Annotated in this window: 39 protein-coding genes; 12 read left to right on the top strand and 27 right to left on the bottom strand. The window is 67.4% G+C overall.

The genetic code is table 11. The features are described from left to right. The first annotated feature begins 323 nt into the window (after positions 1-323). On the top strand, positions 324-2,849 hold the full coding sequence (locus GBZ48_RS29510) for a penicillin acylase family protein (protein ID WP_246307546.1): 2,526 nt from the start codon (positions 324-326) through the stop codon (positions 2,847-2,849). After that, positions 2,846-4,060: a threonine ammonia-lyase gene (locus GBZ48_RS29505; protein ID WP_174474272.1), complete on the top strand. Its 1,215-nt coding sequence runs from the start codon at positions 2,846-2,848 to the stop codon at positions 4,058-4,060. Before GBZ48_RS29510 ends, GBZ48_RS29505 begins: the two co-directional genes overlap by 4 nt. A gap of 12 nt (positions 4,061-4,072) precedes the next feature. Here GBZ48_RS29505 and GBZ48_RS29500 read toward each other — a convergent pair whose 3' ends face one another. The 8 genes from GBZ48_RS29500 to GBZ48_RS29470 form a co-directional block, all read right to left on the bottom strand. Further along, positions 4,073-4,840: an ABC transporter ATP-binding protein gene (locus GBZ48_RS29500; RefSeq protein WP_174474271.1), complete on the bottom strand. Its 768-nt coding sequence runs from the start codon at positions 4,838-4,840 to the stop codon at positions 4,073-4,075. After that, on the bottom strand, positions 4,828-5,580 hold the full coding sequence (locus tag GBZ48_RS29495) for an ABC transporter permease (protein ID WP_174474270.1): 753 nt from the start codon (positions 5,578-5,580) through the stop codon (positions 4,828-4,830). Before GBZ48_RS29495 ends, GBZ48_RS29500 begins: the two co-directional genes overlap by 13 nt. 31 nt (positions 5,581-5,611) lie before the next feature. Beyond that, entirely contained in the window at positions 5,612-6,649 is a 1,038-nt protein-coding gene (locus tag GBZ48_RS29490; protein ID WP_174474269.1) for an ABC transporter substrate-binding protein, read from the bottom strand. A gap of 183 nt (positions 6,650-6,832) precedes the next feature. Continuing rightward, a complete protein-coding gene (locus tag GBZ48_RS36830) occupies positions 6,833-6,961 on the bottom strand; it encodes a hypothetical protein (RefSeq protein WP_281362509.1) in 129 nt (42 codons plus the stop codon). Positions 6,962-7,117: 156 nt separating this feature from the next. Further along, the gene (locus GBZ48_RS29485; protein ID WP_174474268.1) at positions 7,118-7,405 is read right to left on the bottom strand and encodes a DUF1330 domain-containing protein; all 288 of its coding nucleotides are present in this window, start codon (positions 7,403-7,405) and stop codon (positions 7,118-7,120) included. A 112-nt stretch (positions 7,406-7,517) separates the two neighbouring features. Further along, positions 7,518-8,912, bottom strand: a complete 1,395-nt coding sequence (locus GBZ48_RS29480; RefSeq protein WP_174474267.1) for an NAD(P)(+) transhydrogenase (Re/Si-specific) subunit beta — start codon at positions 8,910-8,912, stop codon at positions 7,518-7,520. Between the two features lie 4 nt (positions 8,913-8,916). Further along, a complete protein-coding gene (locus tag GBZ48_RS29475) occupies positions 8,917-9,336 on the bottom strand; it encodes an NAD(P) transhydrogenase subunit alpha part 2 (RefSeq protein WP_174474266.1) in 420 nt (139 codons plus the stop codon). A gap of 26 nt (positions 9,337-9,362) precedes the next feature. Next, complete coding sequence (locus GBZ48_RS29470) at positions 9,363-10,511, bottom strand: Re/Si-specific NAD(P)(+) transhydrogenase subunit alpha (protein WP_174474265.1); 1,149 nt, start codon at positions 10,509-10,511, stop codon at positions 9,363-9,365. A gap of 385 nt (positions 10,512-10,896) precedes the next feature. On the opposite strand from GBZ48_RS29470, the gene GBZ48_RS29465 reads away from it, so the two are divergent. Then, positions 10,897-11,145 (top strand): DUF2312 domain-containing protein, encoded by a 249-nt coding sequence (locus GBZ48_RS29465; RefSeq protein ID WP_012973951.1) that lies wholly within the window; start codon positions 10,897-10,899, stop codon positions 11,143-11,145. A 54-nt stretch (positions 11,146-11,199) separates the two neighbouring features. Here the strand turns inward: GBZ48_RS29465 and GBZ48_RS29460 are convergent, their stop codons facing one another. Together GBZ48_RS29460 and phoU are read right to left on the bottom strand one after the other, a co-directional pair. Further along, entirely contained in the window at positions 11,200-13,437 is a 2,238-nt protein-coding gene (locus tag GBZ48_RS29460) for an anthranilate synthase (RefSeq protein WP_174474264.1), read from the bottom strand. A gap of 289 nt (positions 13,438-13,726) precedes the next feature. After that, a complete protein-coding gene (gene phoU, locus GBZ48_RS29455; protein WP_174474263.1) occupies positions 13,727-14,446 on the bottom strand; it encodes a phosphate signaling complex protein PhoU in 720 nt (239 codons plus the stop codon). A gap of 188 nt (positions 14,447-14,634) precedes the next feature. Here phoU and GBZ48_RS29450 point away from each other — a divergent pair, with 188 nt between their 5' ends. Beyond that, positions 14,635-15,948 carry a pentapeptide repeat-containing protein gene (locus GBZ48_RS29450; RefSeq protein WP_109051704.1) on the top strand — a complete coding sequence of 438 codons (1,314 nt, stop codon included), beginning with the start codon at positions 14,635-14,637 and terminating at the stop codon, positions 15,946-15,948. Between the two features lie 98 nt (positions 15,949-16,046). Here the strand turns inward: GBZ48_RS29450 and GBZ48_RS29445 are convergent, their stop codons facing one another. After that, complete coding sequence (locus GBZ48_RS29445; protein ID WP_174474262.1) at positions 16,047-16,580, bottom strand: MarR family winged helix-turn-helix transcriptional regulator; 534 nt, start codon at positions 16,578-16,580, stop codon at positions 16,047-16,049. A gap of 534 nt (positions 16,581-17,114) precedes the next feature. Between GBZ48_RS29445 and aguB the strand changes: the two genes are divergently transcribed. Further along, on the top strand, positions 17,115-18,023 hold the full coding sequence (aguB, locus tag GBZ48_RS29440) for an N-carbamoylputrescine amidase (RefSeq protein WP_174474261.1): 909 nt from the start codon (positions 17,115-17,117) through the stop codon (positions 18,021-18,023). 49 nt (positions 18,024-18,072) lie between these two features. Here the strand turns inward: aguB and GBZ48_RS29435 are convergent, their stop codons facing one another. Together GBZ48_RS29435 and GBZ48_RS29430 are read right to left on the bottom strand one after the other, a co-directional pair. After that, positions 18,073-18,669, bottom strand: a complete 597-nt coding sequence (locus GBZ48_RS29435) for a putative metalloprotease CJM1_0395 family protein (RefSeq protein ID WP_174474260.1) — start codon at positions 18,667-18,669, stop codon at positions 18,073-18,075. Positions 18,670-18,758: 89 nt separating this feature from the next. Continuing rightward, on the bottom strand, positions 18,759-19,793 hold the full coding sequence (locus GBZ48_RS29430; protein ID WP_174474259.1) for an arginase family protein: 1,035 nt from the start codon (positions 19,791-19,793) through the stop codon (positions 18,759-18,761). 319 nt (positions 19,794-20,112) lie between these two features. On the opposite strand from GBZ48_RS29430, the gene GBZ48_RS29425 reads away from it, so the two are divergent. The 3 genes from GBZ48_RS29425 to GBZ48_RS29415 all read left to right on the top strand — a co-directional run bounded on the left by GBZ48_RS29425 (position 20,113) and on the right by GBZ48_RS29415 (position 24,328). Beyond that, positions 20,113-22,935, top strand: a complete 2,823-nt coding sequence (locus GBZ48_RS29425) for an SLBB domain-containing protein (protein WP_246307545.1) — start codon at positions 20,113-20,115, stop codon at positions 22,933-22,935. Then, positions 22,932-23,726 carry a glycosyltransferase family protein gene (locus tag GBZ48_RS29420; RefSeq protein WP_174474258.1) on the top strand — a complete coding sequence of 265 codons (795 nt, stop codon included), beginning with the start codon at positions 22,932-22,934 and terminating at the stop codon, positions 23,724-23,726. Before GBZ48_RS29425 ends, GBZ48_RS29420 begins: the two co-directional genes overlap by 4 nt. A 134-nt stretch (positions 23,727-23,860) precedes the next feature. Continuing rightward, the gene (locus GBZ48_RS29415; RefSeq protein WP_109051699.1) at positions 23,861-24,328 is read left to right on the top strand and encodes a helix-turn-helix domain-containing protein; all 468 of its coding nucleotides are present in this window, start codon (positions 23,861-23,863) and stop codon (positions 24,326-24,328) included. Here GBZ48_RS29415 and GBZ48_RS29410 read toward each other — a convergent pair. The 5 genes from GBZ48_RS29410 to GBZ48_RS29390 are packed head-to-tail and all read right to left on the bottom strand — an operon-like array spanning position 24,238 to position 29,369. Further along, entirely contained in the window at positions 24,238-25,302 is a 1,065-nt protein-coding gene (locus GBZ48_RS29410) for a glycosyltransferase family 2 protein (RefSeq protein ID WP_246307544.1), read from the bottom strand. The genes GBZ48_RS29415 and GBZ48_RS29410 overlap by 91 nt on opposite strands. Then, a complete protein-coding gene (locus tag GBZ48_RS29405; RefSeq protein ID WP_174474257.1) occupies positions 25,299-26,303 on the bottom strand; it encodes a GumC domain-containing protein in 1,005 nt (334 codons plus the stop codon). The genes GBZ48_RS29410 and GBZ48_RS29405 overlap by 4 nt, the downstream gene beginning before the upstream one ends. Further along, positions 26,296-27,552, bottom strand: a complete 1,257-nt coding sequence (locus GBZ48_RS29400) for a glycosyltransferase family 4 protein (protein WP_343049716.1) — start codon at positions 27,550-27,552, stop codon at positions 26,296-26,298. The genes GBZ48_RS29405 and GBZ48_RS29400 overlap by 8 nt, the downstream gene beginning before the upstream one ends. 43 nt (positions 27,553-27,595) lie before the next feature. Further along, positions 27,596-28,834: a hypothetical protein gene (locus tag GBZ48_RS29395; RefSeq protein WP_174474256.1), complete on the bottom strand. Its 1,239-nt coding sequence runs from the start codon at positions 28,832-28,834 to the stop codon at positions 27,596-27,598. 31 nt (positions 28,835-28,865) lie between these two features. Beyond that, positions 28,866-29,369, bottom strand: coding sequence for a hypothetical protein (locus tag GBZ48_RS29390; RefSeq protein ID WP_174474255.1), 504 nt, complete (start codon positions 29,367-29,369; stop codon positions 28,866-28,868). Positions 29,370-29,749: 380 nt separating this feature from the next. Between GBZ48_RS29390 and hutG the strand changes: the two genes are divergently transcribed. Next, positions 29,750-30,574: an N-formylglutamate deformylase gene (hutG, locus tag GBZ48_RS29385; protein WP_174474254.1), complete on the top strand. Its 825-nt coding sequence runs from the start codon at positions 29,750-29,752 to the stop codon at positions 30,572-30,574. A 108-nt stretch (positions 30,575-30,682) separates the two neighbouring features. Here hutG and GBZ48_RS29380 read toward each other — a convergent pair whose 3' ends face one another. From GBZ48_RS29380 to GBZ48_RS29350, 7 genes are all read right to left on the bottom strand, one after another. Further along, a complete protein-coding gene (locus GBZ48_RS29380) occupies positions 30,683-32,299 on the bottom strand; it encodes an ATP-binding protein (RefSeq protein ID WP_246307543.1) in 1,617 nt (538 codons plus the stop codon). 534 nt (positions 32,300-32,833) lie between these two features. Continuing rightward, positions 32,834-33,322: a MarR family winged helix-turn-helix transcriptional regulator gene (locus tag GBZ48_RS29375; RefSeq protein WP_109051694.1), complete on the bottom strand. Its 489-nt coding sequence runs from the start codon at positions 33,320-33,322 to the stop codon at positions 32,834-32,836. 217 nt (positions 33,323-33,539) lie between these two features. Continuing rightward, positions 33,540-34,319, bottom strand: coding sequence for an SDR family oxidoreductase (locus GBZ48_RS29370; protein WP_174474253.1), 780 nt, complete (start codon positions 34,317-34,319; stop codon positions 33,540-33,542). Positions 34,320-34,342: 23 nt separating this feature from the next. Then, positions 34,343-35,065 (bottom strand): HdaA/DnaA family protein, encoded by a 723-nt coding sequence (locus GBZ48_RS29365; RefSeq protein ID WP_174474252.1) that lies wholly within the window; start codon positions 35,063-35,065, stop codon positions 34,343-34,345. A gap of 13 nt (positions 35,066-35,078) precedes the next feature. Then, the gene (locus tag GBZ48_RS29360; protein ID WP_174474251.1) at positions 35,079-36,146 is read right to left on the bottom strand and encodes an AI-2E family transporter; all 1,068 of its coding nucleotides are present in this window, start codon (positions 36,144-36,146) and stop codon (positions 35,079-35,081) included. Beyond that, positions 36,143-36,703 (bottom strand): CDP-alcohol phosphatidyltransferase family protein, encoded by a 561-nt coding sequence (locus GBZ48_RS29355; protein WP_109051690.1) that lies wholly within the window; start codon positions 36,701-36,703, stop codon positions 36,143-36,145. Before GBZ48_RS29355 ends, GBZ48_RS29360 begins: the two co-directional genes overlap by 4 nt. Then, positions 36,700-38,082 carry a DUF2066 domain-containing protein gene (locus GBZ48_RS29350; RefSeq protein ID WP_174474250.1) on the bottom strand — a complete coding sequence of 461 codons (1,383 nt, stop codon included), beginning with the start codon at positions 38,080-38,082 and terminating at the stop codon, positions 36,700-36,702. Before GBZ48_RS29350 ends, GBZ48_RS29355 begins: the two co-directional genes overlap by 4 nt. A 97-nt stretch (positions 38,083-38,179) precedes the next feature. On the opposite strand from GBZ48_RS29350, the gene purM reads away from it, so the two are divergent. From purM to GBZ48_RS29335, 3 genes are all read left to right on the top strand, one after another. Then, positions 38,180-39,241: a phosphoribosylformylglycinamidine cyclo-ligase gene (gene purM / locus GBZ48_RS29345; protein ID WP_109051688.1), complete on the top strand. Its 1,062-nt coding sequence runs from the start codon at positions 38,180-38,182 to the stop codon at positions 39,239-39,241. A gap of 21 nt (positions 39,242-39,262) precedes the next feature. Next, a complete protein-coding gene (gene purN, locus GBZ48_RS29340) occupies positions 39,263-39,928 on the top strand; it encodes a phosphoribosylglycinamide formyltransferase (protein ID WP_174474249.1) in 666 nt (221 codons plus the stop codon). A 124-nt stretch (positions 39,929-40,052) separates the two neighbouring features. After that, positions 40,053-40,196 carry an aa3-type cytochrome c oxidase subunit IV gene (locus tag GBZ48_RS29335; RefSeq protein ID WP_109051686.1) on the top strand — a complete coding sequence of 48 codons (144 nt, stop codon included), beginning with the start codon at positions 40,053-40,055 and terminating at the stop codon, positions 40,194-40,196. 46 nt (positions 40,197-40,242) lie between these two features. On the opposite strand, the gene GBZ48_RS29330 is transcribed toward GBZ48_RS29335, so the two are convergent. Further along, complete coding sequence (locus GBZ48_RS29330; protein ID WP_174474248.1) at positions 40,243-42,891, bottom strand: valine--tRNA ligase; 2,649 nt, start codon at positions 42,889-42,891, stop codon at positions 40,243-40,245. Positions 42,892-42,957: 66 nt separating this feature from the next. Beyond that, the coding region (locus GBZ48_RS29325) for a DUF2497 domain-containing protein (protein WP_174474247.1) at positions 42,958-43,339 on the bottom strand (382 nt) is incomplete at its 5' end.

Genomic DNA, 43,339 nt, shown 5'->3' with positions numbered 1-43,339 from the left:
CCTCTCTTTTGCTGGGGCGCGCTAGGTGTGTATACAGGCCGGGGGTGGTGAGGCTCCGGGTGGATAGGGTCGGGGGGGTTAGCCGGGCTGTTGGGGTGTTGGGGGGTAGGGGGCCCCTGGATGGGGCGCGCCCGGTTGTTGGTTCTGTAGGGGCGGGGGGGAATACCCTCCATAGGCCGGAGCGGCAGCCGGGCGCGCCCTATCCAGGTGCCCCTTACCCGCAAGCACCGCAACAGCCTGTCTATCCGCCCAGCGCTTATCCACCAGATGCTTATCCACCCGGCGCTTATCCGCCGGGAACCTATCCTCCCGCGGCCCATCCCATGGGTGCGCAGCCGCCCGGCCAGCCCTATCCCCAGCAGCAGCCGCCCTATGGCGTGCAGCCTCAACCGATGCCGCCGCCTCGCAACTCCCGGCGCCCACGCCTGCGCCTGCCGCGGGGACGTTGGGGCAAGGTCGCAGTTGTCGCCGGCGTGCTTGTGCTGCTGCCGCCGGCCGGTCTGCTCGGTGCCTATGTGTGGATGCGGGCCCAGCAGCCGCAGACCAGCGGCACGGTCGCCATTCCTGGCAACGGCGCGCCGGCCGAGGTCGTGCGGGACAAGCAAGGTGTGGTCCATATCTTCGCCGCGACCGAGCGAGACGCCTACCGCGCGCTGGGCTATGCCCACGCCCAGGACCGCCTGTGGCAGATGGAGACGATGCGCCGGGCCGGGGCCGGCCGGCTGGCCGAACTGATCGGCACCAAATACGGCGACTTCGCGCTCCGCACTGACCGGCTCATGCGCACGCTGGGCGTCCGCCGCGCGGCGGAGGCGATGGCCGCCACCCTGTCGCCCGAAGCCCGCACCGCATTCGAAGCCTATGCCGAGGGCGTGAACGGCTATCTCGCCACCCGGTCGGAGGGGTTGCCGGTCGAATTCCAGCTTCTGCGTCACACCCCGGAGCCCTGGACCGTCGCCGACAGTCTGGTCTGGGCCAAGCTGATGGCATTGCAACTGTCGGCCAACTACCGCGACGAGCTGTTCCGCTCCCGCGTTCTGGAACGGCTGTCGCCGCAACAGGTCGACGATCTGTTTCCGTCGGACGTTCCCGGGTCTCCCACCACGTTGGCCAGTGACCTGCGCGGCATGGATCTGCGGGAAACGGTGCGCCGCACCCTGACAGCCTTGCCGCAGATGGGCTTCGACACCGCGTCGAACGAATGGGTCCTGACCGGCGCCCGCACCACGACCGGCAAGCCGATCCTCGCCAACGATCCGCATCTGGGGCTGGAAGCGCCGATTCTCTGGTATCTCGCCCGCATCGTCACACCGGACTTCACCGTCACCGGCGCCACCGTGCCGGGCGTGCCGCTGACCATCCTCGGCCACAACGGCAAGGTCGCCTGGGGCTTCACCACCACCCACAGCGACACCCAGGACCTGTTCGTCGAAAAGCCCGACCCGCAGGACCCGGCGCGCTACCTGACACCCGACGGCAGCCAGCCCTTCGAAACGCGTGCCGAGACCATCGGCATCGCCGGCGAGGCGTCGCAGACGCTGACCGTTCGAACCACGCGCCATGGCCCCGTCATCTCCGATCTGGACGCCCCGTCCATCGACGGCAAGGCGCCCGGTCCGGTGCTGGCGCTGTCCTTCCCGGGCCTTGCCGACGACGACACCAGTGCGGAGGCTCTCTACCGCCTGAACCATGCCGGATCGGCGGAGGGCGCGCGCGACGCGCTGCGCCTGCATGTCGCCCCGCAGCAGAACGTCGTCTATGCCGATGTGAGCGGAGAGGTCGGATTCATCACCCCCGGCCGGGTGCCGATCCGCCGCAAGGGCGATGGACGCGTGCCGGTTCCCGGTTGGACCGGCGAGTATGACTGGACCGGCTTCCTGCCTTATTACGCCCTGCCGCAGGCGGTGAACCCGCCGACCGGGCAGTTCGTCAACGCCAACAACGCGGTGGTCGGGCGCGACTATCCCTATCGCCTCGCCACCGAATGGCCGGATCCCTCGCGCGCCAAACGCATCGTCGAGATGCTGGGCAACGGGCGCCATTCGGTCGAGGATGTGGCCCGCCAGCAGATGGACATCGTCTCCCTGCCCGGCCGCGATTTCCTGCCGGAGCTGCTGAAGTACCCGACGCCGCCCGGCCTCGCGAGCGATGCGGCGGCCCTGTTGCGCGGCTGGGACGGCCGGATCGACCGCAACCGGCCCGAACCGCTGATCTTCGACATGTGGCTGCGGGAACTTGTCCGCGCGGTCTTCGCCGACGAGTTGGGCGCCGACTTCGCCTCCTACTGGGATTTGCGGCCGGAAGCGTTGCGCAATGTCCTGAACAACCGGCCGGAATGGTGCGACGACATCACCACGCCGCAGAAGGAAAGCTGCGCCGACATGACCGGACGCTCCCTGGAAACGGCGGTCAAGGCGCTGGCCGAGCGTCATGGGTCCAGCATGAAGAGCTGGCGCTGGGGCGATGACCACACCGTCGCGCTGGTCCACCGCATGCTGAGCCGCGTGCCGCTGATCGGCGGCAAGGCCGATCTGTCGGTAGAGACCGACGGCGATTTCTTCACCGTCAACCGCGGATCGACCACCATCCGCGACCCCGGAAATCCGTTCCGCCATGTCCAGGGCGCTGGCTTCCGCGCGGTCTACGATCTGGCCGACCTCGACAATTCCCGGTTCGTGATCGCCACCGGCCAGTCCGGCAACATCTGGTCCCGCCATTGGGGCGATCTCGTCACCCTGTGGCGCGATGGCGGTTCGTTGCGTATGGCCGGCGACCGTGGCACGCTGGTCTCGGCAGGGGCGGAGGTGCTGACACTCACACCACGCAACACCGGGACAAACACGAAATGACCATAACGCTGGAGGACGTGCGCGCCGCGGCGGCGCGCATCGCGGGACACCTGCCCCGAACGCCCACGGTTCCGGCTCCCCGCCTGGGGGACATGGCGGATTGCCGGATGCATGTGAAGCTGGAGAACCAGCACGCCACCAGCTCCTTCAAGGAGCGGGGCGCGCTGAACAAGCTGCTGTCGCTGGGCGAGGCGGAGCGCCGCGCCGGCGTCATCGCCATGTCCGCCGGCAACCACGCCCAGGCGGTGGCCTGCCATGCCACGCGGCTGGGCATCCGCTCCACCATCGTCATGCCCGCCTTCACGCCGTTCACCAAGGTGGAGCGGACCGAGAATCTGGGCGCCACCGTCGAACTGCATGGCGAGACGCTGAGCGAGGCCGCCGCCTTCGCCCATGAGCTGGCGGCGCGTGACGGGCTGACCTTCGTCCATCCCTATGACGACCCGCTGGTGGCCGCCGGCCAGGGCACCGCGGCGCTGGAACTGCTGGAGGATGTGCCGGACCTCGACGTGCTGGTGGTGCCCATCGGCGGCGGCGGTCTGATTTCCGGCATGGCGACGGCCGCCAAGGCACTGCGCCCGGATCTGGAGATCGTCGGGGTGCAGTGCAGCCTCTACCCGGCGGTGCGTCAGGCGCTGGCCGGCCAGCCGATCACCTGCGGCGGTGCGACCGTGGCGGAAGGCATCGCGGTCAAGGCGCCTGGCGCCCTGACCCTGCCGATCATCCGCGCCATGGTCGACGATGTGGTGGAGGTGGGAGAGGCCCGGCTGGAGGAAGCGGTCTACCGCCTCGCCACCGTGCAGAAGCTGGTCGCCGAGGGCGCCGGGGCGGCGGCGTTGGCCGCGGTTCTGGACGATCCGCAGCGCTACCGCGGCCGCAAGGTCGGGATCGTTCTGTCGGGCGGCAACATCGACTCCCGCATCATGGCGCAGGTGCTGATGCGCGGGCTGGTCTATGAGGGCCGCATCGTCCGCCTGCGCATCAGCATCACCGACGCGCCCGGCGCGCTCGCCCGCGTCACCCGCCTGCTGGGCGAGGCCGGTGCCAACATCGTCGAGGTTCACCACCAGCGCCTGTTCCACAACGTGCCGGTCAAGATGGCGGAGGTGGATGTGGTGCTGGAAACCCGCAACCAGACCCATGTCGATGCGCTGATCGCCAGGATGAAGGACGCCGGCTACCCGACCAGCCTGATGATGGAGGTGGGGTAAGCCCCCACCCCGTCAGATGCTGTAATTGTCCGCGATCTCGGAGCGCAGCTGCTCCACCTGATCGCGGAACACCGCCCCATCCCGGCCGGCACTGTTGCGAACGTCGCGCACCACGCGGGCCGGGGTGCCGCCCAGCACGATGATGCGGTCGGCCAGATGAACCGCTTCTTCCAGGTCGTGGGTGACGAACAGAACCGTCTTGCCCGTCTCCTGGTGGATGCGGCGAAGCTCGTCCTGAAGATTGTGGCGGGTGATGGCGTCGAGCGCGCCGAAAGGCTCATCCATCAACAGGATGTCCGGGTCGACCGCCATGGCGCGGGCGATGCCGATGCGCTGGCGCTGGCCGCCCGACAGCTCGTAGGGCCAGCGGCGGGCATAGCCGTCGAGCCGCACGAGCTTCAGCGCGGCTTCCGCCCGGTGGCGGCGCTCGTCGCGGCTGACCGGCAGGCCCTCCAGCCCGAACTCCACATTGCGGATCACCCGGCGCCAGGGCAGCAGACGCGAGTCCTGGAACACCAGCCCGACCGGGCGATGGCCGGGCCGCTGGTCCTGATGGATGGTGACGCCGCCGCTGCGTGCGGTGTGCAGCCCGGCGACGACGCGCAGCAGGGTCGACTTGCCGACGCCGGACGGGCCGACGATGGCGACGAAGCTGCCACGCTCGACCGACAGGTTGACGTCGACCAGAACCGGCGGCGCGTCTTTGCCATAGCCGATGGACACGTCCTCAAGGTCGATGACCGACGCGGATGCGGTCTTGGAAAGGGTCACCGCTGCCATGAGAGCACCCGCGACTGAACTTGCATGAACAGGAAATCCGATACGCCGTAGAGCAGCGCGATGGTGACCATGTAGAGCACGACAATGTGGGTCGCCAGCAGGCCCGACGCCTCCATCATCCGCATGCCGAGGCCGGAGATGCCGAACAGCTCGGCCGCGACCACGGTCATCCAGCCCTGCCCCAACCCGGCGCGCAGACCCGACAGGATGCCCGGCAGGGCGCCCGGCAGGATGATCTTGAACAGGCGCGGGATCAGCCCGCCCTGGCCGAAGGCATAGCCAAGCTCGATCAGATCCTTATCGACCCCGCGCACCGCGGCGTAGCTGGCGTAGTAGTTGATCCAGAACACCGTCAGCGCGATCAGGAAGGATGCCGCACCCTCGCTGACGCCGAACCAGATGATGGCGAAGGGGATCCAGGCGATGGCCGGAATCGGACGCAGCATGCGCACGACCCAGGCCTGGAAGGCGTCCCACTTGCCCCACAGCGCGGCGGCCGTGCCGAACGACACGCCAAGGAAGGTGCCCAGAGACAGCCCGACCAGATAGTGCGACAGGCTGGCCAGCACCATCGCCTGCCAGGTGCCGCTGTTGAACTCTGTCAGGAAGGCGGTGGGCACCGCGCTCGGCGACGGCAACAGCCGGGCCGGCACGACGCCGCTGCGCGCCACCGCTTCCCATGCCAGCAGGAAGACGATGACGCCCAGCGCCGACAGGGCGATCTTGTTGTAGGTCTTCATCGGCTTGTCGATGTCCCCAGGCCCGGCCGGCTTACTTCGCGGCGTCGTAGAAGCTGAAGTCGAAGGCCTCGGCCACCGGAATGGTCTCGCTGGCCGAGCCGATCTCCTTGGTGAAAGCCATCATCTTCTCCACCGCCGGCACCACCGAATGCGGATCGGCGACGAACTTCGACCCCGGCCCCTTGAAGGCGGCCTCCAGCGTCGCCGGCTCCATCAGGCCCTTGCCGAGATAGTTGTTCACGATCTTGGCGGAACCGGCCGGGTCCTTGGCGATCAGGTCGACTGCTCGGATGTGGGCCTTGACCAGCGCCTTGATGGCATCGGGGTTCTTCTTCAACACCTCGGCACGGGCGGAAACCACAGTGCCGGGCTGGTCCGGGAACATCTGGGCACCGGTGGCGACCAGAACGACGTTCGGGTCCATCTGCTGGGTGACGGTCACCGTCGGCTCGCGGATGGTGGCGGCGTCGAGCGCGCCGGCCAGCAGGGCCTGCTGCGTCTTCTCGATGCCCATCGGCACCAGTTCGACATCGGCCGGATCGACCTTCACCACCTTGAACAGCCAATGCTTCAACACGGTGTCGGGAACCGAGCCCGGCGGCTGGGTGCCGATCTTCGGCTTGCGGCCGGTGTCGGCTGCGAATTTCTTGAAGGACTCCGCGGTCGGCGTGGTGCCCACCGCCTTGGCGAAGGGGCCGCGGGCGGCGACCACCATCTCCTCCACCGCCGAATTGGCGATGACCGAGATGTCGGCACCCTTGGTGCGGGCGACCAACACGGGGGCGACGCCGGCATAGAGCAGGTCGATCTGGCCAGCGGCCATCGCCTGGATCGCGTGCGGACCGGATTCGAAACGGGTTAGCTTCAGCGCGATCCCGGCCTCCTTGGCCCAACCCTGACCGTCGACAATGAACAGCGGGGATGCCGCCAGAATCGGGATATAGCCGATTTCCAGCTTCACCGGGTCGGCGGCGTGCGCGGTGCCCGGCATCATGGCAGCGGTCGAGGCGGCAGCCGACGCGAGGGCGACCAGGGCGGCAAGGGTGGAGCGACGGGTCAAGCGGAGCATCGGATCGTCCTCGGCTAAGGTTCCGACGCTATTTAGCACGGTTGCCCATATGGGGAAGAGAGATTTTCACATAACAGGGAAAGGGAATTGGCGATTTAACGATGTATTTTCGTGTTATCCTTAGACCGAAGCCGCCTGGAACCGCGGAAAATGTGGGTTCGGCGCGGCACTGGCGGTTCGGCTTCAGGTCTCGGTCAGCAGGTAGAGCGACACGCCGCAGAGCGAGATTCCCACCATCAGGATCGCCATGGCGATGCGTGTCCAGAGCGTGATGTGCGAATCGATCGGGTCGGAGAGATCGTCGTCATCCATGGTCGGGTTCCGTCACTGTGGGGGAGCCGGCGGCAAGCAGACCGCCGGCTTTCGGTGACGGTAAGCGTTAGCGGTGCCGTGTTGCGGCGATGTGTCCAGCGGACGGTCCTGTGTAACGCTTGGTAACCGCTTCCCTTGATGGTTACAGGCTGGGCGTCACAGGCCCTCCACCACGATCATCTTGAAATCGGCGGCATCGCGCCGGGCCTCTCGGGCCTTGCGGTATTCCGGGCTGTCGTAGAAGGCCTTGGCAGCCGCCACGTCCGGGAATTCGAGGATGACGATGCGGTTGGGCTGCCATTCGCCTTCCAGCACCGCCGTCTCGCCGCCACGGCTGAGGAAGCGTCCGCCATTCTTGGCAATCGCGTCGGGGGTCAGCGATTTGTAGACCTCATAGGCGACCGGGTCGGTCACGCGCACGTCGGCGATGATGTAGGCGGTCATGGCTCCGCATCCTCTCTTGTCGTTCTCGGCCCAAAAGAAACGGGCGCGGGAAGCCTCGCCTCCCGCGCCCGGTTCGGTCAACTGCCCCGTAAAAGCCGGCCGGGAAAGCCGGTCAGGCTTCCATCGCCTTGACGACCTCTTCGGTGACCTTCTTGGCGTCGCCGAACAGCATCATGGTGTTGGGGCGGAAGAACAGCTCGTTCTCGACACCGGCGTAACCGGCGGCCATGCCGCGCTTGATGAAGAACACCGTCTTGGCCTTCTCCACGTCCAGGATCGGCATTCCGTAGATGGCGCTCGACGGGTCGGTCTTGGCCGCCGGGTTGGTCACGTCGTTGGCGCCGATGACGAAGGCCACATCCGCCGTGCCGAAGTCGCGGTTGATGTCCTCCAGCTCGAACACCTCGTCGTACGGCACGTTGGCTTCGGCCAGCAGCACGTTCATGTGACCGGGCATGCGGCCCGCCACCGGATGGATGGCGTACTTCACATCCACGCCTTCATGCTTCAGCACATCGGCCATCTCACGCAGGGCGTGCTGCGCCTGCGCCACCGCCATGCCATAGCCGGGGACGATGATGACCGATTGGGCGTTCTTCATGATGTAGGCGGCATCCTCCGCCGAGCCGGCCTTGACCGAGCCCTGCGGGCCCTTGGCGGGGCCGCCGGCCGCGGCACTCTCGCCGCCGAAGCCACCGAGGATGACGTTGAAGATCGAGCGGTTCATGCCCTTGCACATGATGTAGGACAGGATCGCGCCCGAGGAACCCACCAGAGCACCGGTGATGATCAGCAGGTTGTTCTGCAGCGTGAAGCCGATGCCGCAGGCCGCCCAGCCCGAGTAGCTGTTCAGCATCGAGATGACGACCGGCATGTCGGCGCCGCCGATCGGCAGGATCAGCAGGAAGCCCAGCGCCAGCGCCACGACGACGATCAGCCACATCGCGACATCGGCGTTCGACTGCACCAGCCAGATGATCAGGATGACGGTCAGCACGCCGAGCGCCGCGTTCAGCGGATGCTGCATCGGGAAGACCAGCGGCTTGCCGGTGACTAGGCCCTGGAGCTTGGCGAAGGCGACGATGGAGCCGGTGAAGGTGATCGCACCGACCGCGGTGCCCAGCGCCATCTCGATCAGCGAGCCCTTGGCGATGGCACCGCGGAGGCCAATGCCGTAGGCCTCCGGCGAGTAGAAGGCGGCGAGCGCCACGAAGACGGCGGCGAGACCGACCAGCGAGTGGAAGGCGGCGACGAGCTGCGGCAGCGCCGTCATCTCGATCTTCTTGGCCACCACATAGCCGATGGCGCCGCCGATGGCGATGCCGAGCACGATCATCCAGTAGGACTGGACGATGGGCGAAGCCAGCGTGGTCAGAATGGCGATGGTCATGCCGACCATGCCGTAGATGTTGCCCTGGCGCGAGGTCTCCGGGCTGGAGAGCCCGCGCAGCGCCATGATGAAGCAGATGGAGGCGACGAGGTAGAGAAGGGCGGACAAGGTTTCCATGGTCTTACTTGCCCTTCTTCTTGAACATGGAGAGCATGCGCTGGGTCACGAGGAAGCCGCCGAAGATGTTGACGGACGCCAGGATGACGGCAAGGAAGCCGAGGGCCTTGGAGAAGCCGAATCCGGCCGGACCGGCGGCGACGAGGGCGCCGACGATGATGACCGACGACACGGCGTTGGTGACGGCCATCAGCGGCGAATGCAGGGCCGGGGTGACGCGCCAGACGACGTAATAGCCGACGAAGCAGGCCAGAACGAGCACCGTCAGGCCAGTGACGAAGAAGCTGCCATGACCGCCGGCGGCCTCCGCTGCGGGCTGCGCGGCGTGCGCGACCTGGGCGGCCAGCTGGTCGGCCTGCTGGCCGAGCGCCGCGAGGTTCGCCTTGAGCTCGGCAATACGGGCGGACAGTTGGGTCTGATCCATTGCGGTAAGTCTCCTCGGGCGCCCGGTCAGCCGGCGAAGGCGGGGTGAACGACGGCGCCGTCGCGGGTCAGCGCGATGGCCTTGACGATCTCGTCGTCCCAGTTGACGGCCACGCCGGTGTCTTTCCCGTGCAGCGACGTCAGCAGCGCCAGCAGGTTCTTGGCGTACAAGAGCGAGGCGCTCTCGGCGATGCGGCTGGCGTAGTTGGCATGGCCGACGATCTTCACGCCGTTGGCCGTGGTCACCACCTCGCCCAGCTTGGCGCCCTCGACGTTGCCGCCCTGCTCCACCGCCAGATCGACGATCACCGAGCCCGGCTTCATCGACGCCACATGCTCCGCCGTCACCAGGATCGGCGCCTTGCGGCCGGGGATCAGCGCCGTGGTGATGACGAGGTCCTGCTTCTTGATGTGCTCGGCGACCAGGGCTGCCTGCTGGCGCTTGTAGTCGTCGGACATCTCCTTGGCGTAGCCGCCGGCGGTCTCGGCCTGCTTGAACTCGTCGTTCTCGACGGCGACGAAGCTGCCGCCCAGCGACTGCACCTGCTCCTTCACCGCCGGGCGCACATCGGTGGCCGAGACGATGGCGCCGAGGCGCTTGGCGGTGGCGATGGCCTGGAGGCCGGCGACGCCGACGCCCATGATGAAGGCACGGGCCGGCGGCACGGTGCCGGCGGCGGTCATCATCATCGGGAAGGCGCGGCCATATTCCGAGGCGGCATCGACGACAGCCTTGTAGCCGGCGAGGTTGGCCTGGGAGGACAGCACGTCCATGACCTGGGCGCGGGTGATGCGCGGCATGAACTCCATGGCGAAGGCGTTCACGCCGGCATCGGCGTAGGCCTTCACATGGTCGCGGCTGTTGTAGGGATTGAGGATGGCGAACAGCAGCGCACCCTTGCGGATCAGCGCCAGTTCGTCGACGTCCCCTTCGCCAGCGATGAGCGGACGCTGCACCTTCAGCACGATGTCGGCATCGGCCAGCGCCAAAGCCTGGTCGGCGGCGATGGCGGCCCCCGCCGCCTCATAGGCTGCGTCGGTGATGCTGGAACCGAGGCCGGCCCCGCTCTCCACCACCACGTCCAGTCCCAACCCCTTCAGTTTCTTCACCGTTTCCGGTGAGGCGGCCACGCGAAGTTCGCCCGCACGTCGCTCCTTTGGAATGGCGACTTTCATTAGATAAAACTCCCCTGCCTCAAATACGCCGATCCCGGCATCCCCCATGGGTTATCGGCACAGACGACGCGCATACATGCCGGATCCATGTGACTTTGTGAAGCCGAACCCACCGATGGTAATACCAGCCTATTGGGTGCGCCGCAACAAAGGGAATGGCTGCGTAGGCCTATCGTACGATTGTTTCATACAAACAGACAAATCAGCCACGGCCTGTTCAAAATCCGGCGACGCCTCCGCTTGTACGAAGGAGTTGCCGCGACGCGATGACGCAGCCGTGCCCCTGCCGTGCGCCGACGCGGCGCATCGCCGGCTTGCCAATCCCCCCGCCCGCCGATATTGTCCCGCCCCGTTCACGAACACCCCCATCGTTTGAGGTTTTGCCATGTCCGACGTCGGCGGCATCGCGGCGGATCGCCTGAAGTCCTTTGTCGAGCGCATCGAGCGTCTCGAAGAGGAAAAGCGCGGTCTGCAGGAAGACATCAAGGAAGTCTACGCCGAGGCGAAGGGCACCGGTTTCGACACCAAGATCATCCGCCAGATCATTCGCCTGCGGAAGATGGACAAGGCCGACCGCCAGGAGCAGGAAGCCATCCTGGAACTCTACAAGGAAGCTCTGGGCATGGTGGAGTGACGGGCTTTCCGTCACTCTCCCGAGCTTACAGGATTTGCGGACGCGGCGGCCCTTTCAGGCCGCCGCTTCGCGTTCCGGCGCCTGGGCGGCACGCCCGGCCAGCGTCTCCATGACATTGGCGACCAACGCCAGCCCAGCCCCTCCATTGGCCCCGCCGGCGGCCCCATCCAGCGTCAGGATCGATTCGGGATGGAACTGCACGGCGGCCAGCGGCAGCGCTCGGTGCTCGATCGCCATCACCGTCCCATCCTCCGTCTCCGCCGTCACCCGCAGGTCCGGCGGCAGGCTGTCGCGCCGCGCCACCAGCGAATGGTACCGGCCGGCCCGCATCCCCTGCGGCAGCCCTTCGAAAAGCCCGTTCCCCTGGTGACGCAAGCTTGATGCCTTGCCATGCATCGGCTCCGGCAGGCGGTCCAGCGTCGCACCGAAATGCTCGACCATACCTTGCAGTCCCAGGCAGACGCCGAACACCGGCACGCCGAGATCGAGCGCCGCCTGCACGCTGCCACCGACATCGAAATCGGCCGGCCGCCCCGGTCCCGGCGACAGCACCAACAGGTCGGGCGGGTCGTTGCGCAGGGCGGCACGCGCATGGGTATGGCGCAGGGTCGTGACGCTGGCGCCGGTCTGGCGGAAATAGTCGGCCAGCGTGTGGACAAAGCTGTCGTCATGATCGACCAGCAACACCCGCCTGCCCTCCCCGCTCCGCCGGGCAGCGCTCTGAACCACCGACAGCCGCGGGCCTGCACCGCGCACCGCGTCGAGGAACGCCGACGCCTTCAGCCTGCACTCGGCGTCCTCGGCATCCGGATCGCTGTCGGAGAGCAGGGTGGCGCCGGCGCGGACGAAGGCAACCCCGTCCTTCATGCGGATGGTGCGCAGAGTCAGCCCGGTGTCCATCCCGCCGTCGAAGCCGATGCGTCCGAACGCCCCGCCGTACCAGCGGCGCGGCGAATGTTCGGTGTCCTCCAGGAACTGCATGGCCCAGCGCTTGGGCGCGCCGGTCACCGTCACTGCCCAAGTGTGAGTCAGGAAGGCGTCCAGCGCGTCGAATCCCTGGCACAGGCGTCCTTCCACATGATCGACAGTGTGGATCAGTCGGGAATACAGCTCGATCATCCGCCGGCCGATCACGCGGACGGAGCCGGGTTCGCACACCCGCGCCTTGTCGTTGCGGTCGACGTCGGTGCACATGGTCAGTTCCGCCGCATCCTTGGCCGAGTTCAGCAGCGTCAGGATCTGCGTCGCGTCGGTCAGCGCATTGCTTCCCCGTGCCACGGTACCGGAGATCGGGCAGGTTTCCACCCGCCCCTGGCCGACGCGCACATACATTTCCGGGCTGGCGGCGACCAGGAACTCGCCATCGCCAAGATTGATCAGCGCCTCGTAGGGGGCGGGGTTGGCGGTGCGCAGACGGCGGAAGATCGTGGCGGGGCTGTCGGCGCAGGGCTCGGCGAAGGTCTGGCCGGGAACGACCTCGAACAGGTCGCCACGGTTGAAGGCCTCCTTCGCCGCCCGCACCACCTGCTGATATTCGCCTGGAGCATGGTCGCACTCTGCAGCGGCGTTGGTATCGGGACGATAGCCGTGGACCCGCCCGCCACCCGCGATGCTCTCGGTCGAGACGCCGTCCACCGTGAACTCGTAGGCGAAGCGGCGCGCCACCCCGGCGGCATGGTCGACCACCAGCAGTCGGTCGGGCAGATACAGCACGAGGTCGCGCTGGTCATCCGGGCGCACCAACCGGCGTCGGATCGGTTCGAACTGGAAGGCGAGATCGTAGCCGAAAGCACCGTAGAGCCCCAGGAACGGCTCGTCCGGGCAGGCGAACAGTGCCATCAGCGCCCGCAGCACGCTGAAAACGGAAGGCTGGCGGCTGCGCTCCTCCTCGGCGAAGACCCCGGCCGGACGGCGCACCAGGGCGGTGACCCGGCCGGCGGTGACCTCCAGCCCGACAAGCGCCTCATGGCCGTCCAGCGCGGCGGCCACGGCGGGCAGCAGCAGGCGTCCACGCGGGTTCAGCGCATCGATGCGCACGGTCCGGCCGCGGGCGGTCACCGACAGCGGTGGATCGACGAAGCCCAGCGCCTGACGCCGGTAGCGGCCGGGCGCCTCCACCCCGCCGGACAACAGCAGCCCGCGCCGCTCGTCGAGCGCGGTGACCAGCGCATCGACCGCCTCGGCCGGCACCACCGGCTCGCCAGTGCGGTGCAGACCGAGGCCACCGCCGGTCTTGGCCGCAAACGGATCGAGGAAGGCAGGATCGGCAAGGAACAGATGGGAGGGGATCATGACGGCGGTGCTCCGGTTCGGGCGTCTTTTCGGTGACGCCGCCCGGTGCTTCCGCCTGCCTGTCCGTTCTTCCGCTGGGTGACCCGCTGTGACGGGTCAGGAAAAAGGCCGCTCCGGATGCACCGGGCGGCCTTTTGTTCTCAATCCACGCTCACGCGCGTCGCCAGGCCGGCCCGTTGGAGACGGGCCACCACCAATGCTGCGACAGGAGGGGCGAGGACATGTTCATGGCGGCAACCGCAACACAGGACAGGGCCGCCTGTCAAGTGCTCCCTTCAAGCGTTCCCTGTTACGCCCGGTCCTGCGGCGGGGCGACGGCGTAGCTGCTGAGGTCCTCCTTGCGGCGCTCGTCCGACGGCAGGCGGCCCTTGACCAGGAAACTGATGTTCTCCGCCACGTTGGTGGCATGGTCGCCGATGCGCTCGATGGACTTGGCGGCGAACAGCAGGTGGGTGCAGCCGGTGATCTGCGCCGGCGTCTCCATCATGTAGGTCAGGAACTCGCGAAACAGCGCGGTGTAGGCGGCGTCGACCTCCCCGTCGCGGTCACGGACGGAGGTGGCAAGCTCCGGGTTCTGTTCGGTATAGGCGCGGCGCATGTCGCCGATCATCGCCTGCACCATCCGCCCCATGCGGACCAGCGAGGCAACCGGCGGAGCCACCGGCAGGGTCGACAGCGTGACCGCGCGCTTGGCGACCGATCCGGCGAAATCGCCCATGCGCTCCAGATTGGAGGCGATCTTCAACGCCGCGACGATCTCGCGCAGATCCTTCGCCATCGGCTGGCGCAAGGCCAGCAGGCGGACGGTCATCGCCTCCACCTCCGCCTCCAGCCGGTCGATCTCGGCATCGCCCTTCAGAACCTCACCGGCGATGTCGGCATCGGGACCGGCCAGCGAATCGAGCGCCAACCCGACCTGCCGCTCCACCAGTTCGCCCATGCGATCGATGGCGGTGCGCAGGGCCGCCAGTTCGGTGTCGAAAGCCGCAAGCGTGTGTCCACCCGACATGATCCCCAACTCCTTGTTCTCACTTGGCTGCGACCGGCGTTTCCGCGCCCGGCGCCCCGCAGATGGGGCCTGACGCCGTCCACGCCAAGCCGGCGCGGCACTGGATACGGCATTAACCTTTGGCATAGATTATTTCGGAACACTGGTCTATCGATGGACCACGCAACCATGCAGACCGGACAGGATCGATGACACCGCACGAGTTGGTTGCCGTGCTGGAAAAGCACGAGCGCTGGCTGAAGAACAAGTCGGGCGGTTCGCGCGCCAACCTGACCATGGCGAACATGGAAGGGTCGAACCTGTCCGGGGTCAATCTGGCCCAGGGCAAGCTGTCCGGCGCCAACCTGTCCCATTGCGACCTGTCGAATGCCAATCTCAGCACCGCCGACCTGTTCGCGGCGCACCTGACGAAGGCCGACCTGTCGGGCTGCAACCTCTATCGTGCCGACCTGCGCGGCGCCCACATGCGTGGCGCCAAGCTGAAGCGCGCGATCCTGAAGGAAGCCGACCTGCGCGGCGGCGCCCTGCTGTATGGCGGGCACGGCGGCAAGAATGGCAAGGGGCTCGATTTCGTCCGCTCCGACCTGTCGGGCACGGATTTCGACGACGCGTCGCTGAACAACGCCAACCTGTCGGGCGCCGACCTGACCGACGTGTCGATGAACGGTGCCGATTGCGAGGGCGCGCTGCTGACCGGCGCCACACTGATGCGCGCCAGCATGAAAAGCTGCAATCTCGCCCGCGCCGACCTGCGCGGCAGCAACCTGTCCGGCGTGAATTTGCAGGGAGCGGTGCTGCGCGACGCCAACCTGACCGGCGCCATGCTGGCCGGAGCCAACCTGCGCAACGCCGACCTTCAGGGGGCGAAGCTGGAGGGTGCCGATCTGGCCGGGGCCGACACCACCGGCGCCAATCTGGCGCGGTCGGCCGACAATTTCTCGGTCCAGATCCAGCAGGCGCTGCATAGCCATTACACCTGGATCAACACCAACGGAACGATGGGAGCCAGGGCCGACCTGACCGCCGCCGACCTCAGCCACATCGACCTGACGGGGGTCAACCTGTCGGGCGCCAATCTGAAGCGGGCCAATCTCAGCGGCGCCAAGATGCGCGAGGCGCTGCTGATCATGTGCGACATCTCCGAAGCGGTGCTGGACGGCGCCGATTTCAGCGGGGCGATCCTGGACGGGGCCAATCTGCGCGGCGCCAACATGACCGGGATCCGGCTGGACGGGGCGGGAGTCGGCTGGGTCGATATAAAGGGACCGGACGGTCAGCCGACCGGTCGCCTGTGGGCGGCGAACCTGACCGGCGCAAGGCTGACCGGAAGTTCCTGTGTCCGCACCAACCTGCGCGGCGCCAACCTGTCCGACTGCGATTTCAGCAACGCCAACCTGACCGGTGCGATCCTGAGCGACGCCAACATCCGCGACGCGAAATTCACCGGGGCCAACCTGACCGGCGCCAGCCTGCCGCCGCCGCCGGACCCGGACGACGACTGACCCGAGATGCGGCTGATCGGACGGACGGCCGCTCCAGGCAAATCTTCCGAGATCGACTGAAACGGGACGGCGGGAGCAGCGGTCCGAAGCGGTCTGCGCTACCTCTCGTCCCGCCCGCCACCGTCTTCGCCGTCGCGGGCCGCCGCACAGGCGGCGTTGAGGTTGGCGCCAACACGGCGCAGCACATCCAGCGTCAGGTCCAGATCTTCCGGCGCAATGCCGTCGATGGCGATCTGCGCGATCTCCGACGCGCTGGGCATCATCGTCTGACGCAACGCCCTGCCCTTGTCGGTCAGAAAGACGTTCATCTTGCGGCGGTCATGGCTGTTGCGCACGCGCTGGACCAGCCCCTGGCTCTCCATCACGTTGACGGCGGTGACCGTGGTCGGCTCCATCATGCCCACGCGGTGACTCAGCTCCCGCTGGGTCAATCCGTCCTCTTCCCACAGGGCACGCAGGAAGAACCATTGCCCCATGCTGACCCCCGACCGCGCGATGCGTGTCTGGAGGGCGCGGGCGAAGGCGCGATTCACCTCCCGGACGACGAACGATAAAGCACCATCGGCCGAACCGGCCGCGTCTTCCGACTCGCCGGGGCGTTCCGGCTCCCACCCCTTGACAGACGCCTCCATACCGACAATCTCTCTGCCGTCGTTCCGTGCCCACAGCCACCCCAGCCCGTTGGCCGCGATGGACGGACAGCCGCCTGTCGAGGCGACGCCGCCGCATTGCATCCACCGGGTCCATGCCTGTCTGGTAACACCACCTTGACACGAGTGGGCATGGCTGCGTCATCCAATCATAACGTGTTGTGTGCAAAGCGCAAATCAATTGCGCAGCCATCGGTCGCCGGCATGCAATGATATGCCCGCTTTGGTCATCCGAATCGCCGGCAGCATAAGCAGAACACGTCCACCGACTCTTCGCATGGCGGACTTGTGTCACATCCATCTTTTTGGCGCAGTCGGCAGACACCATATCCGCATATGATGATCGATATGATGATTGCCGATTGGATCGGTTTTATTTGGCAATTCGTACAGCGCCAGAACGTTAAATGAATATTTCGCTAAATTATTGAGAATTCCCTTCCGACCGCTTGCAACTGCCGCGACCTTTGGTCACACAAGCACCGAACCGCCCTTCACAGGAGCCGTGAACCCGCAATGACCGCTTCGCCGACCGTCCCTTCGTCCCGTACCGTCACCGTCGCCGCCACCCAGATGGCCTGCAGCTGGGACCGTGCCGCCAATGTCGATGGCGTCGAATCGCTGATTCGCGAGGCTGCCGCCAAGGGCGCGCAGATCGTCCTGCCGCAGGAACTGTTCGAGACCCCCTATTTCTGCAAGGACCAGAAGCAGTCGCTGTTCGAACTGGCCGCGCCGGTTGAAGGTCACCCGGTGATCGGACGGATGCAGGCCCTTGCGCGGGAGCTGTCGGTGGTCATCCCCGTCAGCTTCTTCGAAAAGGCCCGCAACGCCTATTACAACTCGATGGCCATGGTCGATGCGGACGGCAGCCTGCTGGGCGTCTATCGCAAGTCCCACATTCCCGACGGCCCCGGCTATCAGGAGAAGTTCTATTTCAGCCCCGGCGACAGCGGCATCCAGGTGTTCAAGACCCGCTACGCCACGGTCGGCTGCGCCATCTGCTGGGACCAATGGTTCCCGGAGACGGCGCGCGTCATGGCGCTGAAAGGGGCGGAGATCCTGCTCTATCCCACCGCCATCGGGTCGGAACCGCAGGATTCCTCCATCGACAGCCAGGGCCACTGGACCAGGGTGATGCAGGGCCACGCCGGCGCCAACCTGATGCCGCTGGTGGCTTCCAACCGCGTCGGGGTTGAGCAGGGGGAAGGCTGCGCGCTGACCTTCTATGGCTCGTCCTTCATCGCCGGCCCGCAGGGGGAGATCGTCGCGCAGGCCGACCGCGAGAGCCGGACGGTCCTGACCGCCAGCTTCGACCTCGACCGTATCGCAGCGCAGCGCGCCTCCTGGGGGCTCTTCCGCGACCGGCGGCCGGAGCTGTATGGCGCCCTGCTGACGCTGGACGGCGAAACCACCCCGCGTCGCTGACCGGTTGAGAGGGAGCTTACGCTGACGGCGGGCGCTGGCTGCCGCGGCGTCAGACCGTCAGCCCCTTCCCTGATCCGGAATTGCGTCCCGCATTGCCGAGTGCCTGTGCCGCGCCATAGGCGGCGGCAGCGCGGGCGGATGCCGTATCGCCACCCTGCCGGCGCTGTTCGGATTGGGCTTGCAGCTTCGCCGCATCGGCCTGTGCGGCGACTCGCAAGTCCTGGGGCGAGGGATCGGCCGGTGCGAGCGCCGCGGCCTTGACCTGCTCCATCTTGGCGACGGTGGCCGCCGGTTCCGATTCGGCGCTGACATCGATCGGCACCTCGCCGGCGGTGGCGTAGTTCTTGCCGTCCGGACCGCGGGTAAAGGTGAAGGAGGCGCCGCCGGCATGGGCACCGCCGGCAGCCTGATGCGCCGCCTCATGCTGGCGGACGCTGGTGTCGGCCTGCTTGAGTTTCTGGACCTGCTGCCGGGCTGCGTCGGACAGGGTAACGCTGTCGGCGGAGCCGCTCTTGCCATCCTGAGCGCCGGATTCCTGAGCACCGGATGCGTTCTTCCCGTCCCGCCGCAGCGGCACGCTGCGCGGGGTGGAATAGGTTCCGATCGACGGGCTGGAGATGGAAAGGTCGGCAGCCACCGCCCGCATCCTCACTCAGATGCCGAACTTCCCATCAATTTAGGGCGATTCGTCCGCACCGGCAACGGTATGGACATCCCTGCGACCATCCCTCCGCCTCAAACCTGCTCGAAGCCGGTCAGGACATTGGCGACATTGACGCCCAGATCATCGACGGCATAACCGCCTTCCATCACGAACAGGGTCGGCAGGCCGAGTCCGGCGATGGCAGCGCCCATGCGCAGGAAATCCTCCGACAACAGGCGGAAGCGGGAAATCGGGTCGCCGCCATAGGTGTCCGCACCCAGCGACAGCACCAGCGCGTCTGCGCCGAACTCCCGGATGCGTGCCGCCGCGACGGCCAGAGCCTGGGCGTAAGCGTTCCAGTCGGTCCCCCAGGGCAACGTCAGGTTCAGGTTCGCCCCTTCCCCGGCACCCGCTCCGGTCTCATCGGCATGACCGCAGAAATAGGGGAACTCGTCGGCCGGATCGGCATGGATCGACACGAACAGCACGTCGCCACGCTCCCAGAAGATCTCCTGGGTGCCGTTGCCGTGGTGATAATCGACGTCCAGCACCGCCACGCGCGCAGCCCCGCCGTCGCGCAGGGATTGCGCCGCGATGGCCGCGTTGTTCAAGAAGCAATAGCCGCCATAGAAGGCGTGGCCGGCATGATGGCCCGGCGGACGGCACAGCGCAAAGGCGCTGCGATCACCGGCCCGCAGCCGGTCGGCGCCGGTCAGTGCGCTGTCGGCTGCGGATGTCGCGGCCCGCCAGGTGCCCGCGGTGATCGGCGTCCCCGCGTCGAAGGAGTAGAAGCCGAGCCGCCCGTCGATGGACCGGGGCACCCGCCGCCGCGACATTCCCGGCGCCACCCAGTTCAGCGGCAGCGCGTCGATGTCAGCACCATGCTCCGCCACCCAGTCGTCCCACGCGGTCTGTAGAAAGCCGAGATAGCCGGCATCATGCACCCGTTCCAGTGGGGCGATGCCGTGACGGGTGGGCTCCACGACCGGCCCCAGCCCGACCGCCTCGATCCGCGCCCGGACGATGTCGGCACGCGCGGGCTTCTCGTAGCAGGGAACGAGTTGGCCGTCGTTGAGTTCGGACCGGCCGGCCTGCAGCCGGTGCTCTTCGCTGTGGATGACGATCACGCCGTTGGCTTCCTTGACTGTTTCGCCGTCCCGGAAAGGTTTGGACCGGCGGAAGGCAGCCTCATCATAGCGCCGCCCCACCATCCACGGATGCCACCCTTTTGCATGGCGCCCCGGACGCAGGCCATTGCCTTTCGGCCTATTGCACGCGATAGTGTTCAACGCTGATCACTCGCGCTGTGCGGGTGGTTGCTGGGGTTATTGGACATCCATGTTGGCTGCCGCGTGCAGGATATTCGCCCGAATTGCGCCCGGGGCGGCGTTGATTATGTGGGCGTGCGCCGTGTCGGCCGCCGGGCCCACGCGGGGCGATCCACCATTGCCGCAGCCACAGCTGGCATCGACGGTCTCCCCCCTGGAGGCGGCCTTCTCCACCCGTGCGGGAGAACCGTTGCGCCAGTTCGGCTATGACCTCTTCGCCTCCACCACCGATCCGGCTTCGGCGACCGAGGCCGCGCCCGGCGCCATCCAGGGCGACTATGTCCTGAACACCGGCGACACCGTTCTGGTCACCCTGCGCGGCCAGAAATCCTTCAGCAAACGCTTTACCGTCGACCGAAACGGCCAGCTGGTGGTGGACGATTTGCGACCGCTGACGGCTGCCGGCCTGACGCTGGACGCCCTGCGGCGCGACTTGACCGCCACCGTCGCCGCCACTTGGCCAAGCACCGATGCCTTCGCCTCGCTGGCGGAGGTGCGGCGGATCGGCGTGCTGGTCACCGGCGCCGTCCACCGCCCTGGCCGGCAGGAGATCAGCGCCTTCGCCACCGCGCTCGATGCGCTGTTGGCCGCCGGCGGTGTGGATCGCGGCGGCAGCCTGCGCGCGGTCAGGCTGATGCGGTCCGGCGGTGCGGTCATGGTGGACCTCTACGCCCTGCAAATCGCCGGTGCCACCGGCAACGCGGATATGCCGTTGCGTGACGGTGACCGCCTGTTCGTCCCGCCGCTCGGCGCCACCGTCGCGGTTGCCGGACCGGTGAAACGGCCGGGCATTTATGAATTGCCGCCGGATGGTGGCCCCTTGTCGGCGTCGCAGATGCGCGACCTCGCCGGTGGCGCGCTGCGGCCCGGCCGCGGCCGGCTTGTGCGATTCGGCATCGGGCCGTCGGGCGAGGAAACGACGGAAGAGATTGCCGACCCCGATGCCAAGCGGTTCGGTGACGGCGACCTTCTGTTGATCGCGCCGGAACGGGAAGACCGCCGCGGCGAGGTTCGGCTCGACGGACATGTGCTGCGCCCCGGCCCGCGCGCGCTGACCCGGGCTAAATCCTTGTCAGGACTGCTTTCCCGTGCGGACCTGCGCCCATCGGCCTATTTTCCCTTCGCCGCCCTGGAAAGCACGGCCCCTGCCACGGCGGCACGCAGCCTGCGGCCAGTCAATCTGTCGGCCGTTCTGAGCGGACGCGATCGCCGGCAGCTTTCGGAAGGCGACACGCTCTATGTCCTGGGGACCGCGGACGTCGATTTCCTGACGTCGGAGGCGGTGCTGGCCCTGCTGCGCGGCGAACGCCAGCCGCCGCAGGATGCCTGTCCCGGTCTGGTCGCGCTGGCCCGCATCCTGGCGGCGGAGCCGGCCGGTTCCCTCGCCACCGGTCCGCAGGCACGCGCCGCCGCCACGCTGACCGGTTCCCGCACTCCCTGCCCGCCCCTGTTCGCGACGGTACCGGATCTGCTGCCCCTGGCTTTGCGCCACTCCGTTCTGCGCCTGACCGGAGCGCCGCGGCCCGGCTTCTATCCCGTGGCCGATGGGCCGGAGAGCGCCGGCGCGCGCGAGACCATCGTCGAATCGGAAGCGCCTCAGTATGAGCTGATCGGCCATGTCCGCCGGCCCGGCACCCGCAGGTTGCCGGCAGGAGCCACGCTGCGTCAGGCTCTGGCGGAGGGCAAGGCGCTGAAGCGCGACGTGTATCCGCTGCTTGGCATCGTCGAACGCTATGACCGCCGGACCTTGACCCGCGCCTATCTGCCCTTCTCCCCGCAGGAGGTGGCTGCCGGACGTGCCGACCGTGCCCTGAGCGATGGAGACCGCATTCACCTGTTCGCCGCCGACGATATCCGCGGCTTGGTGAAGCCCGCCGAATCCAAGACAGACAGCAAGGCGGACGATGAGTCCGAACCGCCGATGCTGGCGGCCGTGCTCGATCCGGCCATCGTCGCGGTGATTGGGGAGCGGACCGTCCAGTTGCGTGGCGCCGTGCGCGATCCCGGCGGTTATCCGGTCGCCGACCTCACGCCGCTGGCGGCCCTGGTCGCGGCGGCAGGTGGGCTGTCCACCGACGCCGACCCCACGGTGGCGGAGTTGACGGCCGCCAACGGCACACGCAACGCCATCGACCTGACCCACGACGGCACCCGCAGGATCGGCCCCGGCGATGCGCTGCGGATCAACCCGCTCCCACAGGCCCTGGAGGCCCGCGCGGTTGCCATCGAGGGGGCGGTGCGCCGCCCCGGCCGCTACGACATCGGCCGTGGCGAGACACTGTCCTCCCTGATCGCGCGGGCCGGCGGCCTGATCGACGACGCCTATCCGGCCGGGGCCGTGCTGACCCGCGAGAGCGAACGCCGCCGCGAGAAAGAACAGTTCCAGCTGCAAGCGCGCGAACTGGAGCGCACGCTGGCGCTGGAAGTGGAAAAGGGCGAGCCGGTGAAGGCGGAGAATGTTGCGCTGGCCCGCCAGCTCGCCGCCCAACTCCGCGCGGCCGAACCGCTCGGCCGCGTGGTGGTGGAGGCGGATCCAGCTATCCTGCGCAGCCGGCCGGCTCTCGACCCGCTGCTGGAACCCGATGACCGGATCGTGATCCCGAAGCGACCGCTGACCGTGGCGGTGTCGGGCGAAGTTCTGCATCCGACCGCGGCGCAATTCGTCAGCGGCAAGGGTGCCGAGGATTACCTGAACGAGGCAGGCGGACCGACCCGCGATGCCGACACCGGCCGAAGCTTCCTAGTCCTGCCGGACGGCCGGGCTCGGCCGCTGGCGCTGTCCTCCTGGAATCATCGGGTGGAGATCATCCCGCCCGGGTCGATCCTGGTGGTGCCACGCGACCCTCGTCCCTTCGACGGGCTGGATGCCACCAAGGCCGTCGGCAACATCCTGAGCCAGCTGGCGATCACTGCCGCCTCGATTTCGGTGATCACGCGATGACGCCGCCCGCCCCGCTCCGACTCGCCATCCTGACCGTGGTCCGCAACGACTGCGCCGGACTGGCCGACACCTATGACAGCCTGCGCGGGGAGCTTGGTCCCGGCATCGTCTGGCTGGTCGCCGACGGCGCCTCCACCGATGGAACGGCGGAGTGGCTGGCGGGCCATGCCGATGTCCCGCTGTGGTGGCGCTCAGCCCGCGACTCGGGACTGTACGATGCGATGAACGATGCGCTCGCCGCCGCGGGCAGGCTGGGCTGCAGCCATGTGCTGTTTCTGAACGCCGGCGACCGGCTGGCGGAGCTGGGCAGCGGCATGCGGCTTTTGCAAGCGATTGCCCGGCATCCCGACTGCGCCCTTCTCTATGGCGATGCGCTGGAACGGCTGGGTGACGGACGTATCCTGCTGAAGCGTGCCCGCTCCCACCGCTGGGCATCGCTGGGCATGTTCACCCACCATCAGGCGATGATCTACTCCGTGTCCGCACTGGCAGGGCTGTGCTTCGACTCCGGTTACCGGATCGCGGCCGATTATGACTTCACCTTGTCGGTGCTGAAGCGCGGACGGGCTGAACGGCTGCACTGGCCGGTCTGTCTGTTCGCGGCCGGTGGCCTGTCGCAGCGCGACGCAACCGCTGGCCGACATGAGCAAACAGCGATTCGACGACGGCACTTCAGCCATGGAGCCGCACACGCCGCAATGATCGCCATGGCTCAACGAGTCGCACTGGCATTACGCCACCATCTTCCCGCTCTCTACGCGAAATTACGTTTCCGATGCCCTGAAATTTAATGTCTTTCGCTCTCTTCCTCCCCCTTCCACCCAAACGGACCGTTGATACGCACAAATGGTTGCATAGAATTTACTTTCTGAACTAAGCATTCTCGCGGCGCCTTCCCTCTGGCTTTCCTTTCGAGGTACGACTTATGAGCGCGACCAAGACCAAACTCGCCCCCGCCCACACCCTGTCGCGCCGCGGCGAAGGTCCCAACCCCATCGACATCCATGTCGGAGCCCGCCTGCGGCTTCGCCGGACCCTGCTTGGCCTGAGCCAGGAGAAGCTGGGCGAAGCGGTCGGGATCACCTTCCAGCAGCTCCAGAAGTACGAGCGTGGGTCGAACCGCATCAGCGCGAGCCGCCTTTACAACCTGTCCCAGGTTCTCGGTGTGCCGGTCAGCTACTTCTTCGACGACATGCCGTCGCCTGACCAGATTGCCGCCGAAGTCCCGGCCGAGGCGATGAGCGAGACGGACGAGTTCGAATCGATGGCCCGCCGCGAGACGCTGGAACTGGTGCGCGCCTATTACCGGATCGAGGATCCGGGTGTGCGCAAGCGGACCTTCGACCTGCTCAAGGCGCTGGGTGGCGACCGGATCGCGTTGCTCGAAGAGTAAGGATCGCCGGCCGGACGGACAGTCCGGACAGACTCGGAAGCGGCGCGAATGGACGGGAAACGGTCGAACGCTCCCGCTCCCATTGCCGCCGACCGCATCTTGAGCCCGACCTGCCAATAGTAAAACGCGCGCGCCAGCGCGTGGTCGAGCCCGGCTGCGCCATCGAGGACGCCAAGGCGCAGCACATAGGCATGCAGAAATGCCAAGAGCGGCCGGCCCGGCAGTCGCTGGAAAAGCCGCTTCTGCATGCGCCGGCCGATGAGGGCGCGGAGGCTGGGAAAGGCGCTGGAACCGACATCCGGTTCACCCGTTATCAGCCGCTCCATCCGACCATCGGCACGAATTGCCGCCTCCCAGTCGGAGTAGCGGTTGTGGCGGTCGAACCAGGCCGAGAGCGGCTTGGCATCCTCATGGTCCATCGGGTGGCAAAGCCGGCCGGTCGTGCCGGCCACCTGCGGCTGGTAATGCCCCTCCACCTCCCACATCGCGGCGATATCCAGGTCGGGCTGATCGGGAAAGCGCGTGCGCCGACGGTCCAACAAAGCAAGCTTGCGATTCCAGCAGCCGAAACGCAGCCGCCGGCCGCGAAGGACCGGTCTGCCATCGATCCAGTAGGCCGCGCAGGCCGGGCCTGACGCCATCAGCCGGGCGATCTCCTCAACCAGTTCCGCCGTCAGCCGCTCGTCGGCATCGACGAACAGAACCCAGTCATGGGCGAATGGCAGAGTATCCAGGCACCACTGCTTCTTCTTGGGGTAGCGGCGATTCCAGCGGAAGGGGACCAGGCGGGCGCCGTGTGATCGTGCGATGTCCGGCGTACCGTCATCGCTGCCGCTGTCTACCACGAAACACTCGGCGAATCGGGCAAGCGCCGGCAGGCAATGCGGCAGGTTCGCCGCCTCGTTGCGCGTCATCACCACCACGGAGACCGGAATGGCGGTCATGGCGGGCGCAGGCATGGTGGAAATCCTCATGGCGGCGCCTCCACCCCCGTCGTCCGTTCCCTCCGCAGGGCATGGGACGCGGATAGGGCGAATCCGGCTGCGACAAGCCCGACCAGCCCGGCCAGCGGAATCACCACGGCCGGGTTCGGCCAGTCCGGCAGGGTGGCGGCGGCCGGCGGCTGGATCATGTCGGCGGCAAAGGGCAGATCGACGCCGATCATCATCGCGACCCGCTCCTGGTCCAGCAGCAGGTCGCTCAGCGCCTGCCGGTGTTCCGCCACGGTGACGGCGCCGAGACGAAGCTTGATGTGGGCGATCTGGGCGGCACTTCGCCGAGCGGCCTCCGCGCGCAGATGGGCGTCGGTGGCTGCGGCGATCCGCCCGAGCAGTTCCACTGCAATTGCCCGGTCGGCATGGCGGAAGGTGATCCGCCGCATCGGACCCGACCGCAGCATGTCGACAACCAGCCGATCACGCAGGGCACGCGCCACGCGGTCGCCGTCCGGCTCAACCCAATCCTCGCGCCCGACCAATGCCAGCAAAGCCCGCTTTACCGTCGGGAACAATCCGGGCGGCGGACGCCAACGCTCCGCCTCCGCATCCCAGCGTTCGGCAAACAGGGCGCGCAGAATGGCGGGGTCCGCAGCCAGACGGTCGGCCACCGGTCCCGAACCGAACAGTTCAAGATAGCGGGCGAAGTCGGACAGCGATTCGTCCCCCGCCCCCGGCTCGGCAACACCGGCGGAGTCGCGGCCATTGAGCGTCGGTACCCTGGCACCCATCGCGGCGGAGCCGACCCGGGCCGTCGGGCCGATCACCATTGCCGCGGTATAGGCCGGCGTCACCAGCCACAGAGCCGCCACCGCCAGCACCAGACCGCCCACCCAGCCGCCGACCAACCAGCGCCAGCCGGTCCGCAGGGTGCGGACGAAGCTAAGCAGGTCGCCCTCCCCTCCGGCCATCGGCAGAGCCAGCGTCATAGCATGCGGCGGGGGTTGGGTGTGACGCGGGGCGATGACGCCGTCAGGCATAGGGCAACGGCCTTCCCAACAGGGGCCGGACGGCACGGCGTGCGTCGACCAGATGTTCGGCCAGTCCGACGAAGGCCGCAGCGGCACGGTCGGCCGTCCAGGCTTCGGTCTTGCGGGCGGCGCGCTTCCCCTCCGCGGCGCAGCGATCGGGGGCGGCGGCATAGGCGCGCACGGCTTCGGCAATGGCGGCCCCGTCGAACGGGTCGATCACCATGCCGCATCCATCCATTTGCGCCGCCGCCTCGCTTCCGGCCGGTCCCAGGAACAGGCAGGGCCGGCCGGCCGCCTGCACCCCGGCCAGCTTGCTCGGCACCAGAAGCCCCTCCGCCGCCGGGTCCATCGCCACCAGATGCAGGTCGGCGCCGGACAGGCACTCCGCCAGCCGGTCGGCAGGCTGCCAGGGAAGCCGGTGCAGGTTGCGCAACCCCCGGAGGCGCGCAGCCTCTTCCACCGCAGTGAATCCCCTGCCCTCACCGACCAGCAGGACAATCACGGATGGATCGCTGTGCTGCAGCCGGACCGCCGCTTCGAGCACGCCGTCCATCGGATGGGCGAGCCCCAACGTCCCGGAATAGGCCACCAGAAAGCGGCCGTCGCCCTCCGTCAACCCCAGCGAGCGGCGGACGCCGTTGCCGGCCTTCTCCAGGGGACGGATCGCCGGGTCGGGCCAGTTGGGCAGCAGGGTCACCCGATCCGCCGCCACGCCGGATGCGACGATGCGTTCACGCATGCAGCGCCCAATAGCGATCACCCCACCCTGCCGCCGCAATGCCCGCGCCATGCCACGCCCGGCCACGCGGAGAAGCAGGTCCGGCATCCGCACGCCCAGCACCGGAAGAAGGTCAGGGTAAAGATCCTGGCACCAGTGCAGCGACGCCGCACCATGGCGGGCAGCCAAAACCGGGCCGGCCAGCGCCAGCATCGGCGGATCGGTCATCGTCACGACGAGGTCATGGCGTGGCAGGCGCAGGGCCTGAGCCGTGAGTCGGCAAAGCGCCTCGAGATAGGCGCGCGCGTCGGGCCGCTCACCCTCCGCCACCCTGCGGCCGGTACGGATGAGCGTGACCCCATCCGGGACAGCGCGGTTCACCGCCTTGTCGCCGACCGGCTCGCCATCCGCAACCACCGTCACCCGCCAGCCGGCGGCCGCGATTCGCCCGGACAAATCCGACAGGCAACGGCCGGTCGCCCCGCGGTCGGGCGGGAACACCCGGTTGACGAAAATGATGGACGGTTGGTCGAGCGGCACGGCGCACCGAAGCGTGAATTACACGCGAAAGTATGAAGATCCTCTAAGGTTCAGACAACCCCTTCCTGCACTCGGCCGCAAAAAGCATCAGGGATAGGATGACGCCGGTATCGAGGTACTTGAAGCTGGTGTGGAGGCAGAGCGCCATCGCCAGCGGCGGCACCACCGCCAGGGCCAGCGGTGGATCGGCCGCCAGCAGCCCGCACCAGGGCCTGACCAGCGCGCCGAGATAGGCCGCCAGCGCCACCATGCCGCACAGTCCGGTCTTCAGCAGGCTATAGCTCGCCAGAGTGTGGGTATAGCTGACCCGCCAGCCGCCCACCGCCGGATTGGCGATCCGCGCGCCCCAGCCGTCACCGAACAGCAGTGCCCAGGGAGAGGCGACGGCATGCTCGATCACCGCCGCCGCTTCTTCCCACCGGGCATTGATCCCGGTCAGCCGCGTCTTCTCCGCTGCCTGCTGCCACGCTCCGACCAGCGCATCCCCACCGACGGCAACCGCCAGCCCCAGACCGATCAGCAGAGGCAAGGCCAGCCACGCCTGCCGCCGCGCCCACCACAGGGCGATCAGCGCCAGCGACAGCAGCGCCAGCCCCAATGCGGTGCGGTGGACCGCTCCGGCGAGCGCGGCAAGGCAGAGAGTCCCGCCGACGGTACAGGGAATGGCGGCAAGCCAATGACGGAACCGGCCGCCGGTGCCGATCAACGACAAGGCCGTCGCCGGCAGGAGCACGGTGGCGAACAGCACCGCAGGCGCATTGAGCAGATAGGCGCCACCGTCGGCCATCGCCCGCTGTCCGATGGCGCCGAACCCCCAATCCGCCTGCCGCCACCAGCGCAAGGCCAGCAGCAGGCCGGCAATGCCAAGCCCACCGGCCAGCGCACGCACGCCGGTTCGCCCCGCGGCGCGCAGCGCCGGCACCAGAAGCACGGGAAGGAACAGGTACAAGAGGGGCACGACGTCGCGCAGGATATCGACCGCGTCCCACCCCAGCGCCGCCCCGCGCAGCAACGGCACCCACAGCAGCCAGGCGAATGCCGCAACCGCCACCGGCATCCATTCCATGCCGGACGGCATCCATCCAGCGCCGGTGGGCGTCCGCAGCGCATGGCCACTCGCCACCGCCAGCGGCCACTTCCAACCGATCGACAGCAGGATCAAAAGGCCGATGGACAGTTCCACCCCTCGCAGGACCGGCGGCGCCGGCACGCTGAGGCCGCCATAGAGAAGCAGGGCTGCCGCCATCGACAGCGCACCCGTCCGTGCAGCGGCCACCGTCATGGCCGCCCCACGCGAAAATCGGCCGCGTGGCTCAGGCCCAGCGCTGCTCGGCGCGGTCCAGGCGATAGAACAATCCCTCCTGCGGGCGCAGCCGCAAGGTTCCGGTCAGGGTCAGCGGTTCCCGCGTCGCCGGCAGGGCGATGGCGGTGTGGACATGCATCATGGTCGCCGGCCCTGGGCTTTCGCAGGCGGGACAGCCCATCGGATTGGCCGACAGGATGAAGCGGTTGTGGGCGGCGCCGTCGGTCAGCGGCACCATGAAGCCGCGCACGTTGACCGGCCGGCCGTCCAACGCCGACACCTTCACCGGAAATTGCGGATCGCCGGCCAGACCGCCCATCCGCACGGCGCCCAGGTCGCGCCAGATCGCCGTGGACTCGTCCAGCGGCAGATGAAAGGGGCCGGCGGGGTGGCTCGGCGCCTCCGGCGTTCCGGCAGCCCAAACGGCCCAGCCGGCGACGGGGGCGAGCGCAAGCGGCAACAAAATCTGGCGCCGGCCGGGCATGGCCGTGCCAAGACGGGTGGTGGTGGTCATGGTCGCTTCTCCCCTGCTGCGTTGCTTCGTCACCGGGGCTGCGAAATCGGGGCGCCGTGTGTTGTCGAAGTCTTTTGTCCGGTCGCCTGGGAACTATCCGAGGAACAGCTGTGTCCGGTGCGGGGCGATGCCTTCTGTTGGGCGGTCGCCGATTGCGCGAAAGTCTCCGGCAAGCGCAGTTCAAGGTCAACCGGCAATTCTGCCGGGCGCAGCAGGAAATGGAACGCGTAAGGATAGGTTTCCACCAACCCGGCATCCCCATCCTTTCAAAAAAACGCAATCTGTTTGACGGGGTGCGGCACCGCCCGTCATAGTCCCACCGCTGCCCCTGCCGCACTGCACACAGTGCGGCGCAAGCCGTTCCGATGACGAGACGAGCCATGGAAACCTTCCGCTTCCAGCCGGGCGAAACCCCGGTCCTGCTCAGCATTCCGCATGTCGGGACCATGATTCCGCCGGACATCGCCTCAGCGATGACGCCGGAGGGGCTGGCGCAGCCCGACGTCGACCGCCATCTGGACCGGTTGTACCACTTCGCCCCCGCGCTCGGAATCGGTTTCCTGACGGCGCTGTGCTCGCGTTATGTGGTGGACCTCAACCGCGATCCCGACGGCGTCTTGCCGCAGCCGGGGCAAGACCCCACCGAAATCTGCCCCCTGACGACGTTCGACCGCGCACCGATATATCGACCGGGACTGGAGCCCGACCGTGCTGAGATCGAGCGGCGGGTCGGCGCCTATTGGCGTCCGTATCATGAGCAGATGCGCAGCGAGCTGCGCGCCTTGCGCGACCGTTATGGCGTGGCGATCCTTTTCGACGCCCATTCGGTGCGCAGCACGGTTCCGCGCTTCTTCGACGGCACCCTGCCCGACTTCAACCTGGGCACCGGCGACGGCAGCAGCGCCGCCCAGCCGCTGGTCGTCCGGCTGATGAATGTGCTTTCGGCATCGGAGCGCTATTCAGCCGCGCTGAACGGCCGCCTGCGCGGCGGTTTCATCATCCGCAGCTATGGCCAGCCGGAAGAGAACATCCACGCCATCCAGCTTGAGCTGACCCAGTCCACCTATATGGAAGAGGACTCCCCTTATCACTTCCGCCCGACACTGGCGGCGGAGGTGAAGCCGTCGCTGGAGCGGCTGCTGAGCGTCGTGGTCGAATGGGCATGGCAGAAGGCCAGCGGCCAGCGGCGGGCGGCGTTTCTGTAACGCCCCACCGCCTGCCAAGAGACCCGCTGTGCAAAAGGGTCCACCATGAAAGAATGGCCCTCCCCCGTTGCCGGGGAAGGGCCGAAGGACGGCCTGATCGGGGATGGATCAGATCTGGCCGCGCTCGCTGGCCTGACGCATCAGGACATATTGGCGCATCATCTGGTTGCGGAAGCGGTAGCGCTCCAGTCCCGGCTCGACCACCGGGGCCAGGACGCCGCCATGGTCCTCCCGCGTCAGGCGCTTCAGCAGGTCGAGCGTCGAGGCGCTCGGCAGTTCTCCGCTGTCACCAGCCAGATCCTTGGGATCGAATACGCCATAGGCATCGGCCGGACACAGCGCCGCAGCCAGCAGCGCGTCCTCCAGTTCGGCCCGACGGTCGGCAGCCAGCGCACGGGCGTAGCTCTCGACAATGCCGCGCTCGGCTTCCTGCAGGCAGCGGGCGACGGCATAGGCCAGATCCGGCCGCTCTACCAGCTTGCTTCCGCGGCTGACGGCGCTACGCGCCGCATGCAGGCCGAGAAGCTGGGCGTAATAGGGCAGGCCACGCACGAACTCTGCGATCCGCCGCACCACGTCGGGGGCGAACTCGATGCCGGCATTCTGCGCACCGGCCTGGATCAGCCGGCCGATCTCCTGATCGGTCATCAACGGCAGATGAACCGGAACCAGCGACCGCTGGATCGACGGATGCTTGCCCAGAAGCTGGTCGAGATTCTCGGCGACGCCGACCACCAGCAGTGTGACCGGGATCGAGCTGTCGGTCAGGTTCTTGAACAGCTCCGCCAGCTTGTTGCGGAAATCCTCGTCCTGGACGCGGTCGTACTCGTCCAGGATCAGGAGGACATGGGTGGCGTGGATGCCCGACAGAACCTCGTTCAGCTCGGTGACGCTGAAGGTGCCGTCCGGCAGCAGCTCGTTCAGGCTGGCGAAGTTGCGCCGTGCCGCAAACGGATTGTCGAGAGCCGAACGGTAATAGGTCGACGGGATCTTCTTCAGGAAGTGCCTGAAGATGTCCTCGAAACTCAGTTCACCGCTGCAGGTCAGCTTCAGCGACAGATAGCCCGCCTGCCCGGCGATCTTCTCGATCGCATTGGCGACGGAGGTCTTTCCGCGGCCACGGTCGCCATAAAGGATGACGTGCGCCCGCTCCTCCTCGATGGCCGAGATGATGCGGCGCAGCGTGTCGTTGCGGCCGATGAACAGGCCGTTCAGCTGCTGCTTCGGCCGGGTCGGGGTGAAGGCTTCGCGCAGCAGGCCGTTCAGCTCCGGCGTCAGGCCCTTCAGCATGGCCGGCGCATTGGCACCCATGCCGCCACGATAGCCACCGTTGACGGACATGGTGAAACGCGGCAGGTCGTGCTCGCCCCCGGCATCCTGGCCGCCCGGCTGCGGGAACATGTGGCCGCGGCGGTCGCCGGTGGCCTCGTTGTCGATGATATCGGGCAGCCGCGGCGCTGCCGGACCGCGCATCGCTTCGAATCCGGCACGGACACCGATGCCGGTACCGATGCCGCTGCCCATGTTCCCGTCCACCGGACGCAGGTGAGCCCCACCGGGCCGGGCGAATCCCGGTCCATTGGAAAGGCCACCGGCCCCGGCATTGCCCATCCCAGGCCCTGCGACGCCGGGACCGCCCATGCCCGGTCCGCCGGTCAGCGGGTTCGAACCAAGGCCGCCACCGGTGATGCCCGGATTACCAAGGCCGCCACCGGCAGCCGGCATGCGCTCGTCGGCCACAGCGGCCGAACGACGCTTTCGAAAGAAATTCCGCATCCGTCCCAATCCCCACGCGTTGTCGGCGTTCGCGGAACCGCCCCCCTTTCGGCTTCTCGAATGGGCCAGGGACGGGTCCGCGTGTTCCCGATGTAAGCGCTGCGCCGGCCGGGGTGGGCTGGGATTTCGGATATAATACCGACGCGGCATTCCCCCTTTGGGGACCTCTTTCGAAGGGATGCGCCCCCGAAACCCTCGGGCGCATCCCGGCCATCCTCAGCCGATCAGTATCGGTCCGACCGTGGCCCAGCCGTAGAGCACAGCCAGGAAAAAGGCGAGGGTCATGCATTCGCGCAGGAAAGCCAGAACCGACATGCCAACCTCCGTTGTTCGCGTCTTGTTCTGATAGAGCTATCAGAACGGACGCAGAACGGCAACCGGTCAGTTCCATCTATGTTCCCGTTACGGACTCAGGTGTTCCATTCCGGACACAGATCGAACGGACAGGAGGTTGGAAAGTTACGTGTCGAATGCAGGATTCCGTCAGGCCGGATCGGCGTCGTCATATCGGATCAGGTCGGTCCAGGCGCGTTCCAGCCGGCGCAGCGTGCGATAGGTGGTTTCGAAGTCGGCACCGTCGCTGTCGGTCCGCAGCAGGGTGTCGGCGCGCGTCGCTTCCAGTTTCTTCAGCGCTTCGCAGGTGGCAAGCCCCTGGGCGGACAGCTTGAGCCGGGCAGCCCGCCGGTCGCGCTGGGACGGGCTGCGATCGACATAGCCCGCCTCCACCAGATGCTTCAGATTGTAGGACGCGTTGGAGCCCAGATAATAGCCGCGCTCCAGCAGGTCGCGGACCGACAGTTCCTCGGTGCCTATGTGCAGCAGCATCAGCGCCTGTGTCGGGCTGAGGTCGGTCACGCCGATGCGGGCCAGTTCCATCCGAAGCACGTCAAGGAAGCGCCGGGTAATGCTCTCCATGACGCGGCCAAGGTCGGTGTAGACCGCGGGGGCCGCCACACTCTGCTGCATGCTCATCGTTCCTGTGCCAGTGGCTCGCAAAAGCCGTTGTCCGGTCGCCGCGGCACTGCCGCGTTTTGCCGACCGGCGGACCGGGGAAGCGGCGTCCAAGCCGATGCTGGACCACCCCTTCCCGTCGCCGTTTCTTAATGGCCTGTGACGATGGGCGGATTTTATTGCGAATTGGAGAGACAAACTTGAGACGCGGCAGCGGCCCGTCTCCCGATACCGCAGGTTACATCGTGCCGGGGAAGGCTCCGCCATCCAAAAGGATGTTCTGCCCGGTCATGAAACCGGAGCTTGCTGCACAAAGAAAGGCACAGGCAGCCCCGAATTCCTCCGGATCGCCGAATCGGCCGGAGGGATTCGACTTGCGGCGCAGTTCCATCTCTTCGTCGATGCTGCGTCCGCCGGCCTTGGCACCGCCTTCCATCGTTTTGCGCAAGCGGTCGGTTTCGAAGGGGCCGGGCAGCAGGTTGTTGATGGTGACGTTGTGCTTCACCGTCTGGCGCGACAGGCCGGCGACGAAGCCGGTCAGACCGGTGCGGGCACCGTTCGACAAACCCAGAATCGGGATCGGCGCCTTCACCGCGGCCGAGGTGATGTTGACGATCCGGCCGAACCCCCGTGACATCATGCCGTCCACCGTCGCCTTGATCAGGAAGATCGGCGTCAGCATGTTGGCGTCCAGCGCGCGAATCCAATCCTCGCGGTCCCAGTCGTGGAAGTCGCCCGGCGGCGGGCCGCCGGCGTTGTTGATCAGGATGTCCGGCTCCGGGCAGGCGGCGAGCGCCGCGGCCCGCCCCTCCTCCGTCGAGATGTCTCCAGCGGCGGTGGTGACGGTGACGCCGGTCGCCTTGCGGATCTCCTCGGCGGTCGCCTCCAGCGCATCGGCGTTGCGGGCGGTCAGGGTGACATGCACGCCCTCGCGGGCCAACGCGAAGGCGCAGGCGCGGCCCAGCCCCTTGCTGGCGGCGCAGACGATGGCACGGCGGCCGGCGATACCCAAATCCATGGTCGTCTCTTCCCTTGTCGGTGTCAGAGGGTCGTTTTGGAACCGGATCGTTGCGGTTCCGTCCGTTGCAGTTCCGAAAGGACTTCCCGGGCCAACGGCACGGTCACGCCGCGATGGGCAGCCAGCGACGCATGGTCCAGCGCCGCCACCAGACGGCGGGCGAAATCGAGCGACCGCTCCATCCGCGCCAGCAGATAGGTGATGACCTCCATCCCCGGCCGCAACTGGCGGTCGGCGAACAGCTTGACCAGAACCGCGGCGAGCAGCGCGTCGTCGGGCGGCCGGACCTCGACCGCCGGCGCGCCCTTGATGCGCGACCGCAGATCGGGAAGCTTCGTCCGCCAGTGCGACGGCGCCTTGCGTGACAGCAGCAGCAGATGGCCCCGCTGTTCGCGGGCGAGGTTGTAGAGATGGAACAACGCCTGTTCCCGCTCCGGCTTTCCGGCAACCATGTCGGCATCCTCGACGACCACGGCATTGGCGGGGGCCAGCAGGGACGGCACCGTTGCCGACTCGAGGGCATCGCCGCGGGTCACCAGGGCATGGCTGCGGGCGCGCCAGACCTGGGACAGGTGGGTCTTGCCGCAGCCGGCGGGTCCGTACAGCGTCAGCGCCGGTGCCGGCCAGGACGGCCAGCGGTCCAGCCACGCCACGGCATCGGCGTTGCTGGGTGCGACAAGGAAGTCCTCGCAGCCCATCGCCGTCCGGTGCCCGAGGTCGAGCGGTATCTGCGCCGGCAAGCTCATGCGGACACACCCATCAGCGTTCCGCGTCAGTGCCGCGGTAGTACGGGCTCGAGAGATACTGTCGCAAGGCGAAGCGGGTCAACACGCCGATCACCGCAGCCACCGGAACCGCCAGCAGCACGCCGACAAATCCGAACAGGCTGCCTCCCGCCAGCAGGGCGAACATCACCCACACCGCATGCAGCCCTACCTTGTCGCCCACCAGCTTCGGCGTCAGGACATTGCCTTCCACCGCCTGCCCGAACAGGAAGATGCCGATGACGATGGCGACACGCCAGAACTCGTCGAACTGCAGCAGGGCAAGGCCGGTGCTGGCGAAGAAGCCGAACAGAGTGCCGACATAGGGGATGAAAGACAGGAGCCCGGCCATCAGGCCGATCACCAGCCCGAAATCCAGCCCCGCCGCCGACAGCGCCAGTGCATAGAAGACGCCGAGCACGACGCAGACTGTTGCCTGTCCGCGCACGAAACCGGACAAGGTGACGTTCACCTCTCGCGCCTGCTCGCGCACCGTCTCGACATGTTGGCGCGGCAGCCACGAATCGACCTTTCCCACCATCAGGTCCCAGTCGCGCATCATATAGAAGGCGACGACGGGGGTGATGAACATCAGGGTGACGATGTCGAACAACGCCAGCCCGCCCGACAGAATGCGTGTGACGACGCGCCCGACCAGCCCCGCCACCTCTCCGGCATAATTGCCGGCGGCAGCGCGCAGCCGCTCGACATCGTCGGCCGGCAGGCGGTGGATGAAGCGGTTCAGCGCCGGGATCAGCCGTTCCTTCGCCAGAGTCGCATAATTCGGCAGCACCTCCAGCAGATGGGAGACCTGCCCCTGCACCAGCGGCAGCAGAAGCAGCGCCATCAGCACCATGACCAGCACGAAGCCAAGCAGCACGAGCGTGGTGCCGAGCCAACGCGGCAGCCCCGCCGCCTCAAGCCTGTCTACCGCGGGGTCGAGCAGATAGGCGATGGCCAGCCCGACCACGAAGGGCAGCAGCATGTCAGCCAGCAGCCACAGCGCCAGAACGAACAGCCCCAAGCCGATCAGCCAGAAGCGGAGCTGCTTGGCCGGCGTCACGGAACGCCGCCGAGCCGGTTGAACAGCAGGGCGCCGCGCCGGGCGTACAGCACACCGGACAGCACCGTCGTCACCGTGCAGACGTACACCAGCACCTCGACCAGCTCCCAGCCATACAGGTGGATGTCCGGCAGCCCCAGGGCCGGCGGCGCCAGCACGGCGGCGGCCAGCGCGATCTGCACCACCGTGTTCACCTTGCTGATGTAGAGCGGCTGCATCGCCAGCGTCTCCTTCAGCGTGAACAGCAGGATGACGCCGCCGATGATCATGATGTCGCGGAACACCACCATCATAGCCAGCCACAACGGGATGGTGCCGACCCAGGCCAGGGCGATGTACACCCCGACGATCAGCGCCTTGTCGGCCAGCGGATCGAGATAGCCGCCGAGCACCGTACGCGCGCGGAACATGCGGGCGATGGCGCCGTCCAGCGCATCGGACAGGCCGGCGGCGACGAAGAGGGCGAAGGCCCACTCCATCCTGCCGGTGAGGATCATGTACATCGCGGCCGGAACCGCCACGATGCGCAGGAACGTGATGATGTTGGGTACGCTCACGGCGCGCTCTTCGCCGGCAGCGTTCCCAGGTTGCGCGGCGGGGCGCCCATCGTGCCCACGGCACCCGCATCCATCGGCGCCGACGGCGCCAGAGACGTCGGGGAGGCCATCGGCGAAGCCGCGGACGGAACGGCACCGGCCGACGCGGCACCCGACCCGCGCGGCAGCAGCGTCAGTTGCCAGTCAGCCGAGGGAACCGGCAGCGCGGGGTAACCGGCGGCAACAGGGGCGGCGACGGGCGGCGCGGCATGCGTGAACCCCAGATCCTGGCGGGCGAGCGCCTGGGCCAGTTGCTCCGGCGCACCGCGATAGGTCAAGGTGACCAGCGCCTCGCTGCGGGTGATCGACATCAGGGTGTTGCGGGTCACCGCATTGACGGCGGACAGCCGCTTGCGCGTTTCCACCCAGTCGTTCACCGCGGTCAGCGGCACGCGGACGAGGGTGTTCTGCTCCGGCCCGGTGGCAGTGGTGTGCTCGCGCTTCCACGAATCGTCGACCTGGGTGCCGACCGACGCGACGGCGCGGTTCAGCAGCTCGTCGGCGGTGCCGCCGCCCTTGACCTGCACCGTCTGGTTCTCGCGCGTGCCGTCAAGCCCGTAGCGCGTGACGTCGACCGTCAGGCCGCGGGCCGGATCGGGGCCGTTGGCCGGAAGATCGGTGCGGGCGACGACCACTCCGCCGGCCTTGTAGGCCTGGGCGATGCGGGCAAGCGCGTCGGCATTGCCGGCGACGGCATCCTCGCCGCTGATCGCCTGGGCATCGGACAGTTCTCCGTCCGGCACCACCAGCGGCACCAGCGAGGCGGCGGGCTGCCGCGCCTCCCAGGCCGCGCGCCAGGGGGTGCGGTCCTGCCACAGGATGGTGCGCCCGTCAGTCAGCGTCACCGGCAGGATGACGAAGGGCCGCGACGGCGGCTCCACATACTGGGCGGCACCGCCGCTCTGCCCGAGGGCATCGCGCACCGCATTGGGCCGGAACCGCACGGTGATGGCACCGACATAGCGGCTGGCCGACACCTTCTCCTCGTCGATCTCGAAGCCCTGGACCAGCTTGGCGATCTCGCCGTCGGACAGGCGCGGAGGGTTGCCGCCGCCGGGAACGAGCCGGCGGTACAGCTCCGCCCAGGCCTTGGCCTGCGCCTCGCGGATCGCCTGATCGCGTACGGTGGTCGGATTGCTGCCGTTGATGTCGACCCGGACGCCGGACACCGCGAAGGGGTCTGCAGCGGACGGGGCGGCGGCAGCGGAGGTGGCGGCGGAGACGGCGGCCGGCGGCGGAGAACCGGTCTGCGCCCCGGCCGGCCCGGTCATCGACACGACCAGAGCGGTGGACATGGCAGCAAGACCGGCGAGGAGCGGCGCGCGGCGGCGGTGGAGCATTGCAAAGCCTTCCGATTCGAGTATGTTCGGCCCGAGCCCAAGGCCCGGTATATAGCTCAGCCCAAGCGAGGATACCATCAGCACCCAGTCCTATAACATGTCCGACGCCTACAAGCAGGCCGGTGTGGACATCGATGCGGGCAACGCGCTTGTCGAAGCGATCAAGCCGCTTGCCCGCTCCACCGCGCGTTCAGGCTCCGACGCGGGCCTGGGCGGTTTTGGCGCGCTGTTCGATCTGCGCGCCGCCGGCTACCAGGATCCGCTTCTGGTCGCGACGACCGATGGTGTCGGCACCAAGCTGAAGGTGGCGATTCTCGCCAACCGCCACGACACGGTCGGCATCGACCTCGTCGCCATGTGCGTCAACGATCTGGTGGTGCAGGGCGCCGAGCCGCTGCTGTTCCTGGATTACTACGCCACCGGCAAGCTCGACGTGGCCGCCGGCCGCGACATCGTCGCCGGCATCGCCGAAGGCTGCCGTCAGGCCGGCTGCGCGCTGGTCGGCGGCGAGACCGCCGAGATGCCCGGCATGTATTCCGAGGGCGATTACGACCTCGCCGGCTTCTCCGTCGGTGCTGTGGAACGCCAGCATGCCCTGACCGGCTCCGCCGTGCAGGCCGGCGACGTGGTTCTCGGCCTCGCCTCCACCGGCGTGCATTCCAACGGCTATTCGCTGGTGCGCAAGCTGGTCGAGAAGTCGGGCCTCGGCTACGACTCCGCCTGCCCGTGGGATGCCTCGAAGACGCTGGGCGAAGCCCTGCTGACCCCGACCCGCATCTATGTGAAGAGCACGCTGAAGGCGGTGCGCGCCGGCACGGTTCGTGCCATGGCCCACATCACCGGCGGCGGCCTGATCGAGAACATTCCGCGCGTCCTGCCGGACGGGCTGGGTGTCGTTCTCGACGCCTCGGCCTGGACCCTGCCCCCCGTCTTCTCCTGGCTGATGAAGACCGGCGGCATCGCTCCGTACGAGATGGCGCGCACCTTCAACGTCGGCCTCGGCATGGTCGTCGTGGTTCCCGCCGACAAGGCGGCCGAGGCCATCGACATCCTGCGCGAGGGCGGCGAGACGGTCTTTACCGTCGGCACCGTCACCGCTCTGAAGGACGGCGACGCCCGCGTGACCGTCACTGGCATGGACGCGGCCTGGACCGCGTAAGGGACGCCTAAGGATTTGTTGATGAGCAAGTTGAAGCTCGGCGTCCTGATCTCGGGGCGCGGCAGCAATCTGCAGGCGTTGATCGACGCCTGCGCCGCGCCGGGTTTCCCGGCCGAGATCGCGCTTGTGCTGTCCAACAAGGCCGATGCCTTCGGCCTTGAACGTGCATCCGGCGCCGGGATCGCCACCACAGTGGTCGACCACCGCGACTATCCCGGCAACAAGCCGGCCTTCGAGGCGGCGATGGATGCCGCTCTGCGCGAGGCTGGTGTCCAATTGGTCTGCCTTGCCGGCTTCATGCGCCTGCTGTCGCCCTGGTTCGTCGGGCAATGGCACAATGCGCTCATCAACATCCACCCGTCCCTGCTGCCTTCCTTCAAGGGCCTGGACACCCATGAGCGGGCGCTGGCTGCCGGCGTCCGCTTCCATGGCTGCACCGTGCATTATGTGCGTCCGGAAATGGACGAGGGTCCGATCATCGCCCAGGCGGCGGTACCGGTCCTGCCCGGCGACGACGGCCACAGCCTGGCCGACCGCGTCCTTTTGTCGGAACACAGGCTCTATCCGCATGCCGTCCGCCTGATCGCCGAAGGCCGTGCCCGAGTCGATGGCGATCTGGTGCGGATCGACGGTCCGGTTCCGGACCTCGCGGCCCTGGTGAACCCGCCACTGAACCCGCCACTCTAGGGGCCCGTCCCTTCCGATCACCACCCTTCCGGCATGGTTGACGGTTCCACTCGGAATCTGTTGCGTTTCTGTGCATCCGCGTCAAAATTTGCGGGCAAAAGAAACTGTTGGAGGGTTGATCGATATGGCGGCCGTGAGTCCCAACCCGGTCAGTGCGGAGACCGTCCGCTCACATCAGGCGACATGGATCGCCTTCACCAAATTCATGAAGCTCAGCATCGCCGGGGTCATCGCGGTGCTGGTGCTGCTGGCGATCTTCACGCTGTAGCGGACGGATGGGAAGGGGGCCTGTAACGAAGCCCCCTCCCCACACATCAGCCGGCCAGCATCTCCAGCGCCTTCTGCAGCTTGTCGCGGGCCTGATCGGCGGCCTCGCGGCGGTCGCGCTGCTCCTCGATCACTTCTTCCGGAGCCTTGGCGACGAACTGCTCGTTCGACAGCTTGGCGTCGATCTTCTTGATCTCGCCGCTCAGCTTGTCGATCTCCTTGGACAGGCGCGCCTTCTCCTTGTCGAGATCGACGATGCCTTCCAGGGGCAGAACCAGCGTCGTCTCGTCCAGCACCGCCTGGACGCTGCTCTTCGGCACATCGCCCTGGAGCGGCTCTACGCTCGACAGCCGCGCCATGCGCAGGATCAGGTCGCGGTGGGTGTCCAGCCGCGTGAGGCTGACCGGGTTCGGATCCTTCAGCTTCAGCTCGATCTGCGCCGCCGGCGGGACGTTCATCTCCGACCGCATGGAGCGGACCGAGGTGATCAGCCGCACAACCCAATCCATCTCGTCGCGCGACGCCGGATCGACGCTGTCGGCGGCGAACTCCGGCCATTCAGCCGAGATCAGCCGGTTGGCGCGGGCCGGCGACAGCTGCTCCCACAGCTCTTCGGTGATGAAGGGCATCAGCGGATGCAGGATGTGCAGGATCTGGTCGAGCACCCAGGCGGTGGTCGCCCGCGTTTCCGCCTTCGCCGCCTCGTCGGTGCCGGCGAGGATCGGCTTGGTGAACTCCATGTACCAGTCGCAGAAGGTGCCCCAGGTGAACTGGTAGGCGGCACCGGCGGCCTCGTTGAACTTGTAGGCGTCGATCGATTCGGCGACCTTCTTCGCCGCATCGGCCAGCGCGCCGACGATCCAGCGGTTGACCGTCTGCGTCAGCCCGACCGGCTTGTAGCCGGCGACCGGATCGCAGCCGTTCATCTGGCAGTAGCGGGCGGCGTTCCACAGCTTGGTGGCGAAGTTGCGGTAGCCCTCGACCCGGTTCACCGCCAGCTTGATGTCGCGGCCCTGCGCGGCCATCGCCGACAGGGTGAAGCGCAGCGCATCGGTGCCGTACTGGTCGATGATCTCCAGCGGATCGATGACGTTGCCCTTCGACTTCGACATCTTCTGGCCCTTCTCGTCGCGGACAAGGGCGTGGATGTAGACGGTGCGGAAAGGCACGTCCTTCATGAAGTGCAGGCCCATCATCATCATCCGGGCGACCCAGAAGAAGATGATGTCGAAGCCGGTCACCAGCACGTCGGTCGGGTAGTAGCGGTCCAGCTCAGGCGTCTGGTCCGGCCAGCCAAGCGTCGAGAAGGGCCACAGCGCCGACGAGAACCACGTGTCCAGCACGTCGGCATCGCGCGTCAGCTCGACATCGCTGCCGTAATGCGCCTTCGCAGCAGCGCGCGCCTCCTCCTCGGTCTCCTCGACGAAGAAGATGCCGTCCGGACCGTACCAGGCCGGGATCTGATGCCCCCACCAGATCTGGCGGCTGATGCACCATGGCTGGATGTTGCGCATCCATTCGAAATAGGTGTTCTCCCACTGCTTGGGCACGAACACCGTCTTGCCGGTCTCCACCGCCTCGATGGCAGGCTTCGCCAGGGTCGCGGCATCGACATACCACTGGTCGGTCAGCCACGGCTCGATGGCGACGCCGGAGCGGTCACCGTGCGGGACCATGTGGGTGTGCGGCTCGATCTTCTCCAGAAGCTCCAGCGCTTCAAGTTCGGCAACAACCTTCTTGCGCGCCTCGTAACGGTCCAGCCCGCGGTAGGCCTCGGGAACATTGTCGTTCAGCCGGGCATCGCGATCCATGATGTTGATCTGTTCGAGCCCGCAGCGCTTCCCGACCTCGAAGTCGTTGAAGTCGTGGGCCGGCGTGATCTTCACCGCACCCGAGCCGGTCTCCGGATCGGCATATTCGTCGCCGACGATGGGGATCAGGCGGCCGACCAGCGGCAGGCGGACCATCTTGCCGATCAGGTCCTTGTAGCGCTCATCCTCCGGATGCACCGCCACGCCGGTGTCGCCCAGCATGGTTTCCGGACGGGTGGTGGCGACCACGATGAAGCGCCCCTCCTCCCCGTCGATGGGGTAGCGGAAGTGCCAGAGGTTGCCCTTGATCTCCTTCTGCTCGACCTCGAGGTCGGAGATCGCGGTGTGCAGCTTCGGGTCCCAGTTGACCAGCCGCTTGTCCTTGTAGATCAGCCCCTGGCGGTGCAGTTCGACGAACACCTTGCGGACGGCCCGGCTCAGCCCCTCGTCCATGGTGAAGCGTTCGCGCGGCCAGTCGGGCGAGGCGCCCAGACGGCGCAGCTGACGGGTGATGGTGCCGCCCGATTCGGCCTTCCACTCCCACACTTTGTCGATGAAGGCGTCGCGGCCGAAATCGTGGCGGGTCTTGCCGTCCTTCGCCAGATTGCGCTCCACCACCATCTGGGTGGCGATGCCGGCATGGTCGGTGCCGGGCTGCCACAGGGCGTCGCGGCCGCGCATGCGGTTGTAGCGGGTCAGCACGTCCTGGATGGTGAAGGTCAGCGCATGGCCCATGTGCAGGCTGCCGGTGACGTTCGGCGGCGGCATCATGATGGTGTAGGGCTTGCCGTTCCCCTGCGGCTGAGCGGCAAAGGCGCCGGACTCTTCCCACAGGCGGTAGTGCTTCTCCTCGACCTCGGCGGGCCGGTACGTCTTTTCCAACATCACCACGAACTTTCGCTAGAAACGTCTCAACCAAGGATCAAAAAAGCGGGTCTCGGGAAGACAGGATCAGAATTTCTGCGACCGCCGGATCATGCGGTCGATCTCCTGCTGGACCAGCCGCTCGACCACCGTCGGCAGATTCTCGTCCAGCCATTCCTTCAACAGCGGCTTCAGCAGTTCGCGCACGACCTCTTCCACCGTGCGGATGCCGATGGGCATCGGGCCGATGGACAGGTCGTCGCCCAGCTCACGCGCCAGATGGGTCAGGTGGTGCGAGGCATCCTCCGCCGTCCGGCGGGAGATCAGCCCGGCATCCGGATCGACCGCGCGGCGGCGCGGCCGCGGCGGGGGGGGCGGCTCGTCATCCTCGAAATCGTCGAAGGCCGGCATCGGCCGCCGGGCGGCGGGACGCGGCGGCGGCATCGGTTCGGGATCCGGCTCCTCCCAG

Origin of the sequence: Azospirillum melinis (assembly GCF_013340935.1) — a bacterium.
GTDB lineage: Bacteria > Pseudomonadota > Alphaproteobacteria > Azospirillales > Azospirillaceae > Azospirillum > Azospirillum melinis.
This window is presented reverse-complemented; position numbering and strand designations above follow the sequence as displayed.

Bases quoted from the DNA above. Each gene is read 5' to 3' on its own strand.
- GBZ48_RS29415 (WP_109051699.1), top strand. From the start codon at position 23,861: ATGAGCGCGACCAAGACCAAACTCGCCCCCGCCCACACCCTGTCGCGC.
- GBZ48_RS36830 (WP_281362509.1), bottom strand. From the start codon at position 6,961: ATGGATGACGACGATCTCTCCGACCCGATCGATTCGCACATCACGCTC.
- purM (WP_109051688.1), top strand. From the start codon at position 38,180: ATGTCCGACGCCTACAAGCAGGCCGGTGTGGACATCGATGCGGGCAAC.
- GBZ48_RS29330 (WP_174474248.1), bottom strand. From the start codon at position 42,891: ATGTTGGAAAAGACGTACCGGCCCGCCGAGGTCGAGGAGAAGCACTAC.
- hutG (WP_174474254.1), top strand. From the start codon at position 29,750: ATGGAAACCTTCCGCTTCCAGCCGGGCGAAACCCCGGTCCTGCTCAGC.
- GBZ48_RS29460 (WP_174474264.1), bottom strand. From the start codon at position 13,437: ATGATCCCCTCCCATCTGTTCCTTGCCGATCCTGCCTTCCTCGATCCG.
- GBZ48_RS29365 (WP_174474252.1), bottom strand. From the start codon at position 35,065: ATGAGCTTGCCGGCGCAGATACCGCTCGACCTCGGGCACCGGACGGCG.
- GBZ48_RS29420 (WP_174474258.1), top strand. From the start codon at position 22,932: ATGACGCCGCCCGCCCCGCTCCGACTCGCCATCCTGACCGTGGTCCGC.
- GBZ48_RS29395 (WP_174474256.1), bottom strand. From the start codon at position 28,834: ATGACGGTGGCCGCTGCACGGACGGGTGCGCTGTCGATGGCGGCAGCC.
- GBZ48_RS29470 (WP_174474265.1), bottom strand. From the start codon at position 10,511: ATGAAAGTCGCCATTCCAAAGGAGCGACGTGCGGGCGAACTTCGCGTG.
- GBZ48_RS29480 (WP_174474267.1), bottom strand. From the start codon at position 8,912: ATGGAAACCTTGTCCGCCCTTCTCTACCTCGTCGCCTCCATCTGCTTC.
- GBZ48_RS29435 (WP_174474260.1), bottom strand. From the start codon at position 18,669: ATGCGGGCGGTGGCTGCCGACCTTTCCATCTCCAGCCCGTCGATCGGA.
- GBZ48_RS29500 (WP_174474271.1), bottom strand. From the start codon at position 4,840: ATGGCAGCGGTGACCCTTTCCAAGACCGCATCCGCGTCGGTCATCGAC.
- GBZ48_RS29495 (WP_174474270.1), bottom strand. From the start codon at position 5,580: ATGAAGACCTACAACAAGATCGCCCTGTCGGCGCTGGGCGTCATCGTC.
- GBZ48_RS29510 (WP_246307546.1), top strand. From the start codon at position 324: ATGGGTGCGCAGCCGCCCGGCCAGCCCTATCCCCAGCAGCAGCCGCCC.
- GBZ48_RS29380 (WP_246307543.1), bottom strand. From the start codon at position 32,299: ATGCCGGCTGCCGGTGGCGGCCTTGGTAATCCGGGCATCACCGGTGGC.
- GBZ48_RS29410 (WP_246307544.1), bottom strand. From the start codon at position 25,302: ATGAGGATTTCCACCATGCCTGCGCCCGCCATGACCGCCATTCCGGTC.
- GBZ48_RS29505 (WP_174474272.1), top strand. From the start codon at position 2,846: ATGACCATAACGCTGGAGGACGTGCGCGCCGCGGCGGCGCGCATCGCG.
- aguB (WP_174474261.1), top strand. From the start codon at position 17,115: ATGACCGCTTCGCCGACCGTCCCTTCGTCCCGTACCGTCACCGTCGCC.
- GBZ48_RS29485 (WP_174474268.1), bottom strand. From the start codon at position 7,405: ATGACCGCCTACATCATCGCCGACGTGCGCGTGACCGACCCGGTCGCC.
- GBZ48_RS29445 (WP_174474262.1), bottom strand. From the start codon at position 16,580: ATGGAGGCGTCTGTCAAGGGGTGGGAGCCGGAACGCCCCGGCGAGTCG.
- GBZ48_RS29390 (WP_174474255.1), bottom strand. From the start codon at position 29,369: ATGACCACCACCACCCGTCTTGGCACGGCCATGCCCGGCCGGCGCCAG.
- purN (WP_174474249.1), top strand. From the start codon at position 39,263: ATGAGCAAGTTGAAGCTCGGCGTCCTGATCTCGGGGCGCGGCAGCAAT.
- phoU (WP_174474263.1), bottom strand. From the start codon at position 14,446: ATGTCGGGTGGACACACGCTTGCGGCTTTCGACACCGAACTGGCGGCC.
- GBZ48_RS29370 (WP_174474253.1), bottom strand. From the start codon at position 34,319: ATGGATTTGGGTATCGCCGGCCGCCGTGCCATCGTCTGCGCCGCCAGC.
- GBZ48_RS29475 (WP_174474266.1), bottom strand. From the start codon at position 9,336: ATGGATCAGACCCAACTGTCCGCCCGTATTGCCGAGCTCAAGGCGAAC.
- GBZ48_RS29490 (WP_174474269.1), bottom strand. From the start codon at position 6,649: ATGCTCCGCTTGACCCGTCGCTCCACCCTTGCCGCCCTGGTCGCCCTC.
- GBZ48_RS29375 (WP_109051694.1), bottom strand. From the start codon at position 33,322: ATGAGCATGCAGCAGAGTGTGGCGGCCCCCGCGGTCTACACCGACCTT.
- GBZ48_RS29335 (WP_109051686.1), top strand. From the start codon at position 40,053: ATGGCGGCCGTGAGTCCCAACCCGGTCAGTGCGGAGACCGTCCGCTCA.
- GBZ48_RS29450 (WP_109051704.1), top strand. From the start codon at position 14,635: ATGACACCGCACGAGTTGGTTGCCGTGCTGGAAAAGCACGAGCGCTGG.
- GBZ48_RS29405 (WP_174474257.1), bottom strand. From the start codon at position 26,303: ATGCCTGACGGCGTCATCGCCCCGCGTCACACCCAACCCCCGCCGCAT.
- GBZ48_RS29350 (WP_174474250.1), bottom strand. From the start codon at position 38,082: ATGCTCCACCGCCGCCGCGCGCCGCTCCTCGCCGGTCTTGCTGCCATG.
- GBZ48_RS29465 (WP_012973951.1), top strand. From the start codon at position 10,897: ATGTCCGACGTCGGCGGCATCGCGGCGGATCGCCTGAAGTCCTTTGTC.